We start from the raw sequence: 57,671 nt of genomic DNA on the forward strand, positions 1-57,671 counted from the left end.
CGAAACACCGTCCTCAACACCTCATGCCGACCCACCACCACCGACAACGCCTCACCCAACACACCCACATCCAACCCACCCCGCACCCGCACCGCCAGCGGCACGTTGTACGCAGCACTACCGGGAGACAGCCGGTCCACCAGCCACAGCCGCTGCTGGGCGAAGGACAGCGGCAACGGCTCGCTCCGGTCCACGCGCGGAATGCCGTCGGATTCCGGCCGGGTGTGCTTCATCAGCCGCCGCAGAGCTGCCTGCAGTCCCTGCGAGTTCGGTTCAGCCGTCATGACGGGACGCCTCCTCCTCGTGCGGGCATGCCGTGGAACGGTTCCTGCACATCTCCGCGGCGAGTGCTCGGTGGGTGCTGACGTCGCTGCCGCTGAACCAGGAGCTGACCTTGTCGCGCACGTCGACCGGCTGGTCCTGGGAAAGCTTGAAGATGCTGTCCACGGCCTCCGGTTCGAACTCGAACGCACCGACGCCGGACACGATCTTCCGGAAGTAGGGGATGGAATCCGTCATGTCCCAGCCTTGCCCGAACCTGCCTTCGAGGGCGCTCACCGTTCTCTGGACGACCTTGAGAGCCGGCTCGCCGGGGCCGAGGAGCCGGATCTTCCCGCGGACGTGCACAGCCGAGAAGTTCCAGGTCGGGGCGGCCGGAGCACGGTCGTACACCGTGGGTGAGATGTAGCCGTGCGGGCCCTGGAACACCACGAGCGCCCGGTCGCCGTCGGCGAGGGCGGTGTACTGCGGATTCATCACGTTGAGGTGGCCGTACATCTTCACGCCGACGAGGTCGGTCGGCCCGGTGAGGTCGTCGTCCGACGCGAACACCACGGGGATGTGCGAGGCCACCGGCACGTCGTCCTGTGTGGTGACGAAGCAGGCCAGGGGGTTGGCCTGGATGAGTTCGACGACGGGCGCGATGTCGACGGGCGCGAAGTGCCTGGGTACGTACATGGGGATCCCTCGTTCGGGCAGCGCACAGCGGCGTCGCCGTAAGGCGTCGCCAGTTGTTCCGGCAGGTGGGGTCAGCGGCCAGAGATCAGAGGTCGGCGGTCAGCGAGAGAGGTGGGGAGGGAGGGCACAGACGCCGGTCACTCGCTCGTGTCGACGAGGCTGTTCCAGAACAGCAGGTCGTAGGTGCGCAGGAAGCGGGCGTAGTGTCTCGCGGTGTCGGGGACCCAGCCTGTGGCCAGCCGCTGGTCCAGGATGCCGATGCCCTGCTCTTCGAGCTGCGCGTTGGGCGCGCTGAGGCTGTCCAGGAACGCGCATGCCTGGTCGTCCAGACCGTGGTGCTTGCGCAAGGCGCCGGCGAGTGCGGCGAAGGTCCCGGACCAACCGGGGAAGTTCGCCAGCAGGGCGGCTACGACGTCGGCGGGGTCGGCGTTGAGCGCCAGCCAGGCGGTGTAGGCGGGATACGCCTGACACAACGGAGCCGGCTGATGGGCGCGGCGACTGTCCTCGTCGACCCCGAGGGCGGCGGACAGCGTGGCGAGTCCGGTCAGCCCCATGGCCTCGCCGAGTGCGAGCCCCATGAAGAACTGCCGGGTGTCCGGTGCGGTGCACCGTCCGGCGAGGGAGAGGTAACTTCCCCAGTCGCTGGTGAAGATCAGCTGTTCTTCGTTGGCGTACCTGTGCAGGGCGTCCTCTGTGGCGCGCCCGGCGACGACCAGTTCGACGAACGCGTTGTCGCCTGCGGTGGCCGCCAGTTCACGTCGCATCTCGGCGAGCAGGTGCCGTGCCGAATCAGCCATGATCAGTGTTCCCCCGTGTTGAGAAGACGTGCGGACGAGCCGGACGGCCCGGTTGGTCAAGTGGTGGCGGCGGCGGTCGCGCCGTCCCGGACCGGCAGTGAGGTCATGCCGCGCACCACGCGGGTGGGTCGGCGTTCCGCCCCTTCGGCGAGGCGCAGGTCAGGGAATCTGCGCAGGAGCACGCGCAGGGTGGCCGCGGCCTCTATGCGCGCCAGGCCCGCTCCGACGCACAGGTGGATGCCGTCGCCGAACGTCAGGTGTTCGCGGCTGTTCGTCCGGTGGAGGTCGAAGTCCTGGGCGTTGTCCCCGAATACCTTGGGATCGCGGTTGGCTCCGCCCACGACCACGAACACGGGTGCGTCCTCGGGGATGTCGACGCCGGCGAGCGTCACGGGTTGGGTCGTGACCCGCAGCAGGTACTGCACCGGGGCGTCCCAGCGCAGGACTTCCTCGACGGCGTTCGGCACCAGGTCCGGATCGTCGATGAGTTGCTTCCTGACGTCGGCGTCGCCCAGCACGGTGAGGACGCAGTTGCCGATCAGGTTCACCGTGGTCTCGAAGCCGGCGCCGAGCAGGACGCCGCAGGTGGCGATCATGTCGTGCCAGGTGAGCGGCTCGCCCTCGGGTTCCGCCTGGACCATGAAACTCACCAGGTCGTTGCCCGGTTCGCGCCGGCGCTGCTCGATCAGATCACCGAAGAAGTCCTGCATCTCGATGAGCATCTGCCGGAAGGTCTTCAGGTCGCGCATGGTCCGGATGCCGTCGACGGAGGTACCGATGATTCCGCCCCAGCGCCGGAAACGCTCGAAGTCTTCTTCGCCGATCCCGAAGAACGCGGAGATCACCCGGATCGGCACGCGGACGGCGAGGTCGTTGACGGCGTCCCACTGGTCCTGGTCCGCGAGGCCGTCGAACAGCTCGTCGAGCATGCTTTCGATGGTCGCGGTGCGCTCTCGTATCGCTCGGGGCGAGAACCACGGCGCCACCATGCGCCTCAGGCGGGTGTGGTCGGGGGGGTCCATGGAGAGGAAGGAGTCGTCCATGGGCACGATGAGACGCTCGCCCCGGTCGTCGTACACCGTGGTGTCGATGGGTTTGGCCTTCGCGACCGCGAAGGATCCGAAGCGACTACTGTCGCGGAGGATGACCGATGCCAGCTCGTGATCACACGTGGCGAAAGCGCCGATATTGCCACGCACCAGGTCACCCTTATCCCTGATGCTCTCATAAATTGCATAAGGGTCGGTGTCGGGACGCCGCGCGATTAACTGCGCGACCGGATCCCCCGACATCTTGAGAAGTCGGAGCATCGCCCGCGACATTAACATTTTCGATGCTGACGTTGCTATATCTTGCTTCGCCATGCGATCACCATTCCACCCGGACGACGCACCGTCAAGTGACATGAATCACAGTTGCACCTTGATCACGTGCGGTCTAGCCTCGTCGAATAACTCGCAGCGAGAGGCGATGAGAGTCTTATGGCCCAGAACGCGAACCGCTCCGATTTATGGATCCGGAAATTTCATCCGGCGCCCGACGCCACGACCAGACTCGTTTGCCTTCCCCACGCCGGCGGGTCGGCGAGCTTCTACTTCCCCACGTCACGGGCGCTCGCCCCGACGACCGAGGTCCTGGCAGTGCAGTACCCGGGCCGGCAGGACCGGCGCAGTGAGCGCTGCAGGGAATCCATCGCGGAGCTGGCCGACGAGGTGACGAAGGAACTGCTGCCGTTCACGGATCGGCCGCTGGCGCTCTTCGGACACAGCATGGGGGCGACGATCGCGTTCGAAATCGCGCAGCGATTGGAAACCCGCGGCATCACGCCCCTGGCCCTCTTCATCAGCGGCCGCCGCGCCCCCACTCTCGATCGCCCGGAAAACCTGCACATGCTCGATGACCAGGCACTCATCGAAGAGCTGGCTAAACTCAACGGAACAAATTCCGAAATCCTCGCGGATGAGGAAATCATGCGGATGTCACTGGGCGCCATCCGCGGCGACTACAAGGCGATCTCAAGCTATCGCTGGCAGCCCGGACCGCCCATCCGGACACCTCTTCATGTGCATATAGGCGACAGCGATGAGCAGGTGAGCCGTGCAGAGGCGCAGGAATGGGAGCACCGCACCACCGGGGCGTTCAGCCTCACCGTCTATGCGGGCGGCCATTTCTATCTCAACGAGAACGCCTCCCGGGTCCTCGAAGCCATCTCGGCGCGTCTGACCCCCACCGGCCAGGACGGATACGTCCGCCCGTAGCACGCGACCGCTGCCCGGGTGGGCGGGGCCGGCCCCGCCCACCCGGCCACCGCGCAGCGCACTCAAGCCGAGGGCCACGCGCCCATTGAGGCGTTCATACAGCACGTCCAGGTCGCCCCGCATCGTGGAGACGAGGGTGAGGGCGACGATGACGTCCCTCAGTCCACGACCCAGCCGTGCTTCCGCACCAGATCAAGGACACCGGACCTGACCTGCTTGAGCTGATCGGCCGTGAGGCTTCCGGCGGTGTCCAGCAGGACCTCGGTGAGGTCGGCACGGAACTCGTCGCACGAGAGCAACTCCACCTCCTGATCACCCTGCTCCGCGGGCACCCGACCGCTCCTGCTGTCCGGTGAAGCCGGTGAAGGGTGACGGATCAGTCGGATCTCCGACGCCTTGAGCCCCTTGTCGCCCTGCTCCATGGAGAACTCGACCTCGCTCCCGGCGTGGTACATGTGCTTCTCGTCGACCAGGTCGTTGGCGTGCATGAAGACGTCTTCACCGCCCTCTTTGGGCCGGATGAATCCGTAACCCCGAACCTCGTCGAATCGCAGAACCCTGCCCACCATCAACACACCGCACCTCCACACACGAACCAATACGCAAGAAGCATCTGTGACTCACGATACCCCCTGACTCGCACTCCCGTCCGGGATATCACTGTGTCAAGTGCCAGGCGCATCCCCGCACTTGATATCGCGCCAGTCGGCTCGAGCAGGGCACGTGAGCCGATGCAGACGCAAAGCCAGGTGGGGCCAACGCCACCGCCGGCAGTGCCGTGGTCTTCGCCGGTGCCAGGTCGTCATCGCGCCGGCCGGACGAACGCGTCCGCGAGGTCGTCTCCAGGGCGAACGCTGCCTGATGCTAGGAACGGTCGACGGCGTCGAGGGCGTGATCCTTTAGGAAGGCGCCCGCATGGGCTGCTGCTTCTTCCGCGGACGCGTACTGCGCCCCTTCGGTGACCGCGGCGGATGCTCCGTCAGCGCCCACTCCTGTCCAACTCCAGTCACCGGAAGGCGCCTGCACCAGTTCTGCAGTCCCCCCGAAGAGCGCGAGCGTGCTCCTGCTCGCCGTCGCGGGCGCTGAGCGGCTGACGGCGTCAGGCCATTTCTTGCGGGCACCCTGCCGGGTGATGCCCCAGACGGCCCCCATCTGCTCGTAACTGGCGCCGTAGGAGCCGGCGGTTGCTGCCGCATGTGCGGTCAACCGCTTGACCTCGGCATCCACCACCTTCCAAGCGGCCAGGACGGACAGTGTCACTTCGATGGGATCCGCTTCCCACGTACGGTCCGCGGGCAGCCCGGTCTGCCGGGAGCGAATCGCCGAGGCCAGCGGATTCAAGGCGTCGTACAGCGCCTTGTCGAGTTCCGCCTGTTCTTCCGGGGTGATCTCAGAGGCCATCATGCGACAACTATAGTTTCCGAATCGGCTGACGGCAACCAAAGTTTACACACAGCGTCGCTCGCAGCCCGGCCGCATCGGCGCCGACAAGGCGTATCGGCTCCCGAGCGAACGCCGGCTACTACCCCTGGGCCGTAGGCAACGCCCGCGAAGGCCCGGTCCGTGCTGTCGTCCGCAATCCCCCGAAGGAGTGAGGTGCCCTGATCGAACGAGTTTGAGCGGCGACAGCCCAGAGCCCCCACGCCCACCCCCGGCATGAGAACCCGTGTGCACCCCATACCCCTCGATCAGGCCGTGACGGGACCGGATCCAGCGCGTTTTTAGAGCACCAGTGCCACACCGACGCCCAGACGGAGGAACACCATGCACCCCGCCCCCGCTCCTTGGCAGCAGCCTCCCGGAATCGAACAGTGGCCCGGCGTGGCCCAGAACAGCGTTGACGGCGGGCTCATCTCAGCACGTCCGGATACGGGGTGGGCGGCATGAGTGAGCCCACCGATGCATCAGCCGACAGTGTTCCGGGGCCGCGCACCTCCCCCGCGGCGCCCCCGGCCGCGCCGTCGGCGTCCGCACCCTCGCCTGCGGGCGCTCCCCTGGCGTCCGCTCCCGCTGCGCAGATGCGGTACGTCGACCTGACCGGCAGCCGAGAGGCAGCCGGCCGCTCGATCCGCATGCGCGACATGGCCCGCCGCCTGCCGCAACTGGTGCGCCGCTCGCTGGCTCTCGCCTGGCGCGTCGACCGGCGAGCGACCGTCGGTCTGCTGCTGTGCCAGGTCGTCAGCGGTGTGATGCAGGCCCTGGGCCTGGTCGCCATCGCCGGCACCCTGACCGCTCTGCTGCGCGACGGGGATGTCTACCACCGGCTCCTTCAGGCATGGCCCTCCGTCGCCCTGCTCGCCGGAGCCGCCGGCGTGCGCGCGCTCCTCGGCATCACCGTCAACTGGCTCTCCTCCCGGCTGGGCCCGCTGATGTCCCGCGAGGCCGAGCAGATGCTGCTCACCGGCTGCGCCGAGGTCGAGCTGTGTGCCTATGACGACCCCGACTTCAACCGCGACCGGGAAGCCGCCGACCGCGGCGCCCAGGTCACCGGAGACCTGATCAACGAGGGACAGGACCTGATCGCCTCGGGCGCCGGCTTCCTCGCCGGGGCGATCGTCCTGACCGGCGTCCACTGGGCCCTGCTCCCGCTCCTCGTCGCAGCCAGCCTGCCGCAGGCTCTGGCCCAGGTCAGCGCCGCCCGCGTCCGATACCTGGCCAACCTCCGCAGCAACGGCGACAACAGGATGCTGTCCGTGCTGCGCTGGCACATCTACACCAAGGACGCCGCCGACCAGATCCGCGCCGGCACCATGGCCGACTTCCTGTCCGGCCGGTACCGGCACACGGTCGCCCGGATCAACCGCGAGGACCGGGCCGCGGCCGACCAGGGCGCCCGCATGTCCCTGGTCGGAGCGATGTGCGGAGGCCTGGGGTCGGCCGTGGTGTGGGCGGCGGTCGTGTGGCTGCTCGCGACCGGCCGGATCACCGTCGGACATGCCGGCACGGCCGTCTTCGCCCTGCAGACCGTCGGCATGTCGGTCCGCGGCCTGGTGGCCGTCGGCGCGCGCGCCGTACGGACCGGGCTGTACATGGACGACTGGACCGGCTTCCTCGACAAGGCAGGCGGCTTCCGCATGCGTCGGGGCCCGCACCGTCCCGAGCCGCCGGAGACGATCGAGGTCAAGTCGGTCACCCACCGCTACGCCGGCAAGGACCGCGACGCACTGTCCGACGTCTCCCTCACCTTGCGCCGGGGCGAGGTCACTGCGCTGGTGGGCTTCAACGGCTCGGGCAAGTCGACGCTGTCCAAGCTGGTCAGCGGCCTCTACCTGCCCAGCGGCGGGCAGGTGCTGTGGGACGGAGTCCCCACCGGCGACTGCGATCCGCAGGCCCTGTGGCAGCAGGTCGCCCTCGTGCCGCAGGACTACGCGCACTGGCCGCTTACCGTGCGCGAGAACGTGACCCAGGGACAGCCCACCGCGCGCGGCGATGCGGCGGTCCGCGAAGCGTGCGAGGCGGCCGACGCCGACGAGGTCGTCGACAGGCTCGGCGCCGGCCTGGACACGCTCCTGGCCCGCGAGTGGCTCAACGGGGAGGAGCTCAGCGGCGGCCAGTGGCAGCGCATCGCCTTGGCGCGGGCGTTCTTCCGCCAGGCCGGTCTGCTGGTCCTCGACGAGCCGACGGCGAACCTCGACCCGCGCGCCGAGTACCGCATCTTCCAGCGGCTGCGGGCCCTCGCCCGGGACCGGGCGGTGCTGCTGGTGACCCACCGCATCACCAACGTCGCCATCGCCGACCGCATCGTGGTCCTCGACGACGGCAAGATCGTCCAGGAGGGCACCTACGCCCGGCTCTCCCAACAACGCGGCCTGTTCCAGCAGTTGCTGTCCTACCAGATCACGTCCGAGCCGGACGGCAACAGGCACGAGACCCCCGCATGACCGTCCCCGACGCCACCCCAGCACACCCTGCCAAAGCGGCCGCCCCTACAGCGCGAGCAGGAGGGCGCCGACCGCCGCGGTGGTGGCTGCCGAGAGGTACTTGCTCATGACCATGATGTCCTTTCGGGTGGGCACTGCGTGTCCGGGCCCACGATCCCGTCCACGCTGATGCCACCCCAGTTCGCCTGCGGTGTCCGGACCGCCTGGGCACGGGCGCTGCCGTACTGGCCGCCGGCGGCGAAGCCGGCGTAATTGGCTGTCGTCCGCCAGGAGATGGGGCATGCGGCCTGCGCGGGCGAGCTGCTCGCTTCGGCGTCCGGCGCCGCCGAGGCTGTGGTGCCGGCGAGGCTGTGGTGCCGGCGAGGCTGTGGTGCCGGCGAGGCTGTGGTGCCGGCGAGTCCGAGCACCAGGACCGCTCCTCGGGCAACCGCACCTCCGCCAGCCACGCCGACGGGTGTGACCTGTCGGGCCGCTCCTGGTCAGGGCGTGGGTGGTGGGGTGAACAGGGCCTGGAGGGTTCGGGTGGCTGTTTCGCGCAGCCAGGTGTGGGCGGGGTCGTTGTCGTGGCGTTGGTGCCAGAGCAGGTAGAGGGGTACGTCGGGCATCTCGAACGGCAGCGTCAGGGTGGTCAGGCCGCTCTGGTGGCGGATGGAGCGGGTGGCTGCGTCGGGGAGGGTGACCACGAGGCCGGTGTCGCGGGCGAGTTGCAGCGCGGTGGCCGTGGTGGGGGCGGAGGCGATGACGCGGCGCTCGTGGCCGAGTGCGGCCAGGGCGTCGCCGAGCCGGTCGTTCGCGTTCGGCGACGGTCAGGACGATCGGGCAAGCCGGCGCAACGGGCATGACAGGCAGGCCGATCGGGGAGAAGCGGAACACGGCGGGTCGCAGCACTCCGGGCCCGCGTCAGCAACCGACAGGACTCAGCCTTCCGCGACCGCCGGCTCGATCAGGGACAGCGTCCGGTTGTCCGCGTCCACGTGTGCGCGGACGCCGATGGGCAGCGGCAGGTTCGGCGAGGTGTGACCGAAGTCGACCTGTGCGAGAACCGGGATGTCACGTCGGCCCAGGACGTCGAGTACCACGTCGCGCAGTTCTGCGCGCTGTCCGCCACCCTCGTGGGGCGTGACCTCGGTCGGGATGCCGACCACCATGCCGGCGATGCGGTCCAGCACGCCGGACAGCCTCAGCGCGTGCAGGTCGTTCCAGATCCGCGAGACCGGCCGCTGCAGCTCCTCCCAGAACAACACGGCGCCCTCGAACCGTTCGGCGGCCGGCGCGAACGGTGTCGCCTGCAGGAGGACCAGGCGGTTCAGCAAGCCGCCGAAGAGTGGTCCCTGCGCGCTGCCCGGCCGCCAGGTCTCCCAGGCCTCCTTCGCCGGCAGCGCGCCCGGCGCCTCGGCCTTGGTGAGCACCCGGGTGTAGAGGTCGACGAGTTCGGAGCGACGGGCCTCGTCGCCCAGCGTGTACCAGTCGCTGCCGAAACCGTGGGTGGCGATGTCGGCGTGGAAGCCGACGAGGCCGGTTCGGGCGTGGAGCGCCATGTGCAGCAGCGAGATGTCGCTGTAGCCGAGGATCGGTTTCGGGTCGGCCCGGATCGCGTCCAGATCGATCAGATCGAGATAGCCGATGGTCGCCTGTCCACCCGTATGCGCGACGATGGCCCGCACTTCCGGGTCCCGGAGCAGACCGTTGAGCTCGTCGGCCTGCTCCGCAGGAGTGCCCGACGCCCACCAGCGATTCTGCACCGGGTTGACCATCGGGCTGACCCGCACCCGGAAACCCATCCGCTCGAGTATCGCCACACCGCGGGCAAGCAGTGGTTCCTCACCCGGCTCGAGCTGGCCCGAGGGCGCGGTGACGACCACGAGGTCGCCGGAACGGAGCGCGCGGGGCCGAAGGGTCGCAGGCATGGGGCCTCCTCCTTGTTGATCAACAATGGCGATCAACAGGGCCCGTGCCGTCGATATTCCGCCTCACCGGTGTGATCACGCCCTGTCGGCCCCCCAGCCATCAGGCAGCACCCGCAGCGCAGCAGCCTTCGAGGAGATGATGTGGTCTTCCGCATCCGGCCGGTCAGCCCATCGATGAGTTCCGGGGCCTGCGGACGTCACAGTCTCGGACCGACGCGGTCGTACTCGAAGGAGACGCATGGCAAAGCTCATCTACTCGATGGTCACCTCGCTCGACGGTTACGTCCAGGCGGCGGAGGGCGACCTCGGCACCGGGGCCGACGACCAAGAGGTGCACACGTTCATCAACGATCTCTTCCGCCCGGTCGGCACGTACCTCTACGGCCGACGGATGTACGAGACGATGGTCTACTGGGAGACCGCGCACACCGAGCCCGACCAGCCTCCGCACATCCTGCAGTACGCCCGTGACTGGCAGGCCGCGGAGAAGGTCGTGTACTCCACGACGCTTGCGTCGGTGTCCAGCGCGAGGACCAGGCTCGAGCGGACCTTCGACCCGGACGCGGTGCGCAAGCTCAAGGCCGAGGCTGATCAGGACCTCACTGTCGACGGCCCGAACCTCGCGGCCCAGGCGATCGGGGCCGGCCTGGTGGACGAGTATCACCTGTTCATCACCACGAGCGTCGTCGGCGGGGGCAAGCGGTTCTTCCCCGACGGCGTGCGGCTCGATCTCGAGCTGGTCGAGAAGCGTGCCTTCGACAGCGGACTGCTCTACGCCCGCTACCGGACCCGCTGAGCCGCGCCGGCCGGTCGCACCAGGCGGCGGCGCGGCGAGCAGGGGCCCCGCAGACAGGCTGGAGGACGCCCGCAACCTCGCAGCAGGCCCGCGACGGCGCCACCGCGGAGGAGCTGCGCCGCCACACGGGTGTGTCGCGGCTACAGGTCGGCTCCCAGGGGGCGGGGGTTTCTCGTCGGTGTCCCCACACGGCGAGGCAGGCCTTGGTGATGGCCGGCGCGCCGGTCGCACGGCCGGGCCATGGCGATGGGCAGACGTCCTCGCCGTCGAGGACCGACTCGAAGCCCCCGCACCGCAATAGCGGAGGGCCCGTCCTCGAGAACGGGTCGAGCCGGCTTCGCCCGGACCGTCTCGGCTGTGCCTCACCATGGGACGTCGGGCACGAGAACGACCTTGCCCGTCGTTGCCCGCGCCTCCAGGGCGGCGTGCGCCGCGGCAGCCTGCGAGAGGGGGAAGGTCTGGAAGGCCGGTACCAGGTTCCCCCGGGCGGCCTCGCTGAGCGCGCGGGCCTCGTCGGCGGGCGCGTCCTGGCCTTCCAGGAGCATGGCCAGAGCGTCGGTGAAGCGTACGCCTCGCTCCCTCAGCTGTGCCTCCTCGGGACGGAACACCTCCCGGGAGGCCGCGCCGATGGTGATGTAGCGCCCGCCCTCGGCCAGCAGTCCGAAGGCGGCCCGGCCCTTGTCTCCCTCGACCCCGTCCAGGACCACCGTGACGCCGCGCCCGCCCAGGGCGTCGCGGACCGTGCCCGCCCAGTCGGGCAGGTTGTAGTCGACGGCGACATCGGCTCCCAGCTCTCGCACCGCCGCCGTCTTGGCCGGTCCGCCTGCCGCGCCGATGACCGTGGCGCCGAGGCGGTGGGCGAACTGGACGACCAGACGGCCGATCCCGCCGGCCGCCGACGTGACCAGGACCACGTCGCCGGGGGTCAGCTCCGCGATGTCGAGCAGGCCGATCGCAGTGGTGCCGGTCACGACCATGGTGACGGCTGCCTCGTACCCCAGGCCGGCCGGAATCCGGTGCAGGGAAGAGACGTCGGCAACGGCGAGCTCGGCGTAGCCCCCTGGCCTGCCGTGCGCGGTCACCACCTTGGCACCGATCCACGCCTCGTCCACGTCCGGCCCGACCGACTCGACGACGCCGGCCACCTCTCCCCCGAAAATGGCCGGAAGCCCCGGAAGCGGCGGACCGATCTCCAGCCCTTCCCGCATCGCCGTCTCGATCTGGTGGACCCCCGCGGCCCGCACCGACACGAGGACCTCACCCGGACCCGGCACGGGGTCGGGCACCTTCTCGTAACGGAGGTTCTCAGCGGGCCCGAACTCGTGCAGCACGACGGCGCGCATGACCGTTCCTTCCGGTAGATCTGCAGGACTGCACCCACTCTGTGACCTCTACTCAACTTGAGGTCAAGCAGCTCCCGGGCAGTGATCTGCGATCCTGCGTCAACGTCAGCGAGTGCCTCGCTCACCGCGGCGACGTCGGCTCACGCCCGCGGTTGCGGCCCCTCGGAATCCCGGCGACCGCTTGCAGACGGGCAGGTGACCTGCCACGCCGCCTCGATCATGGGGAAGATCTCGTCCAGGGCGGCCTCCGGGTCGGCCGCTTCGCGGGCCAGCGAGTAGGCGTCGATCACGAACCTCGCGATGGTGCGGGCGGCGGTTTCGCTCCGGGTCCGGTCGGGATCGGCGGCGATGGCCGTGGCCAGGGCGTCCGCGTGGCGCAGGCGGATCGACTCGTCGTACCTCCGCAGGGCGGGAGACGCGTCGATCATGCGCCAGATCGGCGCGGCGCTGTCCGCGGTGCAGTGCCGCACCAGGGCCAGGATCTCGCGGCGCAGCGCGGGGATGAGCGGCTCCTGCGGCGCCCGGCCGGTGACCGCCTGCGTGAGGCGCCGCTCGAAGTCCTCCTCCTGCTCGAACACCAGGGCCTCTTTCGAGGCGAAGTGGGAGAAGAGCGTGGTGACGGCCACGTCGGCCTCGGCGGCCACGTCACGGATGCCCACGGCGTCGTAACCGTGTTCCAGGAAGAGCCGCAGTGCGGTGTCGGCGATCTTCTGGCGGGTCGCTGCCTTCTTGCGCTCACGGCGTCCGGACTGCACGGTCATGCCCGCAGGCTAGCAGGTACGAAAGTGCAACCGTTATGAAAAGCTATCGGTTAGTGCTACGTTCGGCGGCATGAAGAAGGTGAGCTTCGCCGAGTTCGGCGGTCCCGAGGTTCTGCAACTCATTGATGCCGAGGAGCCCCACGCGGGCCCCGGCCGGATACGCATCGCCGTGCGGGCGGCGGGCGTGAACCCCGTCGACTGGAGGCTGCGTGAAGGACAGGTCCTGGGGGCCCATCCGATCGAGCTGCCCTCCGGGGTCGGGCTGGACGCCGCAGGGGTGGTGGACGAGGTGGGCGAGGGTGTCGTAGGGGTCGAGGTCGGTGACCGGGTGTTCGGTGAGGGCGCCGGCACGTACGCCGAGTTCGCCGTGCTGTCGGCCTGGGCCCGGATGCCCGAGGGGCTGACGTTCGAGGAGGCGGCCGGGTACCCGTCCGTGGTGGAGACCGCGCTGCGCATCATCCGCGAGGTCGGTGTGCGACCCGGGCAGACGCTCCTGGTCAGCGGCGCGTCCGGGGGCGTCGGATCGGCAGTGCTGCAGATCGCCCGCGACCGCGGCATCACCGTGATCGGCACGGCCGGTGCCGCGAACCAGGAGTATCTGCGCGGCCTGGGTGCCGTCGCCACGACGTACGGCGAGGGCTGGGTCGAGCGGGTTCGGCGGCTCGGCGACGTCGACGCCGCTCTCGATCTGGCCGGTTCGGGTGTGATCCGCGAGCTGGTCGAGCTGACCGGGAGTCCGGAGAAGGTCGTCTCCATCGCCGATCTCGGTGCGCCGGAGTTCGGTGTCCGGTTCTCCGGCGTGGCCGGAAGCGTGCCGGCGGCACTCGCCGAGGCCGTCGACCTGATCTCGCGCGGCCGGCTCCACATCCCGGTCGAGAAGTCGTACTCGCTGGCCGAGGCAGCGGCGGCCCACATCGACAGCCACGCCGGTCACACGCGCGGGCGCCGAGTCCTGGTCGTCTGAGCCGCTCCGGGCGCGGGCACCTTGAGGCTCGGCGGGCCGTGTTCAGCGGTTCTCCGGTGCGGTGGCCGGCTGCGGATGCGTCGTCGAGGGTCCGTCCGGCGAGCATGTCGAGGCGGCCCGCGACGGCGTCGAGGACTTCCTTGGAGGCGCCGGCGAGGTGGCCGCGCTTCAGACGGACGTAGTGGTCGTTGCTGACGCCGACGAGCAGGGGACATTCTCGCGGCGCAGGCCCGGTACGCGACGGTTGCCGCCGTAGGCAGAGCCGTCCGAGGCGATCACGCACCTGGCCTGCTGCGCCGATGGCCCCGCGCCGTGACCACGATCAATCGGAACGTGCGCCCTGCTGGTCCGCGGACCGTGTGGGCTGCGCCGTGGATGCCACCAGGCTGGCGAGCAGCCGGAGCCGTTCCTCGGAGGTGCTGCCCGGTTCGGCGGTGTACAGGGTGAGGTCGTGTACGGCCCGGCCGGCCATGGGCAGGTCGAGGGACTGGTAGCACAGTTCCAGTTCGCCGACGTCGGGGTGGTGCAGGCGTTTGCTGCCGTCGTGGCGGATGCGGACGTCGTGGGCGGCCCACTGGGTGCGGAACTCGGGGCTGAGGGTGGACAGTTCCCCGATCAGTTCGCGCAGTGCCCGGTCCTGGGGTTCGCGTCCGGCCTCGGCGCGCAGGAGTGCTGCGGTGGCGGAGCAGGCGGCGTCCCAGTCGACGAAGAAGTTCCGGGAGCCGGGGTCCAGGAAGATGTAGCGGGCGACGTTGGGGCGTCCGTGCCGGTCGGCGGTGGGGCTGTCGAACATGGGTGCGTGTACGGCGCGGGCCAGGGCGTTGGAGGCGATGACGTCCTGGCGGCCGTTGCGTACGAACGCGGAGGACATCGTCATCGAGTCGATCAGCCACTGAACCCGTGGCGGCACCTCGACGTCACGGCGTCGGGACGGGGTGCGCCGGGCGGGCCGGGCGGCGCGGGCCAGATCGAACAGGTAGGTGCGTTCGTCGTCGTCCAGCTGCAGGGCCTGGGCGACCGCGGCGAGCACGTCTTCGGAGACGCCACTGATGTGGCCCTTCTCGAGGCGGGTGTACCACTCGGTGCTCACGCCCGCCAGAACCGCGACTTCTTCCCGCCGCAGCCCCGCTACGCGCCGGCGGCCGCTGCTGGGCAGTCCGGCCTGTTCCGGGGTGATCCTGGCGCGGCGGCTGACGAGAAAGTCCCGGATCTCGGCGCGGTGGTCGCTTCGGTCGTCCATGCGTTCCACGGTAGCCAGCGGCCGCCGCCGAGGGAGGTCGAGCTTGTCCCCCCTATAAACGCGACCTTCTCCCCCTGCGGCGCTTCGGGTTTCGTGAGCTCAGCACCGCTGAAAAGCACCCCTGAACAGCACCCCACGGAGTTGATGCATGAGTACGCGAGGAGGAACCCTCCACGCTCCTGCCGGCACACGGACCGAACACCCCCACCAGGCCGCGCCCGCCCGGCTCCCGCTCGTCGTCCACGTGCTGGCACTGGGCACGTTCCTGATGGGCACCACCGAGTTCGTCGTGGCCGGTCTCCTGCCCGAGATCGCGGAAGACCTACAGGTCAGCGTCGCCCGGAGTGGCCTTCTGATCACCGTGTTCGCCGTCGGCATGATCGTCGGCGCGCCGCTGATGGCCATGCTCACGCTGCGGCTGCCCACCCGGCTGACGCTGATGCTGGCCCTGGCCGTCTTCGCCGTCGGGCATGTCGTCGTCGCCCTCGGCTCGAACTTCACGCTGCTGCTGGCCGCCCGGTTCCTGACCGCGATCGCCACCGGAGCCTTCTGGGCGGTGGCCAACGTCGCCGCCACCCGGGCCGCCGGTCCGGCATCGAGTGCCCGCGCGCTGGGCCTGGTGGGCGCCGGAGCCATGCTCGCCAACGTCGTCGGCGTGCCGCTCGGCGCGTTCGCCGGGCAGCTCATGGGCTGGCGCGGACCGTTCTGGGCCCTCGCCGCCCTCTCCGCCGCGGCCATCGTGCTCATCGCCCGCACCGTCGGCCACGAAGCCCACCCCCGGCAGCAGAGCGTGTCGGTCCGCTCCGAGCTGACCGCCCTGCGCTCCGGCCGTCTGTGGCTGGTGCTGGCCGCCTGCGCCACGACGACGGGCGGCGTCCTGGCCGCGTACTCCTACATCGCGCCGCTGCTGACCGACCGCTCCGGTGTCGCCTCCGGCCTCGTCCCGCTGGTACTGGTCGGATTCGGGCTCGGCGCCCTGGCCGGCTCTCTCGTCGGCGGCCGCCTGGGCGACCGACGCCCGCACACCGTGACCGTCGTCGCCGCCGGCGGCGCGGCACTCCTGCTGCTGGCGATCGACCTGCTGGCCGGATTCGCCGTGGCCACGATCGTCCTGGTCACCCTGCTGGGATTCTTCGGCCTGGGTGCCAACCCCGTCCTCATGGCCCTGGCCGTCCGCTACGCCCGCCAGGCCCCCGTACTGGCCTCCGCCCTGACCGTCTCCGCGTTCAACCTCGGCACCGCCGTCGGCTCCGGCATCGCCGGCCAAGCCCTCGGCTCCGGCCTGGGCTCGACCGGGCCCGCCGTCGTCGGCACCGTCATCGCCGCCCTCACCCTGATCCCCACCATCGCCCTCGCGGCGGCCCGCGGCACCCGTGCCGGCGCGGTCGACACGGCTGTCCGGGATGCGCCCCGGGACGGTGCCGCACAGGCTTGACCCCAGACAGGCCGTGCACCCGGCCATGCCCCTGCTGTGACCACACCTACCGCCACACCCCCGCTCTGGAGAACACCCCCATGCGCGCAACCCTCATGTACGGGGCCGGCGACGTCCGTGTCGAGACCGTCCCGGACTCCGTCATCAAGCACCCCACCGACGCCCTGGTGCGCATCACCGCCTCCTGCGTCTGCGGCAGCGACCTGCATCCCTACGGCTCGATGAAGCCCGAGGACGGGCCCGTCCGGATGGGCCACGAGTTCATCGGCGTCGTCGAGGAAACCGGTTCCGAGGTCACCACCGTCGAGCGCGGCGATCTGGTCGTCGCCCCGTTCGCCATCTCCGACAACACCTGCCCGTTCTGCCGTGAGGGCCTGCACACCTCCTGCTCCCACCCGCAGGCGGGCTTCTGGGACGGCGAACCGGAGGAAGGCGGACAGGCGGAGGCCGTCCGCGTCCCGCTCGCGGACGGCACCCTCGTCAAGCTGCCCGTCGCCCCCGACTCCGCGCTCATCCCCTCCCTGCTCACGCTCTCGGACGTCCTCGGTACCGGCCACCACGCCGCCGTCGCGGGCGGGGTGAACGAGCGGACCAGTGTCACCGTCATCGGCGACGGCGCCGTCGGCCTGCTGGCCGTGCTCTCCGCCAAGCGCCTGGGCGCCGAGCAGATCATCCTCATGGGCCGACACCGGGCACGCACCGACCTGGGCCGCGCATTCGGTGCCACCGACGTCGTCTCCGCCCGCGGCGACGAAGGCATCGAGACGGTAAGGGAATTGACCGGCGGCGACGGCACACACGTGGTCCTGGAGGCGGTCGGCCACATGCCCGCCTACGACCAGGCCCTCGGGGTCGTCCGCCCGGGCGGCGTCATCAGCCGCGTCGGGGTCCCGCAGTACGAGGAAGCCCCTGTCGGATTCGGCAGTCTCTTCCGCCACAACATCCGCCTCGCCGGCGGCCCCGCACCCGTGCGTGCCTACATCGAGGAACTGATGCCCGACATTCTCAACGGCACCATCGAGCCGGGCAAGGTCTTCGACGCCACCACGGACCTCGACGGTGTCCCGGCCGGCTACCGGGACATGGCCGACCGCAGGAGTCTCAAGACCCTCGTCAAGCCCTGACCGCGCGTGTCGAATCGGCCCCGGGTGCGGCGTCGTCAAGGATGAGGCCGGTCACGCCACTGGCGCGCGGCGTGTTGATCTCATGATCCCCTGGTGAACATTGCGGCCCCCTTCCGTGTCCTTCGCCACAGCAGTGCTGCAAAGCAGCGGAGTCGAGGTGTGGCGATATGGCCCGTCGATGTACGGATTTGCGACCCCACATCCACCGCGAGAAGGTCCGGACGGCTCTGACCCCGGGGCGAGTTCCCTGCATGCCGACAGCTTTATGATCGTCAACGAACTGCTGTCGCCGCGCTCATCCCCTTGTCGCCGTCGGTTCTTGGCGACCGCGAACACCATCGGCTGAGCGGGCCGCGCGACGGTGACGCCTGCGAAGAAAGGTGAACTCCATGGCACTCGGGCTGCTTCGACGTCGGCGCTCCCGCGGCGCCTCGGGGGTCGGACCGGGCATCTCGGTCCCTCTCCCGCCCGGCGCCGGGGCCTTCGGCTTCGAGGTCGTCGATCCCACGGGGCAGCCCATGGGCGGGGCCGAGGTGACCGTGACCGCGCTGGACAGTCACCAGGTCGTAACACGGGGCACCACGGACCCCCACGGCTTCTTCATAGCGACGCTGCCACCGGGCTCCTACAGTGTGATGACCGTGGCCGAGGGCCTGTCACCTTCCCGCGAAAGCATCGACATCGGCGCCGGGGTGGCGCTGCCTCCGGTGCGCATCGCGCTGGAGCCCGCCCGTCAACTGGAGCTTCCGACCGCCGGAACCTGGCTGTTCGACCCTCCGCACACCGCGATCCGGTTCATCGCCAAGCACGTGGGCATGGCTCATGTCCACGGTCGGTTCACCCGTTTCCAGGGCGGCATCCGCGTCGCACCGAACATGGCCGACTCCCACGTCTCGGTGCGCATCGACGCCGCCAGCATCACCACGGGCAACAACACCCGTGACAACCACCTGCGTTCCGCCGACTTCCTGGACGTCGAACGCTATCCGTACATCGACTTCACCAGCACGCGGTTCGCCTACCGCGGCGGCTCCAAGTGGACGCTGCACGGCACGCTCACCATGCACGGCACCAGCCGCTCCGTCGGCCTCGACACGACCTACCTCGGGACGGTCAACGGGGGCTACGACCAGGAACTGCGCTGCGCGGCTCTCGCGAAGGCGGAACTGCACCGGGAGGACTTCACCCTCAACTGGCGCTCGATGCTGGCCCGCGGCATCGCGGTCGTCGGCCCGACCGTCCAACTGGAGCTGGACGTACAGGCGATGTACCGCACCCACGACACACCGACGCCCCCGGAGTAGGCCCCGGCGGGCACCGCCACTTCATGTTGATCTTGTGCAGCTTTGCAGTCAACCGCATGGAACCCGGACGAGGCCACCCATCTCGCCGGGCGGTGCCCGGCGACGCCGTGATAGCACGGAGCGATCAGATGGGAAAGGGCTCACAATCATGGGTATCTTCAGCCGTCGCCAGACCGACGCCATCGAGCCGACCCCGGCTCTCGGCGCCGGCACCTCCGTCATGGAGGCCGCGCCCCGGGATGTCGCGCTCGACCCGGCACTGCGCGCGCTGACCGGGCGATGGACCATCGACCGCCCCCACAGCCGCATCGGTTTCTCCGTGCGCCACGCCATGGTCACGACGGTGCGGGGAGCTTTCACCGACTACGACAGCACGTTGTACTTCGACGGAGCCCGGCCCTCCAACTCGCGGGCCGAGCTCGTCATCCGGGTCGCCAGCGTCGACACGGGCGTGGAACAACGGGATGCGCACCTCGTCGGCCGCGACTTCTTCGACGCACGTCGCCACCCGGAGATGTCCTTCCGCAGCACCTCCACCGTCCATGAGGGCGGGGAGAGCTTTCGCATGACCGGGGACCTGACCATCCGCGGCGTCGCCCGGCCCGTGGACCTGCAACTCGACTACCTCGGCTCGGTCCTGGATCCGTTCGGCTACGAGCGCGCCGGATTCGACGGCACCACCACCATCGACCGCACCGAGTGGGGCCTGGTCTACAACCAGCGTCTCACGGCGGGCGGCACCATGGTGAGCGAGAAGGTCCGCCTCCAGTTCGACATCTCCGCGGTCCGGGTGATGCCGTAGGTGGGGTGGGCCGGTCGGCAGGTCAGCCCGGGTCGTCGAACATGGCCAGCAGCGCCTGCTCGTCCGTCTCCGCAGCAGCCTCCTCCTGCTGCGGAACCTGCTCGGCCCACACCGTCTTGCCCTGCGGCATGTAGCGGGCGCCCCAGCTCTTGGTGAACTGCGCCACCAGATACAGGCCACGTCCGCCCTCCTCGGTCGTGGCCGCCCGTCGGATGCGCGGAGAGGTGTTGCTGCGGTCGGAGACCTCGCAGATCAGTGAGTCGTCGCGCAGCAACCGCAGACCGATGGGGCCCTGGCCGCCGTACCGCACGGCGTTGGTGACCAGCTCGCTGACCACCAAGCCGGTGTTGAACTGAAGCTCCGGCATGCCCCAGGCCGCGAGCTGAGCGCGGGACAGCTCCCTGGCCCGCGCCACGACCGAGGAGTCGGACGGGAACTCCCAGGACGCCACCCGGTCCTCGGGCAGCGCGTGCACCCGGGCCAGCAGCAGGGCCACGTCGTCGTGCGGCCCGCCGGGCACGAGGGTGTCGGTGACCCGGTCGCAGATGTCCTCCAGCGCCGGACCTGCGCGGTTCAGCGAGGCCAGCAGTTGTCCGGTGCGCGCGTCGGTGTCCCCGTAGCCGCGGCTCTCCTTGAGCAGGCCATCGGTGTACATCGTCAGCAGGCTGCCCGCGGGCAGGTCGGTGGTGGCGGACTCGTACGGATGGATCCCGCCCAGGCCGAGCGGTGGACCGGCCGGCAGGTCGAGCAGCCGCGCATCCCCGCCCGGCGTCAGCAGGGCGGGCGGCGGATGACCGGCCCGCGCGGCCGTGCAGCGGCAGGACACCGGGTCGTACACCGCGTACAGGCAGGTCGTCCCGGTCGCAGGATCCTGCTCGTCGGCCGACTCGTCGGGGGTACGACTGACCAGGTCGTCCAGATGAGCCAGCATCTCCTCGGGCAGCAGGTCGAGCCCGGTCAGCGTCCGCACCGCCGTACGCAGCCGGCCCATGGTCGCTGCCGCCTGCAGACCGTTGCCGGGCACGTCACCGACGACCAGCGCCACGCGCATCCCGGACAGCGGGATCGCGTCGAACCAGTCCCCGCCCACACCTGCCGTGACGTCCGCGGGCAGGTAGCGGGAGGCGAGGTCGACGGCGACCGGCTGGGGCAGGACGTGCGGCAGCAGGCTGCGCTGAAGGGTGAGGGAGGCGTGGTGCTCCCGGCGGTAGCGGCGGGCGTTGTCCAGGCTGATCGCGGCGCGGGCCGCCAGCTCGCCCGCGAGCGTCAGGTCGTCCTGCTCGTACGGCCGCGTCCTGCCGCGGCGGTAGAAGCCCACCAGGCCGAGGACGGAGCCCCGCGCGGACAGCGGAGCGCCCAGGTAGGAGTGCACACCTTCGCCGAGGAGGTCGACGGGGTGCCCCCGGCCGGGCGGGGGTCCGGTCAGGGCCGCGGTCACCACCGAGTCCGTGACCGGCTGCCCTGTCTCCAGGCACCGGGCCTGGGGGGTACCCGCGGGATAGTCGACCGGCGCGCCCACGCCGCCGATCGGGGTGTCACGGGAGTCCTCGCCCGCCCACGCGGCCACCCGGCGCAGCGCCGCGTCGGGGCGCGGCCGACCGGGCGGTGCCTCTTCCCCCGCCAGAACGCTTTCCACCAGGTCCACGACGACCAGCTCGGCGAAGCGCGGCACGGCGATCTCCGCCAGTTCCTCGGCGGTACGCCCCATGTCCAGGGTGGTGCCGAGCCGGGTGCCTGCCTCGTTCAGCAGGGAAAGCCGTCCGCGCGCCTCAGCGGCGAGCCGGCCGACGCCCGGCTCGCCGACCAGCAGCAGCCATGCGTCGGTCGGTCCGGCGGCGTGCGGTTCCGCCGTCGCACCGGGCGCGTTCGCTCCGGCCGCCGCCTTGGTGGGACGGTTCAGAAGCGGCACATGACGGCCGCCGGGGGCGGGCGCGGTAGCGACCTCGGCGGCCGGCGCGCTGGGAGGCTCGGTGGCCGGGCCCGGTGTCCCCGTACCGCGGACGTCCTCGAAGCTGACCTCGACCGCCGCGCCCTCCGCATCGCCGTGGTGCAGCTCCCGGCGGCGCAGCACGGCCACGCGACTGCCCGCGAGCGGAACCTCGGAGAACGTCTCACCCGTCGAGGAGATCAGCTCGACGGCACGCTCCAGCAGCATCAGCCGCTCCTGAGAGGCCAGCCGTGGCGCCGGTCCGCTGATCGGGGACAGTTCCCCCGAGCCGAGGTCGAGCTCGCCGTGCCCGCCGCGTTCCCTGGCCCGGCGGAAGGAACGCATCAGGTCGAGCTCCCGCGCCGTACTCATCTCCAGCAGGCGTTCCCCGATGCGTTCGGTGGCCTCCTCCAGGGCCAGGGCCATCCCGGGGACGGCCAGCGCCCGGGGCACGGAGAGGTTGACCGCGCCCCGCACGGTGCCGCCCAGTGGGTCCCGCACGGGCGCGGCCATGCAGGTCAGCTCCTTGAGGTCGTGCAGGAAGTGCTCGTGGCCGACGACCACGAACGGCGCCCTGGTGCTCAGCACCATGCTGACGCTGCTGGTCCCCATGAACCGTTCATCGACGTTGGCGCCCGCCACCAGGGAGGCGGCGTCCATCAGGTTCAGCCCGGCCGGGGCGCCCCACCGGTCCACGATGTTCGCCCGTGAATCGGCCAGCACCACGGTCACGGGCATGCCCGAGAACCGTTCGAACAGGCGGTTCAGCACAGGTGTGGCGGCCCTCATCAGCCGGGAGTCCGGATCCAGGTCGCTCTCGATCGGCAGGGCCGCGCCCTCGCGGTCGATGCCGAGCGACCGCGAGCGCTGCCACGAGGCGAGAATCTCCGGACGCACTCCGGCAACCGGCGGCGTCCGGTCGCCGTGACTGCTGTCCGGAGGGATGGGACAGGCATCCACAGAATCAGGATAATCGCGCAAATAGGGTATTCACCCGGTAAGCACGGTCGACGCCCGCGGCCGGCGCTGCCTACTTCAGGCCGTGGGTCTGGACAACACCTTCGTCGCCCACCCTCCAGGGATGCATGACGATCTTCCCCACATGACCCCTGCGGGCGAGCTCTTCCTGCGCCCGAGCGGCCTGGTCCAGGGGGAACGTCGCGGCGACAACGGGCTGGATCCCGGCCCGACGAGCCAGACTCATCAGCAGGTCGAAGTGGGTGGGCGTGTGCATCGCGGAGCCGATCACCTGCGCGTTGTGCAGATAGAGACGGCGCACATCAAAGGCGACCTCGTACCCGCCGAGTGCACCGGCGACGACCCACCGGCCCCCTTCGCGCAGCAGGGGCAGCCCCTCGCCCACCAGGTCCCCGGCGACGACGTCGAGTCCGACATCGATGCCCTCCGGGGCGGCAGCGCGGATCTGCTCGGCGACCTCATGAGCGCGGTCGACGACTTCGTGTGCGCCCGCCTCGCGCACCGCGTCCATCTTGGACCCGCTGCTGATGGCCACCACCCGCGCACCACGCGCGCGGGCGATCTGCACCAGCGCGATCCCGACCCCACCGGACGCTCCCGAGACCAGCACGGTCTCCCCCTCCCGCAGCCGGCCCCGCTCGATCATGCCCAGAGCCGTGCCGTAGGCGGTCGGCAGCGTCGCGAGCTGATCGTCCGTGAGCGGGGATTCCGTCACGTCGTGCACCCGCTCTGCCCACGCGGTCACGTACTCGGCGTAGCCACCGTCGCGTTCGCTGCCCATCAGGCCCACCGGGTTCGCATCGGGCCCTTCGGTGTCGTAGATCGCCGGGTCGACGACCACTCGGCGGCCGACGAGACTCTCGTCCACATCGGCGCCGACCGCCACGACCCGTCCGGCCACGTCGGCGCCCTGGATGCGCGGGAAGTCGATGGGGCCTCGCCAACCCGACAGCGCCTTCGGGTCCCCCGGGCGGCCGTAGGCACCCTCCCGGGTCCACAGGTCGGTGTTGTTCAGCGCTACGGCGCTGACCTGGACCAGCACCTCTCCTGCCTGCGGGGTCGGCGTGGCGACCTCCGTCAGCTCAAGAACCTCCGGTCCTCCGTGCTCCGCGATCCGCACCGCACGCATCGTCCCGGGCACACGCATCACTCGAACCTCCCCATAGGCGTACCGACAGCCTGCGTCCGCAATGCAACGCTTCCACCACGTTACGCACAGCGCGCTTCAGCAAGCCGCACAAGGGCCCGCCCGTAGCCCTGGTTGCCGGCCCGACCTGCGGGTGCGGGGTCAGGAAGTGGCGGCCTTTCGTTCGGCGTCGCTCAGGGGCGGGCCCTGCAGCTGCGGCTTCCTCGGGCCGAAGAGCATGGGGGTGATCATGGCGGGCGAGAACAGGCGGGTCGGTGGCCTCTCCAGGCTCATGACGTCCAGCAGAGCGCCCATGGCACGGGGGTGGGTGGCACCGGTCTCGACCGCACGGTCGACGTACCGGGCAAGGAGCCTTTCCACTCTGGTGAGCGGGACGTCGGTGGCGCCGGGATAGAGCGCGTCCTGACCCACTGCCAGGTCCCAGGCCGCGCTGACGGGACGGGCCGCGGCCCGCTGGAGACGTCCTGCGGTACCGGAAGCGGTCATGTCCGTGGTCCGCAGGACGGCGCGCACGGCGAGAGCGCACTGTGCGGCGACGGTGAGGCCGTGGCCGTACACCGGGTTGTAGCCGGCGATCGCATCACCGAGGACGACGAATCCGTCGGGCCACTGCTTGATCTTCTCGTAGTAGCGACGATGGTTGGCGGTGGAGTGGGTGGTGGCCACGTCGCCAAGTGGCTCGGCGCCCTTGAGGAGTTCACCGATGACGGGGTCGCCCAGGCCCAGTGCGAAGTCGATGAACGCCTCGGGGTCGCCGCTGGGCTCACCGCCGCGAGTGCCGGAGAGGGTGACGATCCACTGCCCGTCCTCGACCGGCAGGATGATGCCGCCTCGGCCCGGCGCCTTGGCCGGGTTGGCCTGGACGTTTATCAAGGGGAAGGCGACGTCGGCGGTTGAGCGGGGAGCGCGGAAGACTCGGGTGGCGTAGGCGACGCCGGCGTCGACTCGCCGTTCGGTGGCCCGCGGAAGGCCCAGGGCGTCAAGCCATTGGGGTGTGCGTGAGCCGCGCCCCGAGGCGTCGACGATCAGGTCGGCCGGCAACGTGGAGTCCTCGTCGTCGCCCTCGCGGACGCGGACTGCGGTGATGCGGGTGGCGTCGCCTTCCAGACCCAGTGCGCTGGTGTTCTGTCGCAGGGTGATTCGCTTGTCCGCGAGAACACGTTCACGAAGAACGGCGTCCAGGAGATTGCGGGAGCACACGAGGTTGCGGTGATGAGTGGCCAGGAAGCGCCTGAACCAGACCTCGTTGGGCGCACGGGAGACCATGTCGCCCATGATGTGGGCCAGGCGTCCGCCCCGGGCGACGACCTCGTCGACCGTGCCGGGCAGCAGGTCGCCCAGGGCCTGCACTCCTCCGCTCCAGACGAGGTGCGCGTGCCTGCCCTGCGGGATGCCGCGGCGGGGTGCCGGGCCGTCGGGCAGGAGGTCACGCTCGAGGACGACGACGTCGGCGAACTCGGTGAGGGCGGCGGCAGCGAACAAGCCGGTCGCACTGGCTCCGATGACGACGGCGGTGGGCCGGCTGGTGCTAGGAGACATCTGTGTTGACGCTTTCTGTGCTGGTCACCCGCTGGCGGATGCTGTCGACGAGGCGGGGGTGGCGCAGGGCCCCCGAGATCGCCTCGAGGTGATCGCTGAAATCGGCGCCCAGCTGCTGTTTCTCGGCGCTCACCTGGACGGGCTTCTCGCTGCGGTGGGCGTCGATGGCTGCGCGGACGGTGACGGCCCCGGCGAGTCCCCGTGCCCTGCCTTCGTCGACGCCGCCGGGTGTGACGTTCCGCGCCTGCCGATAGAGGTCCTCGTCGAGGTAGGGGGCCAGGATGCGCAGGGCGTCATGGATCCTCTGCTGACGCTGCACCAGGCGCAGCCCCAGAGGCATCCGGCGGCCGAGTCGGGGTGAGACGGAGTAGGGCACCACGTCACGCACGGCCGACCACAGAGGGCGCAACTGCCGGTACTCACGCTGCTCGGCAACCCGGTTCTGCAGGGAGGGGCCGACCTGGGGCACGATGAATCCGACGGCGACCAGGACTGCTTCCAGGAGGGCGAAGGGCGGTGCGGCCCGGGTGCTGAGGGCGTCCCAGTCGTGGCCCGACCAGCGGGCGCTGAGCGCGAGCATCTTCGCCGCGTCGAAGATGAGCCCCGAGGCGAAGCCGAGTTGGAGGCAGACGACGCCCGATTTCAGCCAGCGGTTCTCGATCTCGGGGAACCACTTCCACAACATGTAGGCGGCGACCAGGGAGGACACCATGTGCGCGAGCAGGTACAGCAGGATGTGCTCACGCATCCAGGGGGTGCCGGCGTAGTAGGTGTCGAGGTCGTAGATCCGCGGCTCGGGCACGTGGGCGAGCAGGAACGTCCCCCACAGCGCTGCGATGATGCCGGCATAGATCCAGTAGACGCGACGCATCCGCCGTCGCCGCCGTGCGGAGGGTTCTTCCCGCCAGCGCATGATCATGGTCAGGCCGGTGGCGCAGAACGCGGTCAGGAAGCTGTACGCCCAGGGCGACGCGATGTTCGGTACTCCGGTGAGCTCGTTGAGACGCTCGATGTTGACCGGTGTGATGACCACGAGCACGGCTGTGGCGCAGCTCAGCAGGAACGTGGTGGCACGGATGTCAGGATCGCGCCAGGCCCGCACGAGGGTCGGCAACTTGAGGACGAGAGCGATGAGCAGCAGCGCGGTGGGGACCGCGTAGGGGATGTGGAACTGCGGGTTCACAGAATGCGCCCGCCGCGGTTGAGGAGGGAGAGGTTGATGCGCCCCTCGACGGTTGCGGCGCTGACCGGCCCTTCCGCGTATCGGCCCTTCATCCAGGGGCGTACCTCGTGGCCGAACAGCAGGCCGAAGGTCTCCGCATCCACCTCGTGCTGCGAGGCCGACTCCGCTCGTGCCGCCACGGTGAGGATGGCCTCGCGCGGCACTTCCGGTAGGGCGAGGATTTGTTCGACAGCCCGTCGCACGGCTTCGGGATGCTGGTCGGCGCCGAGTGTGCGGGCGGCTCCGTACAGCCCGGCTATGTGATGCCCTCTGTCCTCCTCCTCCTCGTGCCAGAGCTCGTGTCCGAGGATGACCAGTTGGGCCAGGGGAGCGGTGTCCTCCTCGACCACGATGATCGACCGGTCCCCCAGGTCCAGGCGTGCACCCGAGACGTCCATCCCCGGCACGTTCTTGGGGAATGCGCTGAATCTGAGGTCGATCGGACGTCGCTTGCGGACACTCATGGCGCGGCAGAACTCCGCCATGACGTCCCGGGGGTCGGCCGGCCGTTCGAGCGCCTTCGATGCCTCCTCGCCCAGAGCGCTCAGCAGTGACCTCATGGCTCTGGTGCTCATCGCTCGCTGACTCCCTCCTGAGGCAGCACCGACCTCAGAACTCCCTCCGGAAGGCGTTCCAGTTGCACCCGCGGACGGAACCGTGCAGCCGTCGCAGACCGCGCGTGCCCACACCGCGGAGATTCCGGTGCGCCCGGACACCTCAGCGGCCAGGTGGAGCTTGCTGCGCGTGCGTGGCAGCGTACGCACATCTCCGACAGGTGACAACGATCGTTAATCGGCCATTGCCGATCGCTGACTCGCCAGGCCCGGTGATGGCGGCGCCTTGCGGTGCGAAGGTGCTGCCCCGAGCGGGCCGAGGGGTGCGCGGTTCACCTGTTCGGCGGAGGCGGGCACACGTCTCGCCGACGGCTCTCACGCCGGCGCGGGCGTGGTCGGGCTGTTGCGGCCATGATCGCGGGAAGGGACGGTATCGGAACGAAGGCTCGAAGGGAGCGATCATGGGCACGGACGGACAGCCCGAGCCGGAGCACCGGCACTGTCTGGTGACCGGGGCGTCCGGCTACATCGGCGGCCGTCTGGTCCCGGAACTGCTGGAGGCCGGTCACCGGGTCCGGTGTCTGGCCCGCTCTCCCGGCAAGCTCCGCGACCATCCCTGGGCAGCCGATGCCGAAACGGTCCGCGGAGACGTCACGGACACCGAATCGGTCGCCGCCGCCCTGCACGGGATCGACGTCGCGTACTACCTGGTGCACGCCCTCGGCACCGGTTCCGGTTTCGAGGACACCGACCGCCGGGCGGCCCGGATCTTCGCCGCGCAGGCGCACGCCGCAGGAGTACGGCGGATCGTCTACCTGGGCGGGCTCACCCCCCGGAACGTGCCTCACGAGTCGCTCTCGCCGCACCTGCGGTCCCGGGCGGAGGTGGGACGCGTCTTCCTCGACTCCCCGGTCCCCGCCACCGTGCTGCGGGCCGCGGTCGTCATCGGATCGGGATCGGCATCGTTCGAGATGCTGCGCTACCTGACCGAGCGGCTGCCCGTCATGGTCACCCCCACCTGGGTGCACACCCGCACGCAACCCATCGGGGTACGGGATGTACTGCGGTATCTCGTCGGATCGGCCACCATGCCGGACGACGTGAACCGGACCTTCGACATCGGCGGACCGGACGTCCTGACCTACCGGGAGATGATGGACCGGTACGCCGCCGTCGCCGGGCTTCGCCACCGGATGATCCTGCCCGTACCGGTCCTCACCCCGCGCCTGTCCAGCCACTGGGTCGGGCTCGTCACCCCGGTACCCGCCTCGCTCGCCCGGCCGCTGACGGAATCACTGCGCCACGAAGTGGTGTGCCACGAGCACGACGTCGCTCGGTACGTTCCCGACCCTCCGGGAACGCCGCTGCCCTTCACCGAGGCGCTGTCCCTGGCCCTGCGGCGGGTGCGGGAGGCGCAGGTCGCCACTCGCTGGTCGTCCGCCGCCGTGCCCGGGGCTCCCAGCGACCCCCTGCCCACCGATCCGGACTGGGCCGGCGGCAGCCTCTACCAGGACGAGCGCCGGCGCACGGTCGACGCGTCCCGTTCGTCGTTGTGGCAGGTGATCGAGGGCATCGGCGGCGACAACGGCTGGTACTCCTTTCCCCTGGCCTGGGCCGTGCGGGGCTGGCTGGACCGCTTCGTCGGCGGCGTCGGCCTGCGCCGCGGGCGACGCGACGCCCATCGGCTGCGGGCCGGTGACTCGCTGGACTTCTGGCGCGTCGAGGAGATCGAGCCGGGTCGTCTGCTGCGGTTGCGTGCCGAGATGCGGTTGCCCGGTCTCGCGTGGCTGGAGATGTCCGCCGAGACGGACGACGAGGGCCGTACCCGCTACCGGCAGCGTGCCCTGTTCCACCCACGGGGTCTGCTCGGCCACGCCTACTGGTGGGCCGTCTCCCCCTTTCACGCCGTCGTGTTCGGCGGTATGGCCCGCAACATCACCCGGGCCGCGAAGGGCCTGAACAGTCGGCATCGGTAGCGGGCCGTTCCCCGGCGCGCCCCTGTCAGGAGAGCCACCATGACCGTTGCAGTCGTCCTGTTCACCTCGGATCTGCGTCTGCACGACCATCCACCGCTGCGCGCCGCGCTCGCGTCGGCCGACGAGGTGGTGCCGCTCTTCGTCCGTGATCCCGTCGTGCACGCGGCCGGCTTCGACGCACCGAACCGGATGGCCTTCCTCGCCGACTGCCTGGCCGACCTCGACACTTCGCTGCGCGAGCGCGGCGGGCGGCTCGTCGTGCGCACCGGACCGGTGGCGCGGCAGACCCGGGCGGTCGCCGCCGAGTGCGGGGCCGCCCAGGTGCACATGGCCGCGGGTGTCACCCGCTGGGCCCAGCGCCGGGAGGAGCTGCTGCGCGCAGCCCTCGACGCATGCGGGGTGGCCCTGCACGTACACGACGCGGTGACCACCGCCGTCGCTCCCGGCACCGTGACACCGTCCGGCGGCGACCACTACGCCGTGTTCACCCCTTACTTCCGCCGCTGGTCGAAGGAACGGCTGCGGGACGTGTGCCCCGCTCCCCGCGCCGTGCGCGTTCCCGACGCCGTGCGCGGCGAGCCGCTGCCGCGCCGCAGCAAGGTGCGCGGCACCTCGCCGGGGCTGCCCGAGGGCGGAGAGAGCCGCGGACGCGACCGGTTCACCCGCTGGGCCCGCACGGACCTGCCGGTCTACGAGGAACGGCACGACGACCTGGCGGGCGACGCGACGTCCCGGCTCTCGCCCTACCTGCACTTCGGAGCCCTCTCTCCGGTGGACCTGGTGGTACGGGCCCGCGACAGAGGCGGCCGCGGGGCAGAGGCGTTCGTACGCCAGCTGTGCTGGCGCGACTTCCACCACCAGGTGCTGGCAGCGCGGCCCGAGGCCTCCGTCCAGGACTACCGGACACGGCACGACCGGTGGCGGACCGAGGAGGAGGCCGCCGAGGACATCACCGCGTGGCGGGAAGGCCGTACCGGCTACCCCGTCATCGACGCGGCCATGCGCCAACTGCGCCACGAGGGCTGGATGCACAACCGTGCACGCCTGCTGGTGGCGAGCTTCCTGACCAAGACGCTCTACGTGGACTGGCGGATCGGCGCCCGGCACTTCCTGGACCTCCTCGTGGACGGCGACATCGTCAACAACCAGCTCAACTGGCAGTGGGTCGCCGGAACCGGCACCGACACCCGCCCCCACCGCGTCCTCAACCCGGTGGCCCAGGCCAAGCGCCACGATCCGCACGGAACCTACGTACGCCGCTGGGTACCCGAGCTGCGGGACGTCGACAGCCGACACGTGCACGAGCCCTGGCGACTCCCCGAGGACGCACGCGCCCGCCTCGACTACCCCCGACCGCTGATCGACCTCGCCGACGGGCTGGCACGCTTCCAGCACGCCCGAGGACGGGGCTGAGAAGGGCGGGCTTGTGCCGGTCAGCGCAGCCGGACGGTGATCTTCTGGGTGACGCCGTCCGTGCCGGTCAGGTCGCCGAAGGTGAGCCGCAGGGAGGAGCCGGTGACGGCGGAGGTCACCGTGGCGGGCCGGGAGAGGACGGAGGCGACCGGACGGTTCCAGGTGAGGGAGAGCTTCTTCTGCCGGCGCGTCGGGTCGCTGACGCAGATGACGGCGGTACCGTCACGGCGCTCACGGACCAGAACGGAGGCCGGTGCGTCGGCGGTGAGCCGCCCGAAGCTGCCGGCGGCGAAGAAGTTGGCGCCGGTGAGGCCGAGCACCGGCACGCGGACGCCGTGGACCTGCTTGGTGTGGGTGATGTTCCTCAGCCATCCCCCCAGCGCCGCGGAGCGCTGTGCCGTGCGGCGGGCGGTCGCGCCGGGCAACAGGACGTAGGCGTAGTCCTCGTCGACCGGAGCGGTGCCGTGGTCGAACCACAGCGTCACGTAGCGGCTGGTGAAGGAGGCGGTGGAACCCGAGGCGCTGTTGATGTCGTGCCAGGCGCCGATGCGCTCCTCGCGCAGCGCGTTCAGCGTGGCGCCGCCGGGGAAGACGTAGCCGCCGTGCCCGGCGATGTGTGCCCACCGGGCGCCGGTGAGGGTGGCGGACCAGGGGAAGCCGGCCGGCTTGGCGGAACCGTCGACGGTGAGCTCGTTCTCACCGGCCGCCCCCAGGTGCCGGTTCTCCACGATCGTCTCGATCGCCGTGCCGTCGGTGGCGGTGATGCCGGAGCCCAGGCAGACGACCGCGTCGTCCAGGAAGAACCAGGACTTGTACGCCTCCATCGTCGAGGACAGGCCCTTGAGCTGCTGGCCGAGGACCGTGTACGTGCCGTCGCCCGTCCCGCCGACGAAGTCGACGTCGGGCCGCGCGGCCCCCCAGATGCCGCCCTCTCCGTCCGCCAGCTTCTTCGCGGAGGCGGTGGTGCCGGGCAGCCGGTAGGGGTCGACCGTGGGCCAGAAGCGGTCCGAGTACTGGTCGTTGGCGTAGTCGTCGCCCCACCAGTAGAGCATTCCGGAGCCGGTGTGCCAGCCGCGGAGGTTCTCGCCGTTGCCGTTCTCGTAGTACGTGATGCGCCGGGAGGCCATCGACAGCGATGCCACCCAGTCGGATCGGCGGTGCGCCGCACGGTCCATGGCGGGGAAGACCAGGCTGCCGGCCGGGTGCTCGGCGGCGGTCACCTCGGTGTCGTCCAGCACGCCCTGCAGCAGGGCGAGTTTGGCGACGGACAGCTGCTGGTCGCCGACCGGTGAGCGGTAGTACGCCCGCTGGATCCAGCCCTTGACCAGGGCGCGCCAGCGGGCGTTCTCGGCGGCGCTCGCGCCCTGCCCGAGCGCGACGACGGACGCCATGACGGCGTGGCCGCGCAGCTGGTCGTCGTTCTGGCCCCTGGCGTCGCCGGGCGCCAGACCGCGGGCGATCGCGCGGCCGGAGACGCCGTCCATGCACAGGCCGTTGTGGAGGAAGGGGGCGTACGCGGCTTCGACCGCGTCGAGGACGACCTGCTTGCCCGGATCCGTGACCTCCCAGGTGGAGCCGCTGAGCAGGGCCAGGAGCTTGCTCAGGCCGTCGAGCAGCACGGCGCCGTAGGAGCCCGTGTAGGGCACGTAGGTGTGCTGGATGATCGAGCCGTCGGCGTACAGGCCGTCTCCGGAGGTGACGTACGGGAAGACGGGCGTGATGGCGGTCGACGCCAGGGCGATCTTCTCCGCCCTCTTCCCCAGGATGCCGCGGACGGCGAGGACGCGGCAGAGGTCGATGCGGTTGGCGCCGGTGGAGGTGCCGGTGTAATGCGCGACGGCCGAGTCCGGGACGAACGCGTCCACGGCCCGGCAGTAGCCGGCGATCTGCTCGGCGGAGAACCTGTCGTACATCAGCACGGCCGTGTCCAGCAGGCCCTGGGGGCCGCCGATCTGCCAGTTGTACCAGTTGCCGTAGCGCTTGTGGTGCTCGTTGTAGACCTGGGCGTACATGTGGTCCAGGCCCGTGACCACCGCGTCCGCGAGGGCCGGGTCACCGGTGACGCCGGTGCCGGGCTGGGACCAGGCCTCGGCCATCGCGTAGAGCCGCTGGTAGCTGGTCTGGATCGCCGCGGAGTAGGCGTACGACGCGCTGTCCGTGTCCGGTTCGGGGTCGGTCCAGACCACGCCGGGCCACAGCGAACCGTCGGCCGGGTCCATCTGCGCCGCGTATCCGGCGGCGGTGGTGCCCATGGCGGTGAGCTTGGTTCTGAACGGCTCGGCGGTGGGGCTGAAGCCCGCGCCGAGGAGGAGGGTCCGCCATGTCGCGCGGAGGGTCTCGAACTCGTAGGCGTCGGCGGTGTCCGCGTCCGTGGCGGCAGCGGCGGGGACGCCGGTCAGACCGAGGGAGAGTGCGGCGCCGCCGGAGGCCAGCAGAAGTCCGCGACGGGAGAAGGGGGTTGGCATGTTGCCTCCGAGCCGTTGAGACGGTGCTGCGAGGTGACTGGTTTCTAGCACGATTCGTTCAGTTCGAACCAGATGCTCGCAACGATCGAAACGATCAGATGGGATAGGGTGAGGTGAGCGGCTGCACCGGGAAGGTCGGGAGGCGGGAGGACGGATGCGACTCCATGTGAACCAGCGCCACACGCGCGTACTGGAGCTCGTCCGCGCACGGGGGAGCCTGCGCATGACGGAGCTGGCCGAGGAACTGGGCGTATCCGCGGTGACGGTGCGCCGCGACGTCGAGGCGCTCGCCGGACAGGGCCGGCTGCTGCGGGCGCACGGCACGGTGACCTGGCCCGGCGGGCCGGCCGACGTGGCCCCCGCGGCCCCACCCGCCGCGAAACCGGCGTCCGAGGGCGGGACGGTGCTCGGCATGGTGGTGCCGAGCATGGAGCACTACTTCGCCGAGCTGGCGCACGGCGCACGCGAGGCGGTCACCGCCTGCGGCGGGCGGCTGGTCCTCGGCATCTCCAACTATCTGCCGGCCGAGGACCCGGTTCAGGTCGGGCTGCTGCTGGACGCCGGCGCACAGGGGCTGTTGCTGCAACCGAGCTGGGAGCGCGGTCTGCCCACGGCGGACCAGGTGCAGCAGCTGCTGGACCTGCCGGTCCCCGCGGTGCTGATGGAACGGCGGATTCCGCCCGGGGGGCGGCTGGCCGAGCTGGACGGCGTGCGCTCGGACCATGTGTTCGGTGCCGCGGCGGCGGTGCACCATCTGGCGGATCTGGGGCGTGCGGGCATCGCGCTGCTGGTACGACGGGACAGCCCGACGGCGCCGCTGGTGCGGGAGGGGTACGAGGCGGCCATGGCGGCACGGGAACTGGCGCAGCCGGATCCCGTCGAGATGCACCCGGCGGCGGATCCGGTGGGGTACGACACCGCGGTGGAGCACCTGACGCAGCTGATGCAGCTGCAGGGGGTGCGTGCGGTGATCGTTCACAACGACCAGGACGCGATCGCCGTCGCACAGCGACTGCGCGCCCGTGGACTGCGCATCCCCGAGGACATCGCGGTGGTGGCCTACGAGGACGAACTGGCGGGGATGGCCGACGTGCCGCTGACGGCGGTGGCCCCACCACGGCGGGCGGTGGGCCGGATGGCGGCGGAGCTGCTGCTGGCGCGTCTTTCGGGGGGCCGCTCAGCGGCGGAGGACAGCCCGCGTCGGCATGTGGCGCTGCTGCCGCGACTGCGGGTGCGGGAGTCGACGGGTCCCCGCACGGAGGACTGATCCCCGCCCGGCCGCAGGTCTTCAGCCGGCGGCGTCCGGGGACGTCGCGGGGAGTTCCACGGTGATGCGGAGACCGCCGTCGGGGCGCGGGGCGAGGGTGAGGGTTCCGTCGTGTGCCTGGGTGATGGATCTGACGATGGTCAGGCCCAGACCGACGCCTGCCTGTTCGGTGTGGACACGTTCGGTAGCGCGCCGGAAGGGTTCGGTGAGGGTCGAGACCAGCTGAGGGGTGAGCTGCTCGCCGGTGTTCTCGACGGTGAGCACCACCGTGTGGGGGCGGACGCCGGTGTGGACCCGTACGGTGCCGCGTTCGGGCAGGTTGTGGACGATCGCGTTCTGTACGAGGTTCGTGGCCAGTTGCAGCAGGAGCGCCGGCGATCCGACCGTGGGGGCGATGTCGCCGTCGGTCTCGAGGGTGACGCCGTGCCTTGCCGCGAGGGGGAGGAGGGTCTCGGTGGCTTCCTCCGCCACGAGGGACAGGTCGACGTGTTCCCGGGTGAAGGACCGCCGGTCGGCGCGGCTGAGCAGGAGCAGGGCTTCGGTGAGGTCGATGGCCCGGGTGTTGACGGTGTGGAGGCGGTCGATGAGGGGGTCGGGGCCGCGGTTCGGATCGGCGCGGGCCACGTCGAGCAGTGACTTGGAGACCGACAGCGGAGTGCGCAGCTCGTGGGAGGCGTTGGCTGCGAACCTCTGCTGTTCGGCGACGTGCGCTTCGAGCTGCGCGAGCATCGTGTCGAAGGCGTCGGCGAGTTCGCGGAACTCGTCCTGGCGGCCCGGTAGCCGGATGCGGTGGGAGAGCGATCCGTTCGCGGCCGTGCGGGTGGCGTGTGTGATGCGGTTCAGCGGGGCGAGCATGCGGCCGGCGAGGAACCATCCGCCGCCGAGACCGAACACCAGCAGGAAGGACAGTGTGACGGCCGCCATCGGAGCGAAGTCACGCGCGACGGAGAGCTGGTAGTCGGGCCTGAAGACGAGCCCGACGTGGTTCACCCGGGTCAGGAACAACCACCCGGTCAGCAGCATCAGGGCGCCGGCCAGCATGAGGAATCCGGTGTAGCTGAGGGCCAGCTTGAGGCGAACGCTCAGCCCGGGCTGCCTATCCACGGCCCGCTCCCCCACGTCCGGTGCCGGGTGCCGTGTCGATGCGGTAGCCGACGCCGGGGACGGTGACGATGATCCAGGGTTCGCCGAGACGTTTGCGCAGGGCCGAGACGGTGATGCGCACGGCGTTGGTGAAGGGGTCGGCGTTCTCGTCCCACGCCCGTTCCAGGAGTTCTTCGGCGCTGACGACACCGCCCTCCGCGGCGACGAGGACGTCGAGCACCGCGAACTGTTTGCGGGTGAGCGCCACGTAGCGGCCGTCCCGGTAGACCTCGCGGCGGAACGGATCCACCCGCAGACCTGCCATCTCCCGCACGGGAGGCCTGGTGTGCGCACGCCTGCGGTCGAGTGCTCTGAGCCTGAGTACGAGCTCCTGCATCTCGAACGGCTTCGTGAGATAGTCGTCGGCGCCGAGGCCGAACCCGGAGGCCTTGTCGTCGAGACGGTCGGCGGCGGTGAGCATGAGGATCGGCATGCCGCTGCCCGAGGCGACGATGCGTCGGGCTATCTCGTCGCCGGAGGGTCCGGGGATGTCGCGGTCGAGGACGGCGATGTCGTAGGTGTTGATGCCCAGCAGCTCCAGAGCGGTGTCACCGTCACCTGCGATGTCCGCCGCGATCGCTTCCAGACGTAGGCCGTCGCGGATGGCTTCTGCCAGATAGGGCTCGTCCTCGACGATCAGTACACGCATGGTCGTCAGGCTACGAGCGGGTCCGTATCGCCGGCGTATCGAAAACCGCATACGTGCCGGCAACACCGCGCTGCCTTGACTGGCAGCATGAGTCGAACCCCACCGTCGGCACGACCGACGGCCCGCCGGATGCGTACGCCCCGTGCCGTGGGCCTCGTGGCCGGAGCAGTGATCACCGCTGCTCTCGGCTGCCAGGGGCCGAAGTCCTCGTACTCCTCCGGTGCGCTCGGCGAGGCCGACGGTGCCGTCCCCGAGGGCGTGACGGTCTTCGACCACGCGCTTCCGGCGGTGGCCAACCTCGATCCACGTCTGCTCGCGTCCCTGCGCCGGGCGGCGACGGCTGCCGCGGGCGACGGAGTCGAGTTCCACGTCAACAGCGGCTGGCGTTCCCCGGAGTACCAGGATCAGCTCCTTCGCGAGGCCGTGTCCGAGTACGGGTCCGAGGACGAGGCCCGCCGGTGGGTGGCCACCGCGGCGACGTCTCCCCACGTGGCGGGCGAGGCCGTCGACATCGGGGAGTCCGATGCGACGGCGTGGCTGTCCGCTCACGGTGCCGAGTACGGGCTGTGTCAGATCTACAGGAACGAACCCTGGCACTACGAACTGCGCGCCGACGCGGCTGCTCGCGGTTGCCCGCGCATGTATGCCGACCCCACCCAGGACCCGAGGATGGAGCAGTGACCGGCGTCCGACCGGCGCTGCGCAACGCCTTGCGGCCGGGGCCCTGGAAGCGTGGCCCTGTTCTTGCGGCGCTGGCGCTGTCGCTGGGCCTGCTCATGGTGCTGCACACGCAGATCACGGACCGCGGGGGCCTCGGCAGTCTGGTGGAGACCTTCCTGCCGTGGTTCGGGCTGTTCGTCCCGGTGCTGCTGGCCGGAGCGCTGTGGCGCCGCTCCGCCTCGGCGGTGGTCGCGCTGCTGCTGCCGGTCCTGGTGTGGCTGAACCTCTTCGGCGGGCTGCTCGGCGACAAGTCCCGTCCGGGCGGCGACCTCACCGTGGTCAGCCACAACGTCGGCGCCGAGAACCCGGACCCGGCCGGCACGGCACGCGACCTGGCCGCTTCCGGAGCGGACGTGCTGGCTCTGGAGGAGCTGGCCGAGGACGCCAGGGGCACGTACGAGCAGGAACTGGCGGAGGCGTACCCGTACCACGCGGTGCTGGGCACGGTCGGGCTGTGGAGCAGGCTGCCCCTGTCCGACACCCGGCCGGTCGACATCCAGCAGGACGTCGGACCGCTGGGGGACGCCAAGCCGGCCGAGGTCAGCATGGCCGTCAACCGGGCGCTGCGCACCACGGTGGCCACGGAACACGGGCCGCTGGCGGTGTATGTGGCCCACCTGGGATCCGTACGCGTGTTTCCCAGGAGCGGCTTCTGGACGGACAGCCGGGACAGAAACGCGCAGGCGCTCGCCGAGGCCGTCGCCGCCGAGCAGAACGAGCGGGTGGTGCTGCTCGGCGACATGAACGGCACCACGGACGACCGCGCGTTCGCCGGTCTCACCTCCCGGCTGCACTCGGTCCAGGAGGCGGCCGGCGACGGCTTCGGTTTCAGCTGGCCGGCGACGTTCCCGGTGGCGCGGATCGACCAGATCCTGGTCCGCGGCGTGACCCCGGAGAGCTCGTGGCTGCTGCCGGCCACCGGCAGCGATCACCTGCCGGTGGCGGCCGGGATCAGCTGGTGAACCGCTCCGGGCAGGGCCGACCGCAGCCGCCGGTCGTGGGTGACGACGATGAGCGTTCCTTCGTACGAGGTGAGGGCGGCCTGGAGGTCCTCCACCAGGGCGGGAGAGAGATGGTTCGTGGGCTCGTCCAGCAGCAGCAGCTCGTACGAGCCGGTGACCAGGCGGGCGAGTTCGAGCCGGCGGCGCTGCCCGGTGGAGAGGTTCCGTAAGGGCCGGGCGAGGTCGGTTTCACGGAACAGGCCCAGGGCCAGCAGATCGTCGGCGCGGTCCTCACCGAAGGCCGTGAGCAGTGAGCGGCTCTCCTCCTCGGCGGAGGCCGGGACCGCCACCTGACGCAGGAACCCGACCCGCGCGGGTCGCCGTACGGTGGCGCCCGGCTCCGGGTCCAGTTCGCCCGCCAGGACCCGCAGGAGCGTGGTCTTGCCCGCGCCGTTGGGGCCGGTCACCAGCAGGCGGCCGCCCGCGGGGACGTGGAGCGCGTCCAGCTCCAGACGCCCCGGTACGCGCAGGTCCCCCACCTCCACCGCGCGGTCCGCCGATCCCGCGATGTCCGCCGAGAACCGCAACGGCCGAGGAGGCGCAGAGACCGGGTTCTCGGTGAGCCGGTGCAGCCTCTCGCGGGCGTTGCGGATGCGGCTCATGGCGCCGTGGGCCCGCGAGCGGGCCCGGAAGGCGCCCGCGCCGCTGAACGCCCACGGTCCCTTGCGCGGGATCGCTTCGAGGCGTCCTGCGTGGGAGTCCGCGAGCCGGGACTGCCGGGCCGACTCGGTGCGCCACTCGGCGTGCTCCCGCTCGTGCCGGGCGCGTTCGGCGGCCTTGGCGGCCAGGTATCCCTCGTAGCCGTCGCCGTAGCGGTGCACGGACCGGGTGTCGTGGTCGACCTCCAGAAGGGTGTCGGTGACCCGGTCGAGGAACGCCCGGTCGTGCGTGACGGCGACGAGTGTGCCCCGGTGAGCGCGCAGTCGCTCCTCCAGCCAGGCCACGGCCTCGTCGTCCAGGTCGTTCGTGGGCTCGTCGAGCAACAGCAGCTCGGGCGAGGAGGCGAGCGTCGCGGCCAGGGCGAGGCGGGAGCGTTGGCCGCCGGAGAGGGTGCCGAGCCGCCGTGACCGGTCCAGGCCGGACGGCTCACCGAGGTGGCGCAGGGCGACGTCGACACGGCGGTCGGCGTCGTATCCGCCGCGCGCCTCGAACTCCGCCTCGAGCGCGGCGTACTGGTCGTACGTGGCCGGATCCGCGCCGTGGAGCGCGGCACCGGTCGCCCGCAACCGCCGTTCCAGGGCGCGCAGTTCGGCCAGGGACAGGTCGATGGCGTCACCGACGCACGCCGTCTCCGGCAACTCGAGGGTCTGCGCCAGGTGACCGACGCCGCCCGGCGCGACGACACCGACCTCTCCGTTGTCGGGCTGCACGGTGCCGGCCAGCAGCCGTAGCACGGTGGACTTGCCGGAGCCGTTGTCCCCGATGATCCCCGCCTTCTCCCCGGGCCGGACCGTGAAGGAGGCGCGGTCCAGGACGAGGTGCCGACCGTAGCGCTTGCTGACGTGGGAGACGGTGAGCTGAGAGGCGGCGGCGGTACGGACGGACGACGATGCTTCGGGAGTACGGAGCAAGTGGTGTCTTCTTTCTCAGGCGGGGAGAGTAGCCGAGGTAACAAGACGAACCGTTTCGTCTCGCAATCACCCTAGCCGACGGACCCCACTCGCGCAAGACGCTCCGTCTCGCCATCTCGATGGGCCCGGGAGTGCGCCCGCACCCACCGAAATGCGCAGTCTGTGCCACATGACGACGTATCGTGAAGCACCTGACAGCCGTGGAGGAGCCATGGTCCTGACGGTGGAGCTGGTCGCCAAGAGCTACGGCTCCCGGACCGTTCTGCGCGGCGCGAGCCTGCGGGCGGCCCGCGGACAGCTCGTCGGTGTCGTGGGTGAGAACGGTGCCGGCAAGACCACGTTGCTGCGCATCCTCAGCGGCGATCTGCGTGCGGACGCCGGGGCCGTGTACCTCGACGGCACCCTGGGGTACTGCCCGCAGCATCCGGTGCTGGACGAGGAGCTGACCATCCGGCAGCACCTGCGGCTGTTCCAGATCGCCCACCGGCTGTCCCGTCTCGACCGGGCCGAGCACCTGCTCCAGGCGCTCGGGTTGGCCGCCTACGACCACGAGCCGGCCAAGACGCTCAGTGGGGGCACCCGACAGAAGCTCAACCTCGTCCTCGCCCTGATGCACGACCCGGAGGTACTGCTGCTGGACGAGCCCTACCAGGGCTTCGACTGGGAAACCTACCTGCGGTTCTGGGACATCGCCGACGCACTCCGGACAGCCGGCCGCACCGTGGTCATCGTCTCCCACCTCGCCTACGACACGCACCGCCTCGACACCCTGTACCGACTGAGCGACGGCCGACTGCACCCCGTACCGACCACGGAAGCGCAGCGATGAACGCCTACCGCACCGCCACCGCCTACAGCCTGCTGACCCTGACGAAGAACCGGCTCGCCCTCACCCTCCTGGCCGTCTTCGTCCCGTTGTGGATCACCATCGCCAAGACCGTCGCCACCCCCGAGAGCTCCCCGTTCCGGCTGCGCGCCACCGGAGAGCACCTCCGTGCGGACGGCGACACGATCACCATGATCAGCGGATCCCTCAACGCCGTCTCCCTGCTGGTCGGTTTCTGGATGTTCAGCGCGGCCCGTCGCACCGGCGACTTCGACCGGCGCCTGACGGCGGCCGGATACCCGCGCTCTGCCCTGCTGGCGGCCGAACTCACCTCCCTGCTCGCCACCGCCGCCCTGGTCAGCGCCTACGCCGTGGCCTGGATGCTGCTGTACTGGTCACCGCACCAGACCGGCCTGCTCGTCTTCGCCGTACTCTCCGCGGCCCTCATCTACGGCGCGATGGGCCTGTTCCTGGCGCTCTTCCTGCCCAGCGAGGTCGCGGGCATGGTCGCCATCATCATGACCAGCATCATCGACCTCGCCCCGCAGAACCCCGTCGCCGCGACGACCGCCAACAGCCCGCTGATCACGCTGCTGCCCAGCTACGGATCCCTGCAGACCGCCCTGCAGGCCGGTTTCACCCAGCACCTCACCCTGGTGCCCCTGGCCAACAGCCTGGCCTGGCTCAGCGCCCTGTCGGCCATCGCGCTCGCCGCGTTCCTGCGACGCACGCACGTCCACAACCTCGGACAGCACCCCCGGCACCCGGTCGGACGCCGGGCGTAGTGCGTACGCACCAGGACAGGTGACCGGCTGGTCCGGGTGCACCAGGAGAAGACGGCGGCGGGGGACGATGCCCGGGCCAGGGGCCGGAGGGAAGTGTGGGAGGCGCGTGAATCCCACGCCCTTCCCTTCCTTTCCCTGCTCAGTGGTGTCTGGAGTGATCAACAGGTGGCGACGTTTCTTTACCGGATCGGACGGTGGGCCTTCCGGCGGCGCCGGCTCGTGGGTGGTGTGTGGCTGGGTGCCCTGGTGCTGGCCGTGGTCGCCGCCGCCGTGGCGCCGGCCGGGGAGGAAGAGGACCTCTCCATGCCCGGCACCGAGTCGCAGCAGGCGTTCGACCTGCTGGACGAGCGCTTTCCCCGGAGCAACTCCCAGGGTGCCGAGGCCCGCCTGGTGTTCCGGGCCCCGGACGGGCAGCGGGTGACGGCCGGCGAGCACAGGGCAGCCGTCGAGGACACGCTCGGCTCGCTGGACGGCGGCGAGCAGATCGCCTCGGCCACCGACCCCTATGCGACCGGCGCCGTCAGCGAGGACGGCACCATCGCCTACTCCACGATCACCTACACCGCGGACGCCGTCGACCTGACCGAGGCGACGAAGAGCGCCCTCCAGGACGCGGCGGACCGGGGCCGGGACGCGGGGCTGACCGTGGAGATAGGCGGCTCGGCCCTGGAATCGGAGGAGTCGCCGGGCGGTACGACGGAGATCATCGGGGTGCTGGTGGCAGCGGTGGTGCTGGTCCTCACCCTCGGGTCGCTGGTCGCGGCCGGCCTGTCGCTGCTGACCGCCTTCCTGGGCGTGGCCATCGCCTTCGGCCTGGTCTCCGCGCTGGCCGTTCCGCTGGGCCTGACGTCGACCGTCGCCGTCCTGGCCCTGATGCTGGGGCTCGCGGTCGGCATCGACTACGCCCTCTTCATCACCTCCCGCTTCCGCGACGAGCGCGCCCGGGGCAGCGAGCCGGAGGAGGCCGCAGGCCGGGCGGTGGGCACGGCCGGGTCCGCCGTCGTCTTCGCCGGGGCGACCGTCGTCATCGCCCTGGCCGGGCTGGGAGTCGTGGGAATCCCCGAACTCACCAGGATCGGCATGGGCGGCGCGGGCGCGGTGTTCCTCGCCGTACTCGTCGCACTGACCCTGGCCCCCGCACTGTTCGGCTTCTTCGGCCGACGGGTGCTGTCCCGCGCCGTCCGCAAGGCCACCCGGCCGGGAAGCGGGCGCCCGCTCCCGCTGCCTCCCGCGGCCGGCCGGCCCGGGCTCGGCACTCGCTGGGCACGGTTCGTGCTGCGCCGGCCGGTGGCCGTGCTGGTGACCGCCGTACTGGGTCTCGGTGCCGTCGCCCTGCCGGCGCTGAGTCTCGAACTCGGGCTGCCCGGCGACGAGTCCAAGCCGGTGGAGACCACCCAGCGCCGTGCCTACGACCTGCTGTCGGAAGGCTTCGGCCCCGGCTTCAACGGCCCGTTGACCGTGGTCGTGGACACGTCGGAGTCGGCGGACCCCCGGGCCACCACGGACCTGGTCGTCAAGACCGTACGAAGCGTGGACGGGGTGGCGTCGGTCGGTGATCCGGTGCTCAGCCGGAACAAGGACACGGCCGTCTTCACCACCGTCCCGCAGACCGCGCCGAACAGCGGCGAGACCAAGGACCTGGTGCACGCGCTCCGGGGCGCGGTCTCCGGCGTCGCGGCCGACACGGACGCCGTCGTCCTGGTGACCGGCACGACCGCGCTGAACATCGACATCTCCGAAGCCATGTCCGACGCCCTCATCCCCTATCTGACCGTGGTCATCGGCCTGGCGGTGCTCCTGCTGCTGGTGGTCTTCCGCTCGGTGCTGGTCCCGGTCAAGGCCGCCCTCGGGTTCCTGCTGTCGGTGGGTGCCGCGTTCGGTGTCCTCGTCGCCGTCTTCCAGTGGGGCTGGGCGGCGGACCTGCTCGGCATCGAGCAGACCGGACCGGTCATGTCGCTGATGCCGATTCTCGTCATCGGCATCGTCTTCGGCCTCGCCATGGACTACGAGGTCTTCCTCCTGACCCGGATGCGGGAGGCCTACGTCCATGGCGCCTCCCCCGGTGAGGCGGTCGTCAACGGCTTCCGGCACAGCGGACGTGTGGTGGCCGCGGCGGCGATCATCATGACCAGCGTGTTCGCCGGATTCATCGGGATGAGCAGCCCGACCATCCAGACGATGGGTGTGGGCCTGGCCTTTGCCGTCGCCTTCGACGCCTTCGTGGTCCGGATGGCGATCGCACCCGCGGTCCTGGCACTGCTCGGCCACCGGGCCTGGTGGCTGCCCCGTATCCTGAACCGTGTGCTGCCGAATGTGGACATCGAGGGTGAGGCACTGAGCCGGCATGCGACGGCGCCCCGGCCGGACGCGGCGGTCCCGCCGCTCCCCGTCGGCCGGCACTGAGCGGCCATGACGCACTCGGGTGGCGGTGGACCGCGGCCACGCGGCACGTGGTGGCGGGAGGGAGCGCTCACGGCGACGGCGTTCGCGCTCTGTCTGCTCGGCGGGACGGTGCGGGTCGACGACACGCTGTCCCCGCCGCCCGCCGCCGCCTACGTCATCGCCGTGCTGTCGTGTGCCGTACTGCCGGTGCGGCACCGGGCGCCCCTGGCCGCCATGGCGGCCACGACCGCGGTCGGCGTGCTGGTGCAGCCCCTGGGCCTGGTGCTGAGCCCGCCCGTCGTGGCCCCCGCCGTGATCACCGCCTACACCTGTGCGCTCACCGCGCGCACCGAACGGCGCGCGGTGGGCGTGGTGTCGCTCGGCTCCGCGGCGCTGCTGGTCGCCTCCGTCCCCTTGTCCGGGGACCTCTCCTGGCAGGACGCGAGCCGGATGGGATCGGTGGCGGCGTTCCCGCTGATGGCCGGCGTACTCGGTCACTCGGTACGGAACCGACGGGCCTACCTGGCGGCCGTGGAGGAGCGGGCCCGGCGGGCCGAGGAGAGCCGGGACCGCGAGGCGCGCACGCGAGTGGCCGAGGAACGGGTGCGCATCGCCCGGGAACTGCACGACCTCGTGGCCCATCAGATCACCCTGGCCAACGCGCAGGCCACGGTCGCCGCCCACCTCTTCGACACCCGCCCGGAGCAGACCCGCACGAGCCTGACGGAGCTCGTCGAGACCACCGGTCACGCGCTCGACGAACTGCGGGCCACGGTCGGTCTGCTCCGGCAGTCCGGGGACGCGCCCGCGTCCGCCGAACCGGCGCCCGGGCTGTCCCGGCTTCCCACGCTCCTCGAGTCCTTCCGCCGCGCGGGTCTGGAGGTGTCGGTGCACCACGAGGGCACGGCCAGGCCGCTGCCGCCGGGGGTGGACCTCACCGCCTACCGCATCGTCCAGGAGGCCCTGACCAACGTGACCAAGCACGCCGGCACCGGCAGCGCCCGGGTGCGCCTCGCCTGGCACCGCGATCGCGTGACCATCACCGTCGCCGACGACGGAGGGGGCGCCCGTACGGCGGCGTCCGCCCCCGCGGGGCCGCATGTGTCCGCGGGGGCGGACCGTGCGCCGGGTTACGGTCTGATCGGGATGCGTGAACGCGCCACCGCGGTCGGGGGGCAACTCTCCGCGGGCAGGCGCCCGGAGGGCGGCTTCCTCGTCACCACCCAGCTGCCCCTCCCGCCCGCCAAGCAGGCGACGCGGAGGACCGACGGAGAGGACGGGGACGCACTGTGACGCTCCGGGTGTTGCTCGCCGACGACCAGGCGCTGCTGCGCGGTGCCTTCCGGATGCTGCTCGACAGTGCCGACGACATCACCGTGGTCGGCGAGGCCGGCGACGGCAGGGAGGCGGTGAGACTCACCCGGGAGCTGCGCCCGGACGTGGTGATCATGGACATCCGCATGCCCGAGGTGGACGGTCTCAGCGCCACCTCGGAGATCTGCGCGGACCCGGAACTGCGTACCAGCCGTGTCCTGATCCTCACCACCTACGAGACCGACGAGTACGTCGCTCAGGCGCTGCGCGCGGGGGCCGGCGGCTTCATCGGCAAAGGCATCGGGGCCGAGGACCTGGCGGACGCCGTCCGTACGATCGCCGACGGCGACACCCTCCTGTCCCCCGCCGCCACCCGCTCCTTGGTCGCCCGCTTCCTGGCCACACCGGACACCGCCGCGGCCGACCGGCACGAACGGCTCGCCGTGCTGACCCCGCGCGAACGCGAGATGGTGGCCCTGGTCGCGACCGGCCTGTCCAACCAGGAGATCGCCGAGCGGATGTTCCTGAGCCCCTTCACCGTCCGCGCCCATGTGCAGCGTGCCATGACGAAGCTGGACGCCCGTGACCGGGCGCAACTCGTCGTCATCGCCTACCGCACGGGCCTGGCCCACGCCGCCCCCGACGGCGGCCCCGACCGCCCGGCGTAGTCCGGCCCCGGCGGCCCTTCACGGCCTCGGCGCGCATTCCGGCAGCGTCAGGGCCGAGTGGGCCGGTCGTGCCGTGGTGGATGGCAGGGTGACGAGGCCGCGCAGCATGCTGTTGCGTTGCTCCAGGGCCTGTTCCGTGGTGGGGAAGAGCGTGGCCGCACCGTGGTCGACCAGTGCCTGGTTCATGGCTGTGAACCCGCGCATGTCGCGTTCGTAGGCGGCGAAGGCCGCCGTGTGGTCCCGGTGCGTGGCCAGGGCGTGGGCCAGCATGTAGGCACCGACCAGCGCAAGGCTCGAGCCCTGTCCGGTGAGGAACGAGGGTGCGTACGCGGCGTCGCCGACGAGCGCGACGCGGCCGCTGAACCAGTGGGGCATGCGGATCTGACCGGCCGCGTCGAAGAACAGATCGTCCGCGTCGCGCATGGCGTCGACCATGCCGGGGACCTCCCATCCCGCGCCCGCGAAGGCCGTGGCGACCAGCTCCCGCTGGGCTTCGGGGTTCCGGAGGGCGTCGAACGGCGGTTCCGGTTGGTGGAAGTTGAGGAAGGCGTGCAGCTCGTCGTTGTCCCCGACTGCGTAGAGGGCCGCGGCTTTCCCCGGGGTGTTCCACATCACGAGCTCCCGGGAGAGCCCGAAGGTGTTCGGCATGGTGAACAGGGCGAAGCAGTAGCCGAGGTACCGGTGGAACTGCTCCTCGGGGCCGAACAGGGACTCCCGGGTGCGCGAGTGCATCCCGTCGGCGCCGACCACCAGGTCGAACGTCCGCCGTCGACCACTGCGGAACGTCACGTCGACCCCTGGTCCGGACTGGTCGAGGGTGTCGATGGAGTCGCCGAACAGGAATTCCACGTCGTCGCGAACCAACGCGTACAGGGCCGCGGCCAGGTCCCCGCGACGCACCTCGAGGTCCTGTCCCTCGGCACTGCCGGCCACGGCGCTCGGGGTGAGCGAGGCCACTGCGCTGCCGTCGGCGTCGAGGAAGGTGAAGCGACGCGAGTCGATGTGCGCGTCCCGCAGGTGCGGCAGTATGCCCATCCGCCGGACCACCTCCGTCGCGGTACCGCGGACGTCGATCGGGTAGCCGCCGCCGCGCAGTGCGGCTGCCTTCTCCACCACGGTCACCGCGCATCCCGACCGGTGCAGCCAGTACGCCAGCGCGGGTCCGGAGATGCTGGCCCCGGAGATCAGGACGTTGCGCCGCACGGGAGTACGCACGTCCGTCGACAGACCGTCAGGTGTCATGCCTGGGCTCCTTTTTTCGTGATACGGACGACGAGCAGTGACGAGGCGGCGACGAGGCCGGCGACGACGAAACCGGTGACGAAGGCCGATTCGGTCGGCCGGGCCGTCGTCGGGTCGGCCCCGGCGGCGAGGATCGCGCCCGCGATCTGGACGCCCAGGGCGACGCCGATCACGCGGGTCACCACGAGCAGGCCGGTGGCGACGCCGGTGTCCCTGGCCTCGACGGCGGTGGCGGTGCCGGCGAGCAACGCCGTGGTACCGACACCCGCGGCGAACGCGGTCAGCACCTTCGCGAGGACGAGCTGCCATGCCGCGCTGTGCAGCGACGCCAGGGAGATCATCGTGGCCGCCGTGACGACGGCGCCCACGACGACCACGGCACGCGGACCAAAACGCCGCGCCGCGATCCCGCCGACCGAGTCGCTGAGCGCCCCGGCGATGGCACCGGGCAGCAGGAGCAGTCCGATGTCGGTGGTGTCGGCTCCGAAGCCGTAGCCGTCCGCCGGTGACGCGAACAGCTGCGGGAGCAGAAAGACCACCATTCCGAAACTGGCGGTGATGACGAAGGTGAGCACGCAGGCATGCCACATGGCGGGCTTGGCCAGCATGCGCAGATCGACCATCGGCGAGGTTGCCCGGCGCTCCACGACGACCCATCCGGTCGCGAGGGCGGCGACGACCACCGCGAGGGCACCGACCGCGAGGGGCGGCAGGCCGCCGTCCCCCGTCACCGTCACGAGCCCGAGCATGAACGCGAGCAACGTGCCGCTCAGCAGGACCGCGCCGGGCCAGTCGATGCCGTCGTCCGACGGGATCGGCGGATCGTGCGGCATCAGCCGCGTCAGGACCGACGTCGCCGCGACGACCGCGAGCGTCGGCAGCGCGAACATCCAACGCCAGGACAGTCCTTCCGCGATCGGCCCGGCAACCGACGTTCCCACCATGCCGCCGCCCGTGAACAGGGCGACGACCAGCCCGATCGCCACCTGCGACTCTGCTGTCGAGAGGTGTTTGCGCACCAGGATGAACGAGAGGGGCAGCGCACCGACCATCGCGCCCTGCAACACCTGACCGAGCAACAACACCGGCAGGTTCGGCGCCAGGGCGGCCAGCAGACCACCGGCCGAGACCACGGCCATCAGCCGGACCAGCACCCGTTTCCCGCCGTAGCGGTCGCCGAGTTTGCCTGCGACGGGTGTGACGACCGCGCCGGTGACGAGCAACGTGTTGGCGATCAATGCCCCTTCGGCAGGACTGACCCCCAGCTCACGCTGCAGCAGCGGGAGCGCGGGCTCCACCACCGACTGCAGGGTGCCGAGGGCGAGTGCCAGGATGCCGAGGGCACCGATCGCCAGCCTCCCGATGCGGATGGGCACCGGGGAGACCCCGGCTTCGGACAGGGGCGTGCTTCTCATCACTGATCGCTCCAGACACCGCCGGGCCAGGGAAATGCGCGAGGTTCACGCGCCTCCCACACTTCCCTCCGGCGCCCCCACCGGGCATCGTTCGCCGGCGCCGTCCTGCCCTGGTGCGTCCGGAGCAGCCGGTCGCCCGTCCTGGTGCCTGCGCACTACGGGCCGCCTCGGCGGTGGGACGGCTTCCGCACGCATGGGGCCGGCGGCCACTGCACGTGGTCGCCGGCCCCTTGATCCCGTCAGACTCGCCCTTGACGTACCGTCAGTTCGCGTTCACCAGCTCGTGTGCCGGCACGGTCACCGTCCGCTTGCCCGGCTTGCCGCCGAGCACGATCTTCCGCAGAGCGCTGTTGTTGTCGACGTTGGTCTCCTTCAGCCGCTTCTCCGGGTTGGCCAGCACCTGGATGTAGTACGTGCCGTTGGGCACGTCGGTGATGTCGAAGGACTGCCCCGGCAGATCCTGGGTGTACGTGTCACCGGAGCCGACGTCCAGCACCTCGCGGACGGAGATCGAGTTCTCCTCGCCGCAGGCGGTGGCCAGGTCGGTGTTGAACGGGTGCCAGTTGGCGTTCTTCACCGTGTAGTCGATCGCGTCGGTGTTGGCCAGGCAGAAGGCCTCCTTGCCGCTGCGCACGGCCTCCTTCTTGTCCGCCTTCAGCAGCCGGTAGCTGGCGAAGTCGGTGAAGTGCCAGTGCACATGGCCCGGGCGCGGGTCCCATTCCATGGTGCCGGTCGGGGTGTAGCCGACCTGCTTGCCCTTGGCGTCGTAGAAGTACTGGTAGGCGTCCATCTTGGCCTTGCCGGGCGAACGGAAGCCGTCCACCACCAGCTGCGCCGGACCGGCGTTCCACACGTTGGCACTGAAGGCCAGGTAGTCCTTGCCCGGAACGTCCTGCTCACCGTCGCTGACGACGATGCCGTAGGCCGGCAGCGAGCGCAGGTCGGGCTTGGGGACGTCGGGGACGGAGGGTGTGCCCGTCGGTCGCTTCGACAGCGGCTGGAGCGCCGGCGCCTTGCGCGAGCCGTCGGTCTGGCCACCCGTGTCGCCGACCCGCATCGCGCGCGCGGCCTGTTCCTTCTTCAGCGCCCACGGCAGGGCCGGCGGCGCCGCCTTCAGCGGTCCGTGGCCCACGTTGTACGAGGGTCCCGCACCGCTGGTCACCGGCGCGGCGGCCTGTGCGGGCGTCGGTGCGTGGCCCGGGCCGTGGCCCGCGTGGGCGGTCGGCGCGTGGTGGGCGGTTCCGTGTCCGGCGTGCTCGCCGGCCCCGGCGGGGCGTGCGGACCGGGACGCCGGGTCGGTGACGCCCTGCCCGTCCTCGTAGCTCCGCTCCTCCACGGTCACCTTGACCGTGGCCGGTTTGCCGGCGATGCCGAAGAGGTCGCGGTACTTCTTGGCGACCTCGACCTTGGCGGTGTACGTGCCGGCCGCCAGCTCGACCGGCTCGGTGTAGGAACCCCCGTAGGTGTTGGCGGCCCAGCCCTTCTCGACGCCCCACACCGAGCCGAGGGTGAACGGGTTGGTGGGGCAGCTCTCCGGATACTTGGAGGTGGCCGGCGCATCGGGTCGTACCCGGCCGCTGGCGTTGTTCGGGCAGAAGTCCTCGGTACGGCTGAGGACCTTCTTGCCCGCCTTGTCGGTGACCGTGATCACCGCGAAGCCGGGCAGGCCGGAGAAGTCCTTCACCGTGCCCTTGGGCAGGGCCTTGGCCTTGGCCTTGCCGCCCTCGTACACGGTCTGGGTGACGGTCACCGGGTCCTTGTAGGACTTCCGGGTCACCTTCAGCTCCAGCGGCGTCCCCTCGGCGGTGAGGTAGGTGCCGAGGTCCAGGTAGACGCCCGGCTCCTCCTTCCACGAGGTGAGCGTGACCGAGGTGGTCGCGGCGATGAGGCTGAGCCTGGGTCCTGTCGCGGCCTTCGCCGGCTCCGACGTGGCGGCCACGAGGCCGGCCGTCACGGCCAGGGCGGCGACGGCCGTGGTACCGGCGAGCAGCGGACGCCGCAGCCGGGTGGTGCGCGTTCTGGTCATCGTTCCCTCGTCCTCCGAGTGCTGTGAGAAGGAAGCAGTCGGCCGGCGGCACGGCGGTCGCGAGGACCGCCGCAGGAGCCGCACGGTGCGGGCACTTGCTGTGCCCGCGCTGTGAGAGGGACGGGCCGGACACCCGGTTGTCCGGCGGGTGGAAAGCGGCGGAGGTTGGCCGGATCGCTTCGTCTCAGGCGGGATCAGGACGTGCCGGGCGCGTACACCGACCTGAACGTCCAGTCGCCGGAACCGACGGTGTAGACGGCCTCGCCCTTCTCGGAACGCAGCGGCTTCGCTCCGCTCGGGGCCGTGACCTGTCCTCCGGTGAACGGCACATGGACCTCGGCCGTGCTGCCGGCGGGCACGGTCACCCGGAGCCGGTACCGGTCGCCGTCGCGGTTCCAGTCGGTGCGCACGGTGCCGTACGGCGTCCGGTAGGAGCCCGACGCGGACGTGAGGTCGCCGACGACCGCCGGGTCGATCAGCAGCTCGCGGTAGCCGATGGAGCCGGGGGCCTGCTCGATGCCGGCGACCCGGTCGGTGAACCAGGAGTCGATCGCGCCGAGCATGAAGTGGTTCTGCGACTGGCCGGGGCCGCCGTCCCAGGACTCGCCGAGCGTGGTGTTGCCGTTCAGCACCTGGTAGCCGTAGCTGGGGCTGGTGGTCTGCGTGGCGATCTCGTGGACGACGTCGTCGCGGCCGGCCCCGGAGAGCACGCGGAAGGCCGCGGGCAGCGAGATCTCGCCCAGCACCAGGTGGTGGTCGGCCGCCTCGACACTGGTGACGAAGTGGTCGAGCAGACGCTCGCGTTCACCGTCCGGTACGGCGCCCATGTCCAGGGCGAGGGCCTCGGCGCCGTGACCGCCACCGCCGAAGGTGCCGGTTGCCTGGTCGTAGTACTTGGCGGACAGGGCCTTCGCGCTCGTGTCGGCCTTGGCGCGGTAGGACGCCGCGCCGTCCTCGTCACCGAGGACCCCGGCGATACGGCTCATGGCGTCGACGACCCGCCAGTAGCCGTAGGTGCCGGCCACGGCGCGCGGGAACGTGCGGTCGGGGGTGAACCAGTCACCGAGGCCGTAGTCGAGGATGCCGTCCTTCACCTGCTGCTCCAGGAAGGTCACGTACCGCTTCATCTGCGGGTAGTACGTGGTGAGCGTGTCCCGGTCGCCGTAGGTGGTGTAGAGCTGCCAGGGCACGAGGACGAAGGCGCCGCCCCAGTTGGCGTCGTTGCGGTAGCCACCCGGCAGATTCGTGTACTCGGGGACCGTGCTGGGGATCAGCCCGTCCTCTGTCTGGGCGTCGGACATGTCGCGCACGAGCTTGCGGAAGTACGCCTCCATGTCGTAGTTGCCGGTGAGGACGGGGAAGAGCAGCTGGTTCTGTTCCAGCCAGCCGAGCTTCTCGCGGCTGGGGCAGTCGGTGAGGACGCTCATCATGTTGCCCTCGATCGCCCGTCGGATGATCGAGTGGATGCCGTTGACGAGCTGGTCGGAGCTGGTGAAGTCGCCGGAGGAGGCGTTGTCGGTGCGCAGGACCCTGCCGCGCACGGAGACGGTCGCGTTCTCGGGCAGGCCCTTCAACTCCAGGTAGCGGAAGCCGTGGTAGCTGAACTTGGGGTGCCAGGTCTCGGAGCGGTCGCCCCGGGTGGTGTAGGTGTCCCACAGCGGGCCGCCGACGTTGCTGATGGACTGGAAGGCGTGGCCGTCCTTGAGGCTCTCCGCGGGCAGGACGCGGATGTCGGTGCCGGCCGGGGCCGTCACGGTGATCTCGGGCCAGCCTGCGATGTTGCGGCCCAGGTCGAAGACCCGGCTGCCCTCGGCCGCGCCCTCGACCTCCTTGCCCTCGAGCGTCTCGACGACGCGGATGGGCTCGGTCTCGCGCGCGCTGAGGACGGCGGGGTCGTCGGCCGTGCCCGGGCCGGACACGGTGGTCGCCGCCTTCCAGGAACGGCGGTCCTGGCCTGGCTTGTTCCAGTTCGGGATCGCGCGGCGGGCGTCGTAGTCCTCGCCGCCGTACCAGTTGGAGGAGGTGGTCGCGCCGAGGGTGGTGCGCCAGTCACCGCCGGTGCCGACGCGGCGTACGGTGCCGTCGGCGAGCGTGATCTCCAGCTGGGCGACGACCTTCGGATCGCTCAGGTTGCCGTACAGCTTGCGGTAACGGTCGGCGGTGCTGACGACGTTGGACATGCCGTTGCCCAGCTCGATGCCGATGGTGTTGCGGCCGGAGCGCAGCCGGTCGGTCACGTCGTAGGTGGCGTACTGGACGCGTTCGGCGTAGTCGGTGTTGGCCGGTTCGAGGACGGCGTCGCCGACCGGCTTGCCGTTGATGCTCGCGTCGTAGATGCCGAGGCCCGACACGTACAGCCGGGCGCTGCGCACCTTCTTCGGCAGGGCGAAGTCCTTGGCGAGCAGCGGCAGTGCGGCGGGGAGGTACGGCTTCGGCGGCTGCCGGCCGGTGACCTCGGCCACCCGGGTGAAGGGGCCGTCGGGGGCGTCCCCGGTGGACACGGTGTAGTCGACGGGGAAGTGCGGCACCCGGCCGTCGGCGGTGAGGACGTCGGCGCGCGGGTAGAGGGCGATCCGGTCGAAGGTCTTGGCCGACTTGAGGTCGAGGGTGAGCACGACCGGCGCGTCGGAGACGTCGGGGCCGGTGTGCGGCGCGCTGGAGTATCCGGCGGCCGTCTGCAGCGCGCTGTTGGGCAGGCCGTCGACGGCGAGGGCCGGCTCCCAGGTCTTGCGGACCGTGTGGGTCTCGGACGCGGTCACGGCGGCGCCCTTGGCGAGGCCCGTGGTCCCGGTCTCCGAGTCGCGTACGTCGATCTCACCGAGCTGGAGGCGCCAGGACTCGGCGGGGAAGTCGTCGGCGAGCGGCAGTCCGAGCCTGGTCACGTCGAGGCGGACGTAGCGGGCCGTGGTGCGCGGCAGGTCGACGACGACGGGTTCGACGGTCCGCTCGCCGAGCTGCCAGTCCGGGTGGGTGATCCAGTCGGCGGCCCAGTCCTGCTGTTTCGTCAGTCCCGTCTCGAACACGGAGGGTTCGCTCCAGCCGGAGTCCCGTCCGCTGCCGTCGGACCAGAGCATGACCCGCCAGTACACGCGCGCACGGGAGCCGAGTTCCTTGCCGGCGTAGGTGGCCTGCGGGACGGCGGAGCGGACCTTGCCCGAGTCCCACAGGTCGGGTCTGCCCTGCTTGAGTCTGGTGAGGGAGCTGGCCGCCTGGACCCGGTAGGCGGACTGGACGGTGCCTCTGGCCCGGCTGGTGAGGTTCCAGCTCAGGTAGGGCGTGGTGTCGTCGATGCCCAGGGCCTCGGCGAGGTGCTGGGTGCGCAGTTCGACGGGCGCGAGGCCGGTCTGGGGCCTGGCGTCGGCGTTGACGGCGGAGGGCAGCACGGTGACGAGTGCGGTGAGGCCGGAGGCGACGAGGAGGGCCGGGCGCCGGTGGGCGCGCCGGGTGAGCGCTCTGCTCATGGGGTGCTCCTTGCGGGTGCGGGTGCGGGTGCGGGTGGGGCGGACGCCTGCCGGGTCAGACACGGTTCAGGACGGCCGTGACGCGGCGGTACGGCCGCAGGGTCACGGGGCCGAGCAAACCGGACGGCAGCGGCTTCCTGCGTTCGTTGGAGAGGGTGTTGGAGACACGGACGGCGATCGTGTTGCGTCCCGCGCGCAGGACGTCGGTGACGTCGGCGGTGTACGGGCTCCACAGCAGCGGCGGCAGCTCGGTCCCGTTGACGGTGACCGCGGCGACTTCGCGGACCACGCCCAGGTCGAGGCGGAAGCCCCGCCCCTGGAGGGTGTCCCGGTCGAGGTCGAGAGTGGTGGCGTACGTGCCGCTGCCGGAGAACTCCGGGGCGAGGTCGGTCCAGCTGCCCAGGGGGCGGGTCACGGGCTCGGCGCCCTCCCGGTCCAGGGTCAGCGTCCAGTCGCCGCCCAGGCCGAGGGCGTGGAGCGGGTCGGTGACCTCGATGGTGCCGCGGTAGGAGTGCCGGTCGTCGGTGCCCGCCAGCGGGTGGCTGCCGGGGGCGTCGGCGACGGCGGTGACGTGCAGCGCCCTCCCGCGGGCGGTGACGTCCTCGACGGGCAGCGCCGCGTCGGTGAGGTGGGCGCGGGGCCGGGTGGCGGAGCGCACGACGACGGCGAGGGTCTCGTAGGGGCGCAGGCTCAGCGGGACCCTGAGACCGTCGTTGCCGCGGTCGTGGCGGTAGACGGGGGCGGGCCGGGCGATGCCGGTGGCGGGGTCCCAGAGTTCCGGGACGCCCTTGGCCGGCAGCGCGGCGACCGTCTCGACGGCCTGTCCGCTCTCGTTGTTGACGAGGAACGCGATGTCCTTGCCGCGGGTGGTGCGCAGGACCCTGACCGCGTCGGCGGCCGGTTCGAGCACGGCGGCGGCGACGCCGGCCGCGTGTGCGGCCTCCCGCAGTCCGGACACGTCGGCGACGCGTACGGCGGTCCCGGCGCCGGTGCGGCGGCTGCCGGGCACCTGGTCGCCGAAGAGTGCGGACAGCGCGCGCTCCAGGCCGCGGTCGCCGCCGTTCGCCTCGTCCCGGGGGAGTTCGCCGACGGCGACGACGGTGCCGCCCCCGCGCACGAAGGCGGTGAGGGTGCGGACCGCGGCGGCGTCGAGGGTCGGGGTCACCGGCAGGACGGCCAGGTCGTAGCGGGCCGCGCCGACGGTGAGCCGGCCGCCGCGGGTCGTGGCGTGGGCGAGCAGTCCCCGGTCGCCGCTGAGCGCTCCGTCGTGGACGAGGTCGAAGTCGACCTGGGCGGCCTCCAGGGCGTGGGCGGCGTCGCTCAGCGCGCTGTCGACGGCGCCCTGCCGGTCGGTGCCGCGCCACTGCTCGGCCGCCCGCTGGGGCTGGACGAGCGCGGTCCGTGCGGCGGAGGTGCCGCGGGCGACCTCCATGACCCGGCCGATCCAGTCGGCGAGCGGCTTCATGGCCCACCACCACGGGGCGCGGGGTCCGAAGGGCGGGGGGAAGTACACCCGGGTCTCGTCGGTCCACAGCGCGTGCAGCACGGTGAGGTTGATGCCCCGGGCGGCGTTGGCGCCGACGAGGGCGCGGGCGAAGTCGGGCGCCACCTGCCAGCCCATGTTGCCGAAGGCCTCCAGCAGGGCGCGTTCGCGGCCCATCTGGTGGGCGACGCTGACCGGGTTGCGCGGGATCATCGTGGGTTCGCCGGCCACGTACTCCGCGGTGATGATGTCGCCGCCGGGGACCTGGGCCCACTGGTGGACCTTGTGCAGGTCGCCGGTGGAGGCGATGCGCTTGGACGGTGACGTCTCGTCGTACAGGGGGTTGGTGACGAGGGCGACGTCCCGCTTCTCGTACCAGCGGGACTGCTTGTGGAAGTACTCGGCGAAGCGGTCGGAGACGGCCTGCCAGTACCGTCCGCGGGCGATCCGGCCGTCGCGGCCGAGGTCGTCGAAGGCGCAGGCGTACGCGGTGCCGGGTGCGACACCGACGGCGCGCAGCGCGCCCTCGAGTGCCGGGGACCAGGGCAGGCGCTTGAAGTGGGCCTCGGCGGAGGCGAAGTACGGTTCGTCGTCCCAGAAGCCCGGGACAACGTTGCCGAAGTAGCGGCCGAAGCGGCGGTGGTACTCCCCCGGGATCATGTCGAGGAACAGGTCGACGGGTTCGTCGTCGAGCAGGTCGACGTAGCTGCGGCTGTAGCCCTGGCTGTCGTCGATCAGCGCGCTGTCGCCGAACACGTCGATCTGCCAGCGGCCCGCGGGTACCTGCCAGGCGCGTCCGGCCCGGAGGTCGTCGGTCAGCTCCACCAGGTGTTCCGTGCCGGTGGCGCCGACGGGGCGGGCCGCCGCGGCGACGGGTGCGGACGTGCCCTCGGGCCGGGGGCGGGCCGGGAAGTCGCCGGCGACGGCGGCCGCGTCGAAGGCCTCCTCGTACAGCGTGGTGCCGTCGGCCGCGGTGACGGTCAGGCTCTCCCACAGGGCGCGCTGCCCGTCGACGGCGCGCACGCCCGCGCTGCCGGTGGTGTGGCGGGCGTCGGTGACGGTGCCCTTGTCCTTGCCGTCGAGGGTGACGCCGATGCTGTCGCCGCGGACGGTGACGGCGAGCGTGTGGTACTTCGTCCGGTTGAATCCCTCGGTACGGCTGCTGCGGGCCAGCTCGGCCGGGGCCGCGCCGTCGGTCAGGCGCAGCACGGTGACGACGCCGGTCTGGTCGAACTCCACGGCGTAGCCGTCGGTCCCGGTCGGTGAGGCGCGGACCACGAGCCCGGCCGCGCCGTGCTCGGCCTTGGCGCTCCCGGTGACGGTGCAGTCGGTCCACCCCGCGCCCCGGCCGATCACGGCGGCGCCGCCCAGGACGTCGGCGTCGGCCACCAGGCGGCCGGTGTCGACGCCGACGCCCGTGGTCGCGGTGAGGTCGGCCGAGGCGGGCCCCTCGACCACGGTGGTGGACCGCCACAGCGCCTTGAGCCGCAGGTCGGGGCGGGGTTCGTAGGTGCGGGAGCCGACGGTGCCGCCCTTGACGATGTACTCGCCGGCGCGGCCGCTCGGGAAGTGGTCGTCGTTGAAGATCCACACCCGCATGCCGGTGCGCTCGGCGACGCGCAGGACGTGTCCGACGACGGCGAACCAGTCCTCGGTGAAGAACACCGGCTGCATCTCGGCGTTGTCGAAGGGGAAGAGGATGACCTCGTACATGCCCTTGGAGCGCAGGTCGGCCATCTGGGTCTCGACCAGTTCGGGGGTGACCGTGCCGTTCCAGTACCAGTAGACCGTCGGGCGACTGTCGCGGCGCGGGTCGGCGAAGTCCTCGGGGGCATAGCCGGACGTGCGGGCGGTACCGGTCTCGGCGTCCGCGGCGTGGGCGGCCCCGCCGGTGCCGGGCAGGCCGACGGCGAGGACGGCGCCGGCCGCCCCCGCGGAGACGACGAAGCGGCGTCTGGTCAGGTCGGAATCGGGCAACGTGAACTCCATTGTTCGGGTGGGACGTCGGGTGGGTGCGCGGTGGGCTGTCAGCCGGCGGCGAGCGCGGCCACCTCGGCTGCCGTCAGTGCACGGTTGTGCAGGCGGAAGTCGGCGATCGCGCCGTGCAGGTAGGGATGCGTGGAGTTCTGGGAACGGCCCAGGAAGTTGCGGGTGCTGGCGCCGAGCAGCAGCGGGCTGGTGACCATGACGGCGTTGCGGCCGGCCTCCACGCCGTCGACGTAGAGGATGCCCGTGCCGCCCGCCAGGGTGAGGGCCACGTGGACCCACCGGCCCTGCGGCAGGGGCCCGGCGGCGTCGACGACGTCCTCGCCCTCCATGCCCGAGATCTTCAGCGCGGCGCGTGCCCTGCCGGAGCCGGTGCGGGCGGCGAGGTAGAGGTAGGTGCTCTTGTGGTAGCCGAGGTCGAAGACGCGGGCCGAGTTGGCGAGCGAGTCGATGCGGACGCGCGCGGCGACGGTCAGTTCGGTCAGTCCGGCGGGGAGCCCTTCGGGCAGCGTGACGTGGCCGTCCACGCCGTCGAGGAGCACCGCGGTGCGTGGGCCGTCGGTGGACCAGGTCGCACCGCCGGTCAGCGTCGCGCGGGGGAAGGTGCCGGTGCGGTCGGCGGCGGCGGTGCCGGTGCCCTCGTCGAGCGGGTAGCGGGCGATGTCGCGTTCGCGGCCCGGGCGGGGGGTGACGGCCCAGTAGACGTTGTAGTTCTGGTGGTGGATCTTGTAGAAGGGCCGGAGCGGCACCTGGCGGCCGTCGGCCTCGGCGGTGAACTCCAGCGGGACACCCGCCACCGGCCGCAGGGACGCGGGCCGGATGCCGGGGATGGTCAGGAGTTCGGTCGGCCCGTAGGCCCCGGCGAGGACGACGGGACCGTAGGAGAGCGACCGCACCTGGGGGTTGTCGGGAGCCGGCTGCCAGACGGGCTCGCGGGGGAAG

At 71.1% G+C, this 57,671-nt stretch carries 43 protein-coding genes and 2 pseudogenes (1 of these 45 running past the window's edge); 18 read left to right on the forward strand and 27 right to left on the reverse strand.

Annotated features, from left to right (window positions below; genetic code table 11):
- From ACIGO6_RS24535 to ACIGO6_RS24550, 4 genes are all read right to left on the reverse strand, one after another.
- On the reverse strand, positions 1–284 hold a 284-nt coding region (locus ACIGO6_RS24535; RefSeq protein WP_399879523.1), incomplete at its 3' end, for a condensation domain-containing protein.
- On the reverse strand, positions 274–957 hold the full coding sequence (locus ACIGO6_RS24540) for an FMN-binding negative transcriptional regulator (protein ID WP_399879525.1): 684 nt from the start codon (positions 955–957) through the stop codon (positions 274–276). The genes ACIGO6_RS24540 and ACIGO6_RS24535, both read right to left, overlap by 11 nt.
- 137 nt (positions 958–1,094) lie before the next feature.
- The gene (locus tag ACIGO6_RS24545) at positions 1,095–1,754 is read right to left on the reverse strand and encodes a transcriptional regulator (protein ID WP_399879526.1); all 660 of its coding nucleotides are present in this window, start codon (positions 1,752–1,754) and stop codon (positions 1,095–1,097) included.
- A 56-nt stretch (positions 1,755–1,810) separates the two neighbouring features.
- A complete protein-coding gene (locus ACIGO6_RS24550; protein ID WP_399879527.1) occupies positions 1,811–3,064 on the reverse strand; it encodes a cytochrome P450 in 1,254 nt (417 codons plus the stop codon).
- Positions 3,065–3,235: 171 nt separating this feature from the next.
- Between ACIGO6_RS24550 and ACIGO6_RS24555 the strand changes: the two genes are divergently transcribed.
- Entirely contained in the window at positions 3,236–4,012 is a 777-nt protein-coding gene (locus ACIGO6_RS24555) for a thioesterase II family protein (RefSeq protein WP_399879529.1), read from the forward strand.
- 158 nt (positions 4,013–4,170) lie between these two features.
- Here ACIGO6_RS24555 and ACIGO6_RS24560 read toward each other — a convergent pair whose 3' ends face one another.
- Positions 4,171–4,581, reverse strand: coding sequence for a cold-shock protein (locus ACIGO6_RS24560; RefSeq protein WP_399879531.1), 411 nt, complete (start codon positions 4,579–4,581; stop codon positions 4,171–4,173).
- A 295-nt stretch (positions 4,582–4,876) separates the two neighbouring features.
- Positions 4,877–5,416 carry a hypothetical protein gene (locus ACIGO6_RS24565; RefSeq protein WP_399879532.1) on the reverse strand — a complete coding sequence of 180 codons (540 nt, stop codon included), beginning with the start codon at positions 5,414–5,416 and terminating at the stop codon, positions 4,877–4,879.
- 614 nt (positions 5,417–6,030) lie between these two features.
- On the opposite strand from ACIGO6_RS24565, the gene ACIGO6_RS24570 reads away from it, so the two are divergent.
- Positions 6,031–7,893, forward strand: a complete 1,863-nt coding sequence (locus ACIGO6_RS24570; RefSeq protein WP_399879533.1) for an ABC transporter ATP-binding protein — start codon at positions 6,031–6,033, stop codon at positions 7,891–7,893.
- A 479-nt stretch (positions 7,894–8,372) separates the two neighbouring features.
- Here the strand turns inward: ACIGO6_RS24570 and ACIGO6_RS24575 are convergent.
- A pseudogene (locus tag ACIGO6_RS24575) lies at positions 8,373–8,672 on the reverse strand (LysR substrate-binding domain-containing protein); the annotation flags it as partial.
- Between the two features lie 138 nt (positions 8,673–8,810).
- Positions 8,811–9,800: an LD-carboxypeptidase gene (locus ACIGO6_RS24580; RefSeq protein ID WP_399879535.1), complete on the reverse strand. Its 990-nt coding sequence runs from the start codon at positions 9,798–9,800 to the stop codon at positions 8,811–8,813.
- A 238-nt stretch (positions 9,801–10,038) separates the two neighbouring features.
- On the opposite strand from ACIGO6_RS24580, the gene ACIGO6_RS24585 reads away from it, so the two are divergent.
- Positions 10,039–10,596 (forward strand): dihydrofolate reductase family protein, encoded by a 558-nt coding sequence (locus tag ACIGO6_RS24585; protein WP_399879536.1) that lies wholly within the window; start codon positions 10,039–10,041, stop codon positions 10,594–10,596.
- Between the two features lie 362 nt (positions 10,597–10,958).
- On the opposite strand, the gene ACIGO6_RS24590 is transcribed toward ACIGO6_RS24585, so the two are convergent.
- Positions 10,959–11,939, reverse strand: a complete 981-nt coding sequence (locus tag ACIGO6_RS24590) for a zinc-binding dehydrogenase (RefSeq protein WP_399879538.1) — start codon at positions 11,937–11,939, stop codon at positions 10,959–10,961.
- Between the two features lie 140 nt (positions 11,940–12,079).
- Positions 12,080–12,700, reverse strand: a complete 621-nt coding sequence (locus tag ACIGO6_RS24595) for a TetR/AcrR family transcriptional regulator (RefSeq protein ID WP_399879540.1) — start codon at positions 12,698–12,700, stop codon at positions 12,080–12,082.
- 70 nt (positions 12,701–12,770) lie between these two features.
- On the opposite strand from ACIGO6_RS24595, the gene ACIGO6_RS24600 reads away from it, so the two are divergent.
- Entirely contained in the window at positions 12,771–13,664 is an 894-nt protein-coding gene (locus ACIGO6_RS24600; protein WP_399879541.1) for an NADP-dependent oxidoreductase, read from the forward strand.
- On the opposite strand, the pseudogene ACIGO6_RS24605 reads toward ACIGO6_RS24600, so the two are convergent.
- Together ACIGO6_RS24605 and ACIGO6_RS24610 are read right to left on the reverse strand one after the other, a co-directional pair.
- A pseudogene (locus tag ACIGO6_RS24605) lies at positions 13,657–13,943 on the reverse strand (hypothetical protein); the annotation flags it as partial. The gene ACIGO6_RS24600 and the pseudogene ACIGO6_RS24605 sit on opposite strands and share 8 nt — an antisense overlap.
- 43 nt (positions 13,944–13,986) lie before the next feature.
- A complete protein-coding gene (locus tag ACIGO6_RS24610) occupies positions 13,987–14,904 on the reverse strand; it encodes a helix-turn-helix transcriptional regulator (RefSeq protein ID WP_399879543.1) in 918 nt (305 codons plus the stop codon).
- A gap of 148 nt (positions 14,905–15,052) precedes the next feature.
- Between ACIGO6_RS24610 and ACIGO6_RS24615 the strand changes: the two genes are divergently transcribed.
- The 4 genes from ACIGO6_RS24615 to ACIGO6_RS24630 all read left to right on the forward strand — a co-directional run bounded on the left by ACIGO6_RS24615 (position 15,053) and on the right by ACIGO6_RS24630 (position 19,569).
- Positions 15,053–16,339, forward strand: coding sequence for an MFS transporter (locus tag ACIGO6_RS24615; RefSeq protein ID WP_399879545.1), 1,287 nt, complete (start codon positions 15,053–15,055; stop codon positions 16,337–16,339).
- Positions 16,340–16,419: 80 nt separating this feature from the next.
- Positions 16,420–17,463 (forward strand): zinc-dependent alcohol dehydrogenase family protein, encoded by a 1,044-nt coding sequence (locus ACIGO6_RS24620; protein WP_399879547.1) that lies wholly within the window; start codon positions 16,420–16,422, stop codon positions 17,461–17,463.
- A 389-nt stretch (positions 17,464–17,852) separates the two neighbouring features.
- Positions 17,853–18,767, forward strand: a complete 915-nt coding sequence (locus ACIGO6_RS24625; protein WP_399879548.1) for a YceI family protein — start codon at positions 17,853–17,855, stop codon at positions 18,765–18,767.
- Positions 18,768–18,915: 148 nt separating this feature from the next.
- Positions 18,916–19,569: a YceI family protein gene (locus ACIGO6_RS24630; RefSeq protein WP_399879550.1), complete on the forward strand. Its 654-nt coding sequence runs from the start codon at positions 18,916–18,918 to the stop codon at positions 19,567–19,569.
- A 22-nt stretch (positions 19,570–19,591) separates the two neighbouring features.
- Here the strand turns inward: ACIGO6_RS24630 and ACIGO6_RS24635 are convergent, their stop codons facing one another.
- From ACIGO6_RS24635 to ACIGO6_RS24655, 5 genes are all read right to left on the reverse strand, one after another.
- Positions 19,592–22,393, reverse strand: coding sequence for a SpoIIE family protein phosphatase (locus ACIGO6_RS24635; RefSeq protein ID WP_399879551.1), 2,802 nt, complete (start codon positions 22,391–22,393; stop codon positions 19,592–19,594).
- Positions 22,394–22,526: 133 nt separating this feature from the next.
- Entirely contained in the window at positions 22,527–23,621 is a 1,095-nt protein-coding gene (locus tag ACIGO6_RS24640) for a zinc-binding dehydrogenase (RefSeq protein ID WP_399879553.1), read from the reverse strand.
- 141 nt (positions 23,622–23,762) lie between these two features.
- Positions 23,763–25,160 carry an FAD-dependent monooxygenase gene (locus tag ACIGO6_RS24645; RefSeq protein WP_399879555.1) on the reverse strand — a complete coding sequence of 466 codons (1,398 nt, stop codon included), beginning with the start codon at positions 25,158–25,160 and terminating at the stop codon, positions 23,763–23,765.
- On the reverse strand, positions 25,150–26,343 hold the full coding sequence (locus tag ACIGO6_RS24650) for an MAB_1171c family putative transporter (RefSeq protein ID WP_399879557.1): 1,194 nt from the start codon (positions 26,341–26,343) through the stop codon (positions 25,150–25,152). Before ACIGO6_RS24650 ends, ACIGO6_RS24645 begins: the two co-directional genes overlap by 11 nt.
- Positions 26,340–26,957 carry a toxin gene (locus tag ACIGO6_RS24655; protein ID WP_399879559.1) on the reverse strand — a complete coding sequence of 206 codons (618 nt, stop codon included), beginning with the start codon at positions 26,955–26,957 and terminating at the stop codon, positions 26,340–26,342. The genes ACIGO6_RS24650 and ACIGO6_RS24655 overlap by 4 nt, the downstream gene beginning before the upstream one ends.
- 440 nt (positions 26,958–27,397) lie before the next feature.
- Here ACIGO6_RS24655 and ACIGO6_RS24660 point away from each other — a divergent pair, with 440 nt between their 5' ends.
- Positions 27,398–28,912: an SDR family oxidoreductase gene (locus ACIGO6_RS24660; protein WP_399879561.1), complete on the forward strand. Its 1,515-nt coding sequence runs from the start codon at positions 27,398–27,400 to the stop codon at positions 28,910–28,912.
- Between the two features lie 39 nt (positions 28,913–28,951).
- Positions 28,952–30,325, forward strand: coding sequence for a cryptochrome/photolyase family protein (locus ACIGO6_RS24665; RefSeq protein WP_399879562.1), 1,374 nt, complete (start codon positions 28,952–28,954; stop codon positions 30,323–30,325).
- Positions 30,326–30,345: 20 nt separating this feature from the next.
- On the opposite strand, the gene ACIGO6_RS24670 is transcribed toward ACIGO6_RS24665, so the two are convergent.
- Complete coding sequence (locus ACIGO6_RS24670) at positions 30,346–32,790, reverse strand: polysaccharide lyase 8 family protein (RefSeq protein ID WP_399879564.1); 2,445 nt, start codon at positions 32,788–32,790, stop codon at positions 30,346–30,348.
- A 154-nt stretch (positions 32,791–32,944) separates the two neighbouring features.
- Between ACIGO6_RS24670 and ACIGO6_RS24675 the strand changes: the two genes are divergently transcribed.
- On the forward strand, positions 32,945–34,057 hold the full coding sequence (locus tag ACIGO6_RS24675) for a substrate-binding domain-containing protein (RefSeq protein ID WP_399879566.1): 1,113 nt from the start codon (positions 32,945–32,947) through the stop codon (positions 34,055–34,057).
- Between the two features lie 21 nt (positions 34,058–34,078).
- On the opposite strand, the gene ACIGO6_RS24680 is transcribed toward ACIGO6_RS24675, so the two are convergent.
- Positions 34,079–35,143: a sensor histidine kinase gene (locus tag ACIGO6_RS24680; protein WP_399880066.1), complete on the reverse strand. Its 1,065-nt coding sequence runs from the start codon at positions 35,141–35,143 to the stop codon at positions 34,079–34,081.
- 10 nt (positions 35,144–35,153) lie between these two features.
- Positions 35,154–35,849, reverse strand: coding sequence for a response regulator transcription factor (locus tag ACIGO6_RS24685; protein ID WP_399879568.1), 696 nt, complete (start codon positions 35,847–35,849; stop codon positions 35,154–35,156).
- An 87-nt stretch (positions 35,850–35,936) separates the two neighbouring features.
- Between ACIGO6_RS24685 and ACIGO6_RS24690 the strand changes: the two genes are divergently transcribed.
- Both ACIGO6_RS24690 and ACIGO6_RS24695 read left to right on the forward strand, forming a co-directional pair.
- Entirely contained in the window at positions 35,937–36,530 is a 594-nt protein-coding gene (locus tag ACIGO6_RS24690) for a M15 family metallopeptidase (protein ID WP_399879570.1), read from the forward strand.
- A gap of 17 nt (positions 36,531–36,547) precedes the next feature.
- Positions 36,548–37,531, forward strand: a complete 984-nt coding sequence (locus tag ACIGO6_RS24695) for an endonuclease/exonuclease/phosphatase family protein (protein WP_399880069.1) — start codon at positions 36,548–36,550, stop codon at positions 37,529–37,531.
- On the opposite strand, the gene abc-f is transcribed toward ACIGO6_RS24695, so the two are convergent.
- On the reverse strand, positions 37,498–39,141 hold the full coding sequence (gene abc-f / locus ACIGO6_RS24700; protein ID WP_399879572.1) for a ribosomal protection-like ABC-F family protein: 1,644 nt from the start codon (positions 39,139–39,141) through the stop codon (positions 37,498–37,500). The two genes, ACIGO6_RS24695 and abc-f, sit on opposite strands and share 34 nt — an antisense overlap.
- Before the next feature lie 169 nt (positions 39,142–39,310).
- On the opposite strand from abc-f, the gene ACIGO6_RS24705 reads away from it, so the two are divergent.
- The 5 genes from ACIGO6_RS24705 to ACIGO6_RS24725 all read left to right on the forward strand — a co-directional run bounded on the left by ACIGO6_RS24705 (position 39,311) and on the right by ACIGO6_RS24725 (position 45,116).
- On the forward strand, positions 39,311–39,970 hold the full coding sequence (locus ACIGO6_RS24705) for an ABC transporter ATP-binding protein (RefSeq protein ID WP_399879574.1): 660 nt from the start codon (positions 39,311–39,313) through the stop codon (positions 39,968–39,970).
- Positions 39,967–40,752, forward strand: a complete 786-nt coding sequence (locus tag ACIGO6_RS24710) for a hypothetical protein (RefSeq protein ID WP_399879576.1) — start codon at positions 39,967–39,969, stop codon at positions 40,750–40,752. The genes ACIGO6_RS24705 and ACIGO6_RS24710 overlap by 4 nt, the downstream gene beginning before the upstream one ends.
- A 165-nt stretch (positions 40,753–40,917) precedes the next feature.
- Entirely contained in the window at positions 40,918–43,155 is a 2,238-nt protein-coding gene (locus ACIGO6_RS24715) for an MMPL family transporter (protein WP_399879578.1), read from the forward strand.
- Between the two features lie 6 nt (positions 43,156–43,161).
- A complete protein-coding gene (locus ACIGO6_RS24720) occupies positions 43,162–44,427 on the forward strand; it encodes a sensor histidine kinase (RefSeq protein WP_399879580.1) in 1,266 nt (421 codons plus the stop codon).
- Positions 44,424–45,116 carry a response regulator gene (locus ACIGO6_RS24725; protein WP_399879582.1) on the forward strand — a complete coding sequence of 231 codons (693 nt, stop codon included), beginning with the start codon at positions 44,424–44,426 and terminating at the stop codon, positions 45,114–45,116. The genes ACIGO6_RS24720 and ACIGO6_RS24725 overlap by 4 nt, the downstream gene beginning before the upstream one ends.
- A gap of 18 nt (positions 45,117–45,134) precedes the next feature.
- On the opposite strand, the gene ACIGO6_RS24730 is transcribed toward ACIGO6_RS24725, so the two are convergent.
- The 6 genes from ACIGO6_RS24730 to ACIGO6_RS24755 form a co-directional block, all read right to left on the reverse strand.
- Positions 45,135–46,358 (reverse strand): FAD-dependent monooxygenase, encoded by a 1,224-nt coding sequence (locus tag ACIGO6_RS24730; protein ID WP_399879583.1) that lies wholly within the window; start codon positions 46,356–46,358, stop codon positions 45,135–45,137.
- Entirely contained in the window at positions 46,355–47,773 is a 1,419-nt protein-coding gene (locus ACIGO6_RS24735; protein ID WP_399879585.1) for an MFS transporter, read from the reverse strand. The genes ACIGO6_RS24730 and ACIGO6_RS24735 overlap by 4 nt, the downstream gene beginning before the upstream one ends.
- Positions 47,774–48,035: 262 nt before the next feature.
- A complete protein-coding gene (locus tag ACIGO6_RS24740) occupies positions 48,036–49,799 on the reverse strand; it encodes a lysyl oxidase family protein (RefSeq protein ID WP_399879587.1) in 1,764 nt (587 codons plus the stop codon).
- 194 nt (positions 49,800–49,993) lie between these two features.
- Entirely contained in the window at positions 49,994–53,260 is a 3,267-nt protein-coding gene (locus tag ACIGO6_RS24745) for a family 78 glycoside hydrolase catalytic domain (protein ID WP_399879589.1), read from the reverse strand.
- A 55-nt stretch (positions 53,261–53,315) separates the two neighbouring features.
- Entirely contained in the window at positions 53,316–56,720 is a 3,405-nt protein-coding gene (locus ACIGO6_RS24750; RefSeq protein ID WP_399879591.1) for a glycosylhydrolase-like jelly roll fold domain-containing protein, read from the reverse strand.
- Positions 56,721–56,770: 50 nt separating this feature from the next.
- Positions 56,771–57,671: the 3' portion of a beta-L-arabinofuranosidase domain-containing protein gene (locus ACIGO6_RS24755; RefSeq protein WP_399880072.1), read on the reverse strand. It continues 1,679 nt past the right edge of the window; 901 of the gene's 2,580 nt are visible here — the last part of the coding sequence; its start codon lies off the right edge, out of view — the gene reads right to left on this strand; its stop codon occupies positions 56,771–56,773.

Origin of the sequence: Streptomyces sp. NPDC053750 (assembly GCF_044544295.1) — a bacterium.
In the GTDB taxonomy this organism is placed as follows: domain Bacteria; phylum Actinomycetota; class Actinomycetes; order Streptomycetales; family Streptomycetaceae; genus Streptomyces.

Excerpts from the sequence above, each read along its gene's own strand:
- ACIGO6_RS24545 (WP_399879526.1), bottom strand. The coding sequence starts at position 1,754 with ATGGCTGATTCGGCACGGCACCTGCTCGCCGAGATGCGACGTGAACTG.
- ACIGO6_RS24665 (WP_399879562.1), top strand. The coding sequence starts at position 28,952 with ATGACCGTTGCAGTCGTCCTGTTCACCTCGGATCTGCGTCTGCACGAC.
- ACIGO6_RS24670 (WP_399879564.1), bottom strand. The coding sequence starts at position 32,790 with ATGCCAACCCCCTTCTCCCGTCGCGGACTTCTGCTGGCCTCCGGCGGC.
- ACIGO6_RS24685 (WP_399879568.1), bottom strand. The coding sequence starts at position 35,849 with ATGCGTGTACTGATCGTCGAGGACGAGCCCTATCTGGCAGAAGCCATC.
- ACIGO6_RS24600 (WP_399879541.1), top strand. The coding sequence starts at position 12,771 with ATGAAGAAGGTGAGCTTCGCCGAGTTCGGCGGTCCCGAGGTTCTGCAA.
- ACIGO6_RS24705 (WP_399879574.1), top strand. The coding sequence starts at position 39,311 with ATGACGACGTATCGTGAAGCACCTGACAGCCGTGGAGGAGCCATGGTC.
- ACIGO6_RS24735 (WP_399879585.1), bottom strand. The coding sequence starts at position 47,773 with ATGAGAAGCACGCCCCTGTCCGAAGCCGGGGTCTCCCCGGTGCCCATC.
- ACIGO6_RS24615 (WP_399879545.1), top strand. The coding sequence starts at position 15,053 with ATGAGTACGCGAGGAGGAACCCTCCACGCTCCTGCCGGCACACGGACC.
- ACIGO6_RS24595 (WP_399879540.1), bottom strand. The coding sequence starts at position 12,700 with ATGACCGTGCAGTCCGGACGCCGTGAGCGCAAGAAGGCAGCGACCCGC.
- ACIGO6_RS24555 (WP_399879529.1), top strand. The coding sequence starts at position 3,236 with ATGGCCCAGAACGCGAACCGCTCCGATTTATGGATCCGGAAATTTCAT.
- ACIGO6_RS24730 (WP_399879583.1), bottom strand. The coding sequence starts at position 46,358 with ATGACACCTGACGGTCTGTCGACGGACGTGCGTACTCCCGTGCGGCGC.
- ACIGO6_RS24645 (WP_399879555.1), bottom strand. The coding sequence starts at position 25,160 with ATGTCTCCTAGCACCAGCCGGCCCACCGCCGTCGTCATCGGAGCCAGT.
- ACIGO6_RS24565 (WP_399879532.1), bottom strand. The coding sequence starts at position 5,416 with ATGATGGCCTCTGAGATCACCCCGGAAGAACAGGCGGAACTCGACAAG.
- ACIGO6_RS24745 (WP_399879589.1), bottom strand. The coding sequence starts at position 53,260 with ATGAGCAGAGCGCTCACCCGGCGCGCCCACCGGCGCCCGGCCCTCCTC.
- ACIGO6_RS24710 (WP_399879576.1), top strand. The coding sequence starts at position 39,967 with ATGAACGCCTACCGCACCGCCACCGCCTACAGCCTGCTGACCCTGACG.
- ACIGO6_RS24590 (WP_399879538.1), bottom strand. The coding sequence starts at position 11,939 with ATGCGCGCCGTCGTGCTGCACGAGTTCGGGCCCGCTGAGAACCTCCGT.
- ACIGO6_RS24720 (WP_399879580.1), top strand. The coding sequence starts at position 43,162 with ATGACGCACTCGGGTGGCGGTGGACCGCGGCCACGCGGCACGTGGTGG.
- ACIGO6_RS24660 (WP_399879561.1), top strand. The coding sequence starts at position 27,398 with ATGGGCACGGACGGACAGCCCGAGCCGGAGCACCGGCACTGTCTGGTG.
- ACIGO6_RS24550 (WP_399879527.1), bottom strand. The coding sequence starts at position 3,064 with ATGCTCCGACTTCTCAAGATGTCGGGGGATCCGGTCGCGCAGTTAATC.
- ACIGO6_RS24640 (WP_399879553.1), bottom strand. The coding sequence starts at position 23,621 with ATGCGTGTGCCCGGGACGATGCGTGCGGTGCGGATCGCGGAGCACGGA.
- ACIGO6_RS24740 (WP_399879587.1), bottom strand. The coding sequence starts at position 49,799 with ATGACCAGAACGCGCACCACCCGGCTGCGGCGTCCGCTGCTCGCCGGT.
- ACIGO6_RS24540 (WP_399879525.1), bottom strand. The coding sequence starts at position 957 with ATGTACGTACCCAGGCACTTCGCGCCCGTCGACATCGCGCCCGTCGTC.
- ACIGO6_RS24580 (WP_399879535.1), bottom strand. The coding sequence starts at position 9,800 with ATGCCTGCGACCCTTCGGCCCCGCGCGCTCCGTTCCGGCGACCTCGTG.
- ACIGO6_RS24560 (WP_399879531.1), bottom strand. The coding sequence starts at position 4,581 with ATGGTGGGCAGGGTTCTGCGATTCGACGAGGTTCGGGGTTACGGATTC.
- ACIGO6_RS24675 (WP_399879566.1), top strand. The coding sequence starts at position 32,945 with ATGCGACTCCATGTGAACCAGCGCCACACGCGCGTACTGGAGCTCGTC.
- ACIGO6_RS24690 (WP_399879570.1), top strand. The coding sequence starts at position 35,937 with ATGAGTCGAACCCCACCGTCGGCACGACCGACGGCCCGCCGGATGCGT.
- ACIGO6_RS24625 (WP_399879548.1), top strand. The coding sequence starts at position 17,853 with ATGGCACTCGGGCTGCTTCGACGTCGGCGCTCCCGCGGCGCCTCGGGG.
- ACIGO6_RS24570 (WP_399879533.1), top strand. The coding sequence starts at position 6,031 with ATGCGGTACGTCGACCTGACCGGCAGCCGAGAGGCAGCCGGCCGCTCG.
- ACIGO6_RS24630 (WP_399879550.1), top strand. The coding sequence starts at position 18,916 with ATGGGTATCTTCAGCCGTCGCCAGACCGACGCCATCGAGCCGACCCCG.
- ACIGO6_RS24620 (WP_399879547.1), top strand. The coding sequence starts at position 16,420 with ATGCGCGCAACCCTCATGTACGGGGCCGGCGACGTCCGTGTCGAGACC.
- ACIGO6_RS24610 (WP_399879543.1), bottom strand. The coding sequence starts at position 14,904 with ATGGACGACCGAAGCGACCACCGCGCCGAGATCCGGGACTTTCTCGTC.
- ACIGO6_RS24655 (WP_399879559.1), bottom strand. The coding sequence starts at position 26,957 with ATGAGCACCAGAGCCATGAGGTCACTGCTGAGCGCTCTGGGCGAGGAG.
- ACIGO6_RS24585 (WP_399879536.1), top strand. The coding sequence starts at position 10,039 with ATGGCAAAGCTCATCTACTCGATGGTCACCTCGCTCGACGGTTACGTC.